General features: G+C 62.9%; 57 protein-coding genes and 1 riboswitch (1 of these 58 cut by a window edge). Of the genes, 25 read left to right on the top strand and 32 right to left on the bottom strand.

The features are described 5' to 3' along the window. Together ACIQH5_RS08190 and ACIQH5_RS08185 are read right to left on the bottom strand one after the other, a co-directional pair. Positions 1-2,025: the 5' portion of an ATP-dependent helicase gene (locus ACIQH5_RS08190; RefSeq protein WP_400401986.1), read on the bottom strand. The gene continues 1,314 nt to the left of window position 1, outside the view; only the first 2,025 of its 3,339 coding nucleotides appear in the window; it begins with the start codon at positions 2,023-2,025; the stop codon falls past the left edge of the window. After that, positions 2,022-2,438, bottom strand: coding sequence for an MGMT family protein (locus ACIQH5_RS08185; RefSeq protein ID WP_400401983.1), 417 nt, complete (start codon positions 2,436-2,438; stop codon positions 2,022-2,024). The genes ACIQH5_RS08190 and ACIQH5_RS08185 overlap by 4 nt, the downstream gene beginning before the upstream one ends. 66 nt (positions 2,439-2,504) lie before the next feature. Here ACIQH5_RS08185 and ACIQH5_RS08180 point away from each other — a divergent pair, with 66 nt between their 5' ends. The 4 genes from ACIQH5_RS08180 (at position 2,505) to ACIQH5_RS08165 (ending at position 6,011) form a co-directional block, all read left to right on the top strand. Continuing rightward, entirely contained in the window at positions 2,505-3,215 is a 711-nt protein-coding gene (locus tag ACIQH5_RS08180) for a 3'-5' exonuclease (RefSeq protein WP_166840086.1), read from the top strand. 334 nt (positions 3,216-3,549) lie between these two features. Beyond that, positions 3,550-4,500: an ABC transporter substrate-binding protein gene (locus ACIQH5_RS08175; RefSeq protein ID WP_062072849.1), complete on the top strand. Its 951-nt coding sequence runs from the start codon at positions 3,550-3,552 to the stop codon at positions 4,498-4,500. Between the two features lie 12 nt (positions 4,501-4,512). Further along, positions 4,513-5,277 carry an amino acid ABC transporter permease gene (locus ACIQH5_RS08170; RefSeq protein WP_400401979.1) on the top strand — a complete coding sequence of 255 codons (765 nt, stop codon included), beginning with the start codon at positions 4,513-4,515 and terminating at the stop codon, positions 5,275-5,277. Continuing rightward, on the top strand, positions 5,274-6,011 hold the full coding sequence (locus ACIQH5_RS08165; RefSeq protein ID WP_062072852.1) for an amino acid ABC transporter ATP-binding protein: 738 nt from the start codon (positions 5,274-5,276) through the stop codon (positions 6,009-6,011). The genes ACIQH5_RS08170 and ACIQH5_RS08165 overlap by 4 nt, the downstream gene beginning before the upstream one ends. 90 nt (positions 6,012-6,101) lie before the next feature. Here ACIQH5_RS08165 and ACIQH5_RS08160 read toward each other — a convergent pair whose 3' ends face one another. From ACIQH5_RS08160 to hemE, 10 genes are all read right to left on the bottom strand, one after another. Continuing rightward, complete coding sequence (locus tag ACIQH5_RS08160) at positions 6,102-7,388, bottom strand: glycoside hydrolase family 3 N-terminal domain-containing protein (RefSeq protein WP_400401976.1); 1,287 nt, start codon at positions 7,386-7,388, stop codon at positions 6,102-6,104. Between the two features lie 112 nt (positions 7,389-7,500). After that, a complete protein-coding gene (gene hemL / locus ACIQH5_RS08155) occupies positions 7,501-8,820 on the bottom strand; it encodes a glutamate-1-semialdehyde 2,1-aminomutase (protein ID WP_400401973.1) in 1,320 nt (439 codons plus the stop codon). A gap of 43 nt (positions 8,821-8,863) precedes the next feature. Further along, positions 8,864-9,982 carry an LLM class flavin-dependent oxidoreductase gene (locus ACIQH5_RS08150; protein ID WP_400401972.1) on the bottom strand — a complete coding sequence of 373 codons (1,119 nt, stop codon included), beginning with the start codon at positions 9,980-9,982 and terminating at the stop codon, positions 8,864-8,866. Then, positions 9,982-10,962, bottom strand: a complete 981-nt coding sequence (gene hemB / locus ACIQH5_RS08145; protein WP_062072858.1) for a porphobilinogen synthase — start codon at positions 10,960-10,962, stop codon at positions 9,982-9,984. The genes ACIQH5_RS08150 and hemB overlap by 1 nt, the downstream gene beginning before the upstream one ends. Next, positions 10,959-11,813, bottom strand: a complete 855-nt coding sequence (locus ACIQH5_RS08140) for a uroporphyrinogen-III synthase (protein WP_400401969.1) — start codon at positions 11,811-11,813, stop codon at positions 10,959-10,961. The genes hemB and ACIQH5_RS08140 overlap by 4 nt, the downstream gene beginning before the upstream one ends. A gap of 10 nt (positions 11,814-11,823) precedes the next feature. Then, entirely contained in the window at positions 11,824-12,822 is a 999-nt protein-coding gene (gene hemC / locus ACIQH5_RS08135) for a hydroxymethylbilane synthase (RefSeq protein ID WP_400401967.1), read from the bottom strand. Further along, positions 12,819-14,042: a ferrochelatase gene (locus ACIQH5_RS08130; protein ID WP_400401965.1), complete on the bottom strand. Its 1,224-nt coding sequence runs from the start codon at positions 14,040-14,042 to the stop codon at positions 12,819-12,821. The genes hemC and ACIQH5_RS08130 overlap by 4 nt, the downstream gene beginning before the upstream one ends. Next, positions 14,039-14,740 carry a hydrogen peroxide-dependent heme synthase gene (gene hemQ, locus ACIQH5_RS08125; RefSeq protein WP_400401962.1) on the bottom strand — a complete coding sequence of 234 codons (702 nt, stop codon included), beginning with the start codon at positions 14,738-14,740 and terminating at the stop codon, positions 14,039-14,041. The genes ACIQH5_RS08130 and hemQ overlap by 4 nt, the downstream gene beginning before the upstream one ends. A gap of 72 nt (positions 14,741-14,812) precedes the next feature. Beyond that, a complete protein-coding gene (hemG, locus tag ACIQH5_RS08120; protein WP_400401960.1) occupies positions 14,813-16,315 on the bottom strand; it encodes a protoporphyrinogen oxidase in 1,503 nt (500 codons plus the stop codon). A 5-nt stretch (positions 16,316-16,320) separates the two neighbouring features. Next, entirely contained in the window at positions 16,321-17,436 is a 1,116-nt protein-coding gene (hemE, locus tag ACIQH5_RS08115) for a uroporphyrinogen decarboxylase (protein ID WP_400401958.1), read from the bottom strand. 158 nt (positions 17,437-17,594) lie between these two features. Between hemE and ACIQH5_RS08110 the strand changes: the two genes are divergently transcribed. Then, a complete protein-coding gene (locus ACIQH5_RS08110; protein WP_400401956.1) occupies positions 17,595-18,917 on the top strand; it encodes a glutamyl-tRNA reductase in 1,323 nt (440 codons plus the stop codon). Between the two features lie 2 nt (positions 18,918-18,919). Here ACIQH5_RS08110 and ACIQH5_RS08105 read toward each other — a convergent pair whose 3' ends face one another. Together ACIQH5_RS08105 and moeB are read right to left on the bottom strand one after the other, a co-directional pair. After that, positions 18,920-19,915, bottom strand: a complete 996-nt coding sequence (locus ACIQH5_RS08105; RefSeq protein WP_400401953.1) for an SDR family NAD(P)-dependent oxidoreductase — start codon at positions 19,913-19,915, stop codon at positions 18,920-18,922. 38 nt (positions 19,916-19,953) lie between these two features. Beyond that, on the bottom strand, positions 19,954-21,156 hold the full coding sequence (gene moeB / locus ACIQH5_RS08100; protein ID WP_400401951.1) for a molybdopterin-synthase adenylyltransferase MoeB: 1,203 nt from the start codon (positions 21,154-21,156) through the stop codon (positions 19,954-19,956). 6 nt (positions 21,157-21,162) lie between these two features. Here moeB and ACIQH5_RS08095 point away from each other — a divergent pair, with 6 nt between their 5' ends. From ACIQH5_RS08095 to ACIQH5_RS08085, 3 genes are read left to right on the top strand one after another with little or no spacing between them, the layout of a single operon-like run. Next, the gene (locus tag ACIQH5_RS08095; RefSeq protein WP_400401950.1) at positions 21,163-21,897 is read left to right on the top strand and encodes a TetR/AcrR family transcriptional regulator; all 735 of its coding nucleotides are present in this window, start codon (positions 21,163-21,165) and stop codon (positions 21,895-21,897) included. A gap of 50 nt (positions 21,898-21,947) precedes the next feature. Next, positions 21,948-22,172, top strand: coding sequence for a DUF3107 domain-containing protein (locus ACIQH5_RS08090; protein WP_024817432.1), 225 nt, complete (start codon positions 21,948-21,950; stop codon positions 22,170-22,172). A 38-nt stretch (positions 22,173-22,210) separates the two neighbouring features. Next, a complete protein-coding gene (locus tag ACIQH5_RS08085; protein WP_400401947.1) occupies positions 22,211-22,513 on the top strand; it encodes a hypothetical protein in 303 nt (100 codons plus the stop codon). Positions 22,514-22,585: 72 nt separating this feature from the next. On the opposite strand, the gene ACIQH5_RS08080 is transcribed toward ACIQH5_RS08085, so the two are convergent. The 4 genes from ACIQH5_RS08080 to thiO form a co-directional block, all read right to left on the bottom strand. Further along, entirely contained in the window at positions 22,586-22,921 is a 336-nt protein-coding gene (locus ACIQH5_RS08080) for a 4a-hydroxytetrahydrobiopterin dehydratase (protein ID WP_400401945.1), read from the bottom strand. A 38-nt stretch (positions 22,922-22,959) separates the two neighbouring features. Next, a complete protein-coding gene (locus ACIQH5_RS08075; protein WP_400401943.1) occupies positions 22,960-23,772 on the bottom strand; it encodes a thiazole synthase in 813 nt (270 codons plus the stop codon). A 3-nt stretch (positions 23,773-23,775) separates the two neighbouring features. Continuing rightward, on the bottom strand, positions 23,776-24,012 hold the full coding sequence (gene thiS / locus ACIQH5_RS08070) for a sulfur carrier protein ThiS (RefSeq protein ID WP_400401940.1): 237 nt from the start codon (positions 24,010-24,012) through the stop codon (positions 23,776-23,778). Then, a complete protein-coding gene (gene thiO / locus ACIQH5_RS08065) occupies positions 24,009-25,307 on the bottom strand; it encodes a glycine oxidase ThiO (protein ID WP_400401939.1) in 1,299 nt (432 codons plus the stop codon). Before thiO ends, thiS begins: the two co-directional genes overlap by 4 nt. Further along, positions 25,300-25,418: riboswitch (TPP riboswitch) on the bottom strand. It overlaps the preceding gene by 8 nt. A gap of 27 nt (positions 25,419-25,445) precedes the next feature. Between thiO and thiE the strand changes: the two genes are divergently transcribed. Beyond that, a complete protein-coding gene (gene thiE, locus ACIQH5_RS08060; protein ID WP_400401937.1) occupies positions 25,446-26,123 on the top strand; it encodes a thiamine phosphate synthase in 678 nt (225 codons plus the stop codon). 21 nt (positions 26,124-26,144) lie between these two features. Here the strand turns inward: thiE and ACIQH5_RS08055 are convergent, their stop codons facing one another. Next, entirely contained in the window at positions 26,145-26,828 is a 684-nt protein-coding gene (locus ACIQH5_RS08055) for a ferritin-like fold-containing protein (RefSeq protein WP_400401935.1), read from the bottom strand. Between the two features lie 158 nt (positions 26,829-26,986). Between ACIQH5_RS08055 and ACIQH5_RS08050 the strand changes: the two genes are divergently transcribed. The 4 genes from ACIQH5_RS08050 (at position 26,987) to ACIQH5_RS08035 (ending at position 32,464) form a co-directional block, all read left to right on the top strand. Continuing rightward, positions 26,987-27,934, top strand: a complete 948-nt coding sequence (locus tag ACIQH5_RS08050; RefSeq protein ID WP_400401932.1) for a TM2 domain-containing protein — start codon at positions 26,987-26,989, stop codon at positions 27,932-27,934. 114 nt (positions 27,935-28,048) lie between these two features. Next, positions 28,049-29,551: an RNB domain-containing ribonuclease gene (locus ACIQH5_RS08045; protein WP_400401929.1), complete on the top strand. Its 1,503-nt coding sequence runs from the start codon at positions 28,049-28,051 to the stop codon at positions 29,549-29,551. Between the two features lie 277 nt (positions 29,552-29,828). Further along, a complete protein-coding gene (locus tag ACIQH5_RS08040; protein ID WP_400401926.1) occupies positions 29,829-31,541 on the top strand; it encodes a DEAD/DEAH box helicase in 1,713 nt (570 codons plus the stop codon). 8 nt (positions 31,542-31,549) lie between these two features. Beyond that, positions 31,550-32,464 carry a DNA-methyltransferase gene (locus ACIQH5_RS08035; RefSeq protein ID WP_400401924.1) on the top strand — a complete coding sequence of 305 codons (915 nt, stop codon included), beginning with the start codon at positions 31,550-31,552 and terminating at the stop codon, positions 32,462-32,464. On the opposite strand, the gene ACIQH5_RS08030 is transcribed toward ACIQH5_RS08035, so the two are convergent. Further along, the gene (locus tag ACIQH5_RS08030) at positions 32,437-33,045 is read right to left on the bottom strand and encodes a MarC family protein (protein WP_011775424.1); all 609 of its coding nucleotides are present in this window, start codon (positions 33,043-33,045) and stop codon (positions 32,437-32,439) included. The two genes, ACIQH5_RS08035 and ACIQH5_RS08030, sit on opposite strands and share 28 nt — an antisense overlap. 31 nt (positions 33,046-33,076) lie before the next feature. Beyond that, entirely contained in the window at positions 33,077-33,922 is an 846-nt protein-coding gene (locus tag ACIQH5_RS08025) for a PHP domain-containing protein (RefSeq protein ID WP_400401921.1), read from the bottom strand. An 80-nt stretch (positions 33,923-34,002) separates the two neighbouring features. Here ACIQH5_RS08025 and ACIQH5_RS08020 point away from each other — a divergent pair, with 80 nt between their 5' ends. Continuing rightward, the gene (locus ACIQH5_RS08020) at positions 34,003-35,577 is read left to right on the top strand and encodes an aminopeptidase P family protein (RefSeq protein ID WP_400401919.1); all 1,575 of its coding nucleotides are present in this window, start codon (positions 34,003-34,005) and stop codon (positions 35,575-35,577) included. A gap of 89 nt (positions 35,578-35,666) precedes the next feature. Here the strand turns inward: ACIQH5_RS08020 and ACIQH5_RS08015 are convergent, their stop codons facing one another. Next, positions 35,667-36,491, bottom strand: coding sequence for a general stress protein (locus ACIQH5_RS08015; RefSeq protein WP_400401917.1), 825 nt, complete (start codon positions 36,489-36,491; stop codon positions 35,667-35,669). Positions 36,492-36,567: 76 nt separating this feature from the next. Between ACIQH5_RS08015 and ACIQH5_RS08010 the strand changes: the two genes are divergently transcribed. From ACIQH5_RS08010 to ACIQH5_RS08000, 3 genes are read left to right on the top strand one after another with little or no spacing between them, the layout of a single operon-like run. Next, on the top strand, positions 36,568-37,851 hold the full coding sequence (locus ACIQH5_RS08010) for a magnesium transporter MgtE N-terminal domain-containing protein (RefSeq protein WP_011775428.1): 1,284 nt from the start codon (positions 36,568-36,570) through the stop codon (positions 37,849-37,851). Then, the gene (locus ACIQH5_RS08005; protein ID WP_400401914.1) at positions 37,832-38,557 is read left to right on the top strand and encodes a DUF1003 domain-containing protein; all 726 of its coding nucleotides are present in this window, start codon (positions 37,832-37,834) and stop codon (positions 38,555-38,557) included. The genes ACIQH5_RS08010 and ACIQH5_RS08005 overlap by 20 nt, the downstream gene beginning before the upstream one ends. Before the next feature lie 10 nt (positions 38,558-38,567). After that, positions 38,568-39,695 carry an Mrp/NBP35 family ATP-binding protein gene (locus ACIQH5_RS08000; protein WP_400401912.1) on the top strand — a complete coding sequence of 376 codons (1,128 nt, stop codon included), beginning with the start codon at positions 38,568-38,570 and terminating at the stop codon, positions 39,693-39,695. 51 nt (positions 39,696-39,746) lie between these two features. Here the strand turns inward: ACIQH5_RS08000 and ACIQH5_RS07995 are convergent, their stop codons facing one another. Genes ACIQH5_RS07995 through sigE form a run of 3 tightly spaced genes read right to left on the bottom strand, consistent with a single transcriptional unit; the run spans position 39,747 to position 41,719 of the window. Further along, positions 39,747-40,127: a Sec-independent protein translocase TatB gene (locus ACIQH5_RS07995; RefSeq protein WP_223940579.1), complete on the bottom strand. Its 381-nt coding sequence runs from the start codon at positions 40,125-40,127 to the stop codon at positions 39,747-39,749. A 10-nt stretch (positions 40,128-40,137) separates the two neighbouring features. Further along, the gene (locus ACIQH5_RS07990) at positions 40,138-41,088 is read right to left on the bottom strand and encodes a hypothetical protein (protein ID WP_400401910.1); all 951 of its coding nucleotides are present in this window, start codon (positions 41,086-41,088) and stop codon (positions 40,138-40,140) included. A 7-nt stretch (positions 41,089-41,095) separates the two neighbouring features. Further along, positions 41,096-41,719 (bottom strand): RNA polymerase sigma factor SigE, encoded by a 624-nt coding sequence (gene sigE / locus ACIQH5_RS07985; protein ID WP_062072910.1) that lies wholly within the window; start codon positions 41,717-41,719, stop codon positions 41,096-41,098. A 235-nt stretch (positions 41,720-41,954) separates the two neighbouring features. On the opposite strand from sigE, the gene ACIQH5_RS07980 reads away from it, so the two are divergent. Further along, a complete protein-coding gene (locus tag ACIQH5_RS07980; protein ID WP_024817450.1) occupies positions 41,955-42,587 on the top strand; it encodes an O-methyltransferase in 633 nt (210 codons plus the stop codon). A gap of 85 nt (positions 42,588-42,672) precedes the next feature. On the opposite strand, the gene ACIQH5_RS07975 is transcribed toward ACIQH5_RS07980, so the two are convergent. The 4 genes from ACIQH5_RS07975 to ACIQH5_RS07960 all read right to left on the bottom strand — a co-directional run bounded on the left by ACIQH5_RS07975 (position 42,673) and on the right by ACIQH5_RS07960 (position 45,585). Beyond that, positions 42,673-42,840 (bottom strand): DUF3117 domain-containing protein, encoded by a 168-nt coding sequence (locus tag ACIQH5_RS07975; protein ID WP_009357720.1) that lies wholly within the window; start codon positions 42,838-42,840, stop codon positions 42,673-42,675. A gap of 226 nt (positions 42,841-43,066) precedes the next feature. After that, on the bottom strand, positions 43,067-44,269 hold the full coding sequence (locus tag ACIQH5_RS07970; RefSeq protein ID WP_400402482.1) for a hypothetical protein: 1,203 nt from the start codon (positions 44,267-44,269) through the stop codon (positions 43,067-43,069). A gap of 116 nt (positions 44,270-44,385) precedes the next feature. Continuing rightward, positions 44,386-44,727, bottom strand: a complete 342-nt coding sequence (locus ACIQH5_RS07965; protein ID WP_400401906.1) for a DivIVA domain-containing protein — start codon at positions 44,725-44,727, stop codon at positions 44,386-44,388. 18 nt (positions 44,728-44,745) lie between these two features. Then, positions 44,746-45,585, bottom strand: a complete 840-nt coding sequence (locus ACIQH5_RS07960; RefSeq protein WP_400401904.1) for a TIGR00730 family Rossman fold protein — start codon at positions 45,583-45,585, stop codon at positions 44,746-44,748. 163 nt (positions 45,586-45,748) lie between these two features. Here ACIQH5_RS07960 and ACIQH5_RS07955 point away from each other — a divergent pair, with 163 nt between their 5' ends. The 4 genes from ACIQH5_RS07955 to ACIQH5_RS07940 all read left to right on the top strand — a co-directional run bounded on the left by ACIQH5_RS07955 (position 45,749) and on the right by ACIQH5_RS07940 (position 49,024). Further along, complete coding sequence (locus ACIQH5_RS07955; RefSeq protein WP_062072913.1) at positions 45,749-46,504, top strand: amino acid ABC transporter ATP-binding protein; 756 nt, start codon at positions 45,749-45,751, stop codon at positions 46,502-46,504. 56 nt (positions 46,505-46,560) lie between these two features. Continuing rightward, a complete protein-coding gene (locus tag ACIQH5_RS07950; RefSeq protein ID WP_400401901.1) occupies positions 46,561-47,436 on the top strand; it encodes a glutamate ABC transporter substrate-binding protein in 876 nt (291 codons plus the stop codon). Positions 47,437-47,528: 92 nt separating this feature from the next. After that, positions 47,529-48,179: an amino acid ABC transporter permease gene (locus ACIQH5_RS07945; RefSeq protein WP_400401899.1), complete on the top strand. Its 651-nt coding sequence runs from the start codon at positions 47,529-47,531 to the stop codon at positions 48,177-48,179. Beyond that, entirely contained in the window at positions 48,176-49,024 is an 849-nt protein-coding gene (locus ACIQH5_RS07940) for an amino acid ABC transporter permease (RefSeq protein ID WP_400401897.1), read from the top strand. The genes ACIQH5_RS07945 and ACIQH5_RS07940 overlap by 4 nt, the downstream gene beginning before the upstream one ends. A gap of 80 nt (positions 49,025-49,104) precedes the next feature. On the opposite strand, the gene dapE is transcribed toward ACIQH5_RS07940, so the two are convergent. Further along, complete coding sequence (gene dapE, locus ACIQH5_RS07935; RefSeq protein ID WP_062072921.1) at positions 49,105-50,229, bottom strand: succinyl-diaminopimelate desuccinylase; 1,125 nt, start codon at positions 50,227-50,229, stop codon at positions 49,105-49,107. Positions 50,230-50,324: 95 nt separating this feature from the next. Here dapE and dapD point away from each other — a divergent pair, with 95 nt between their 5' ends. Both dapD and ACIQH5_RS07925 read left to right on the top strand, forming a co-directional pair. Continuing rightward, positions 50,325-51,350 carry a 2,3,4,5-tetrahydropyridine-2,6-dicarboxylate N-succinyltransferase gene (dapD, locus tag ACIQH5_RS07930; RefSeq protein WP_400401893.1) on the top strand — a complete coding sequence of 342 codons (1,026 nt, stop codon included), beginning with the start codon at positions 50,325-50,327 and terminating at the stop codon, positions 51,348-51,350. 13 nt (positions 51,351-51,363) lie between these two features. Then, a complete protein-coding gene (locus tag ACIQH5_RS07925) occupies positions 51,364-52,206 on the top strand; it encodes a hypothetical protein (RefSeq protein WP_400401891.1) in 843 nt (280 codons plus the stop codon). Position 52,207: 1 nt separating this feature from the next. On the opposite strand, the gene ACIQH5_RS07920 is transcribed toward ACIQH5_RS07925, so the two are convergent. Next, entirely contained in the window at positions 52,208-52,819 is a 612-nt protein-coding gene (locus tag ACIQH5_RS07920) for a hypothetical protein (RefSeq protein ID WP_400401889.1), read from the bottom strand. Positions 52,820-52,927: 108 nt separating this feature from the next. After that, positions 52,928-53,554 carry a TetR/AcrR family transcriptional regulator gene (locus ACIQH5_RS07915; RefSeq protein ID WP_400401886.1) on the bottom strand — a complete coding sequence of 209 codons (627 nt, stop codon included), beginning with the start codon at positions 53,552-53,554 and terminating at the stop codon, positions 52,928-52,930. An 80-nt stretch (positions 53,555-53,634) separates the two neighbouring features. On the opposite strand from ACIQH5_RS07915, the gene galE reads away from it, so the two are divergent. Further along, positions 53,635-54,675, top strand: a complete 1,041-nt coding sequence (gene galE / locus ACIQH5_RS07910; RefSeq protein ID WP_024817461.1) for a UDP-glucose 4-epimerase GalE — start codon at positions 53,635-53,637, stop codon at positions 54,673-54,675. Positions 54,676-54,796 lie beyond the last annotated feature (121 nt).

The following is a 54,796-nucleotide window of genomic DNA, read 5'->3' as shown; positions in this document are numbered from 1 at the left end:
AACCGTGCTGCCCAACAGCTCTCCACGGAGGCGGGTGTTGGGCCACACGCCTTCCTGAAGACCCGCGACGATCACCACGGGCCATCCCCGGCCTGCAGCACTGGCGGGAGTCATGATCTCAACGCAGGCCTCCAGCTGCGCCCGTGCGGCAAGGGTATCCATGGGCAGTTCCTGGTTCAACAGGTAGTCCAGGAACTGTTCGGGACCGGAACCGGGCAGCTGGTCAACGAAGCGCTCGGCCGTATGGAAAAGCGCCATCATGGCGTCGAGGTCCCGATCGGCGCGCGCCCCGGCGTTGCCGCCTTCAAGAGCAATCTCTGCCCACCGCGAAGACAGCCCGGTTGCGTGCCACAGAGCCCACAGTACAGATTCCGCATTGGCGCCTGGCTCGGCAGCGGCGGCGGTACCGGCAGCGATCATGCGGGCGAACCTGCGGGCGGAACTGCCCTCAATTCCCAGCGATGCCAGCGCCCCCGGCTGGAGTAAGGCCTCCACCAACAAAGCGTCGCTGGAGCGGCCGCCACCTCCCAAAAGTTCCTCGCGGCGCAAGGATTGCCGCAGCCTTCGCAACTCGATGGCAGTGGCACCTCCGATACGCGATGTCAGGAGGGATACTGCGGTTTCCGGCGTGAGCTTTGACGGGTCCAGAACAATGGCAAAGGCCTCCAGCAGTGGACGGACAGCGACTTCGTCACGGACAGCTGAGTCCGCTACTGGAACACGCACCGGGATCCCCTGTCCGCTCAGATACCGCTGCAACTGGGAAATCTGCCCGCCGTTCCGAACGATCACCGCGATGTCACTGAACTCCCGGGATTCCCGCAGCTGTGCTTCGAGGATCCGCTGCGCGACGTACCGGAGCTCGTGGACGGCGGATGGCAGAACGTGCCCCTCAACGCGACCTTCCCCGGCGGCCGGATGTGGGCCTTGAGGACGGTCAGGTTGCTCCAACTGCCTGGCCAACTGACCACCGGAACGCTGCGAGATGCGGGCCGCGACCCGCGTCCAAGCCTCAGCTACTTCCGGCATGTGCCTATGGGTCACTGCCAACGGACGTTCGAGAACGGCGTGCTGCGGGCCGCCAAGCAGCGTTGGCAGCTCTGAGACCAGGTCCGGGCGTGCGCCGCGGAAACCTTGTACCACCGTGTCCGGCGAGTAGGTCACCACGACATCCTTGCCTTCCCCGATATCGGCAAGAAGGTCGAACACTGCCGGATTCGATTCCTGGGCGTCGTCCACAAGAATGAGTTGGAGGCGCTCCCGTTCCGCGGCGAGGAACTCCGGCGAATCCTGGAAGATCTGACGCGCCGTGGTGATGATTCCGGCAGGGTCAAAAGCCTCCGGCATACGGAGGTCCAAAACATCACGGTACTCGCTGTAGAGCTGGGCTGCCGCCATCCAATCAGGCCGTCCGCACTCGTACGCAAGCCCTACCAAGTCCTCTGCGGTGCGCCCCGATTCGATGATGCGATCGAACAACTGCCGAATCTCGTGACGGAAGCCTCGGGTAGGAAGTGCTGCTGCGAGATCCTCCGGCCAAGGCAACTGGAACTCCGGACGGGAGTGGCCTTCCAACAATTCCTTGATGATGAGGTCCTGTTCGGGGCCCGACAGAAGCTTCGGTGGCCGCGTCAGCGGCAGGATGCCTTCAGCTTTTGCCCGCCGGATAACGTCGAAGGCGTACGACGCCCAGGTGCGTGCCGGCGTCGTACTGAGACTGCGGTCCAGCCGTCCTGTGAAGGTATCGCGCAACGCCGCGGCGGCGTGGCGGCCCGGAGCGAGAATGAGGATCTGTTCTGGATTCAGTCCATCTTCACGAACGCGGTGCACGGCGGATTCGACGAGCACCGTTGACTTGCCCGTGCCCGGCCCCCCGGGCACGAGGACGGGGCCGCTCCCCTGCCGGAGGGAAACGACCTCACGTTGGTCCGGAGACAAAACGGGTGCCGCGTAGTGGGTCTCACGCGGCGGGAGCAGGCGGAGCGCTGCCGGTGCTTGGCGGGTTTTGGCAGGAGTGGCGGTCACACAGTCATTTCATCATCGGGCACCGACAATTTATGGAGTTGACGCTCCAACTGGTCAGAGATCACATCAAGTTGGTCGAAGTCGGTGTCGGTGGGCGCCCATCGGGCGGCTGTCAGATCGACGCGCCAACGCCCTTCACCCGTCCTCAGGAAGGCCTCGTAGGCGCCGTGCAGCGGGGTGGATTCTTCCAGGTAGTGCCGCAAGGCGTCTGCTTCGTGACCGGGAGGCGCCTCCCCGCTGGCCCTGAGCACGCGCCACCAGGCAACGGAGCTTCCGTAATGGCTCATGACTGCGCCGACCTGCCGCGGCCCGCCAGCACCCAGGAGCTCCGCGACGTCACCATAGGAGACCGCCGAGCCTGACGGAACAAGGTCTACAACGGCCAGAACCGCCGTCACATACTCCATCCGCATGTGTTCAGCGTAACGGCAGGAGTGTCGTGCCCAAAGAGTGTCGGACCCAGCCGGTAGCTTGAAGACATGAGTTCCTGGAATACCCTCTCCCGTGCCGCATTCGACCTCGAGACCACCGGGAAGAACTCGCGGTCAGCGCGGATCGTCACCGCTTCCATCACAGTTGTGGATGCTCACGGGGAGCTCATCGCAGAGCACGAGTGGTTGGCAGATCCAGGTGTGGAGATCCCGCTCGAAGCAAGTGAGGTGCACGGAATATCCACGGAGAAGGCACGCGCCGAAGGCCGCCCGGCCGCAGAAGTCACCCGCGAAGTCGCCGGGGTACTCCAAGGACTGTTCGACGACGGCACTCCCGTCATTGCTTTCAACGCCAGTTACGATTTCACCGTGTTGGCGGCAGAGTCTGCCCGCTACGGCGTTCCCCAATTGAGCCGCTTCCCCGTGCTGGATCCGTATGTCATGAACAAGCAGGTGGACCGCTACCGCAAGGGAAAGCGCACCCTCACCGCTTTGTGCGAGGAATACGGCGTGGACCTGACAAACGCACATACCTCAGCGGCGGATGCGCTCGCTACGCTCCGCGTGCTGGATGCCATGGCCGGCAAGTTTCCCAAGCTGCAGATGCCGGCGTCCACACTGCATCAGCTGCAAGTAGACTGGGCGGCGTCCCAGGCTGCCGATTTCCAGCAGTACTTGCGGCGGAGCAAGCCCACCGCCGTCATCGAGGGTGAGTGGCCGGTGCTGCCTCCTGAGGACGCCAGCCGGGGCGGTTTCTAGAACACGAAGCACTCCAGGCGTTACTTTTTGCGACGCAAGTCACAGCGAATCCGGGAACCCAAAACGTGGGACTGGCCGCGCGGAGATTCCAAGCGAAGCCTCGAAGCCGGAATAGTCCAGAGCCCGCCGGGCGCTTGATGGGAACTTTGTTCGGTTAATTCGAGTGTTGGCATTCACTTCTTCGATTCACCCCGGGCTAGTGGGCTGGTGACATAATTAAGTTTGGCGGGTTGAAGTCTGCTAGGGCAGCCAACCTTTGTTCTGCTGCTTTTCTGCTGCCGCATTCCCCGCCCACCGCGAAACGTCTCCGTTACCCGATGAAAGTGATTTCTTCATGAAATTCAAAGCCCCTAAGTGGCTGTCTGTTGCCCCCGTGGCCGCAGCCCTGGTGATTTCCCTGGCAGCATGCGGCGGAGGAACCTCCGAGCCCAGCGGCTCGCCCACCGATGCGCTGGCCGGCAGCGACCAGAAATCGCTCGATACCTTCACCACCGCCGAGGTGACGCCTCTGGACAAGATCGACAAGACCAAGCTGGGCCTGATCACCGACGGCACCCTGCGCGTAGGCACCCTCTCAGACGCCCCGCCGAACATCTTCATTGATCCTTCCGGTAAGTTCACCGGCTACGACAATGAGCTCCTGCGCGCCATTGGTGACAAGCTGGGCCTCAAGGTGGAGTTCGCATCCACCGACTTCTCTGCGCTCCTCTCCCAGGTGGGCAACAAGCAGTTCGACGTCGGATCCTCCTCCATCTCCACTACCGACGCGCGCCGCAAGACAGTCGGTTTCACCAACGGCTATGACTTCGGCTACATGGCGATCGTCACCAAGAACGACTCCAAGATCACTGGCTTCGCCGACGTCAAGGAAGGCCTGCGCATCGGCGTCGTCCAGGGCACCGTCCAGGATGACTACATGACGAACACGCTCAAGATTGAGCCAGTCCGTTTCCCTGACTACAACACGGTCTACGGCAACGTGAAGAACGGCCAGATCGACGCTTGGGTTGCTCCTTCCCAGCAGGCCGAAGGCCAGGTCAAGGAAGGCGACAACACCAAGATCGCCGAGAAGGTCGTCAACACCCAGAACTTCACTGCATACGCCGTGAACAAGGACAACCAGCCGCTGATCGACGCCTTGAACTCCGGCTTGGATGCTGTCATTGCCGACGGCACCTGGGCCAAGCTCACGGCCGAGTGGTACAAGGACCGTCCGACTGCTGCCGAGCAGACCCCCCAGGGCTGGAAGCCGGGCAGCAAGGCCGTCCAGCTCCCCGCCAAGTAACCAGGGCGTTCCATGGATATCCTCAATCAATTAGCCGAGTCCTTCTTTGACTGGGAGGCAATAGGCGAAGTTCTGCCCAAGATGTTCGCCGTCGGGCTGCCCAATACCATCGTTCTGGCTGTCGTCTCGGGCATCATCGGAACTGGACTTGGAATGCTGCTCGCCCTGATGGGGATTTCCCGGAACGCAGCGGCACGGTGGATAGCCCGCATTTACACGGACATTCTCCGCGGGCTACCACCGGTGCTGACCATCCTGGTGATCGGGTTCGGTTTCGGGCCTATTATTCGCGAACTGACGGGCTCCACCAGCCCGTACCCCATGGCCATCGCAGCTCTGTCCTTGATGTCCGGCGCGTACATCGGCGAGATCTTCCGTTCCGGTATCCAGAGTGTGGATAAGGGCCAACTCGAAGCAACCCGCGCCCTCGGGTTCAGCTACGGCTCGTCCATGCGCCTGGTGGTGGTGCCTCAGGGCATCCGCCGCGTTCTACCCGCTCTGGTGAACCAGTTCATTGCACTGATCAAGGAATCCTCGCTGGTGTTCATGCTTGGTTTGCTGGCAACCGAGCGTGAAATCTTCCAGATCGGCAAGGACGCTGCCGCCAACAGCGGCAACCTGTCCCCGTACGTGGCCGCTGCCATCTTCTATCTGGCGCTGACCATCCCGCTCACGCACTTTGTGAACTGGATTGATGCCCGGATGCGATCCGGCCGGCCGGAGAAGAAGGAACCGGACGAGGCAGCAGCCGTCGTAGGAAAGGGAGCCCAGGCATGAGCGAATTTGCATCAGGCACACTGACGGCCAAGAACATCCATTTGTCCTTCGGCAGCAACCACGTGTTGCGGGGCATCGACCTCCACGTCGAGAAGGGCACCACAGCCTCCGTGATCGGCCCGTCCGGCTCGGGCAAGTCCACGCTGCTCCGTGTCATGAACCGGCTCATCGAGCCGGACCAGGGCGACATCCTGCTGGATGGGCGTTCGGTGCTGAAGGACAACCCGGACGAATTACGCCGCCGTATTGGCATGGTCTTCCAGCAGTTCAACCTGTTTCCCCATAAGACCGTGGCCGAGAACATCTCCCTGGCCCTGCGTAAGCTCCGTGGCATGTCCAAGGAGCAGGCACGCGAGGAGGCTCTGGCTCAGTTGGACCTGGTGGGCTTGAAGCACAAGGCTGACTCGCGTCCAGCCAACCTCTCAGGCGGACAGCAGCAGCGTGTGGCAATTGCCCGTGCGCTTGCCATGAAGCCGGAGGTCATGTTCTTTGACGAGGCCACCTCCGCACTGGACCCGGAACTGGTCAAGGGTGTTTTGGCGCTCATGACGGATCTGGCCCAGGGTGGCATGACCATGGTGGTGGTGACCCACGAAATGGGCTTCTCCCGCAATGTCTCCGACATCGTGACCTTCATGGACGCCGGCGTGGTGGTGGAATCCGGTCCTCCGGATCAGCTGTTCACCAACCCGCAAACGGAACGCCTTCAAGGCTTCCTTTCGGACGTTCTCTAAGGACCCACACAGCAGGATATGCACCGTATACAAGAACCCCGTCTTCGCAACGAAGGCGGGGTTCTTGTTGTTCTCATTGATGTGCAGCCGCTACTGACCTGCTTTAACCCGCAACACGGTGAGCGCGGCGGCATCCACCTTGGCCCGGAAGGCAGGATCTGCCGTGGCCTTCTGCACCACAGCTTGGTGCATGGCCGGAATGCTCGTGGGATCGGCGCACACCAGCATGGTTCCGCCTGCACCAAAGAAGTTCAGGGCACGATCGGCATCGGACCAGGCCGCCAGTTGCGCGGCACTGCAGAGGTCGTCAGATAGAACAATTCCCGTGAAACCGGCGTCAGCACGGAGCATGGTGTCCATGATTGTGGGTGAGAACGGCGCGATGTTTGCGGGGTCGATCTTGTCGTAGTAGGCGTTCGAGACCATGACCCACTGGGTTCCCGCCTTGATGGCCGCATGGAACGGCTCCAGCGCAGGATCGTCCCGAGTGGTGGCCGTGTCGCGCACGTTGCTGCTGACGTCCGTATTGGGAACCACCCTGCCCAGGCCCGGGAAGTGTTTGACCACCGGAGCGACCCCGGCGTCTTTCATACCGTTCGCAAAAGCGTTGCCCAGCAGTGAAACGTTGGCTGGGTCATAGCCGTACTCCCGCTGATAATGACCGATGGGGGCATTGGAGGGTGCAAATTCCGGGCTGGTCACTGTATCCAGGACCGGTGCGAGGTTCACATTGACGCCTACGCTGCGAAGTTCCTTTCCCCACGTGGCGGCATCCGTCCGGAGCTTGGCAGCCCCGGAAGATGCTTGGACCAGGGCAGTAGGAATCGTGGAGAAGCCCGGGCCGGAGAGCACCTGGACGTATCCGCCTTCTTGGTCGGTAGCAACAAAAAGAGGCAGCCCGCCCGTTGTGGCAGCAGAGACAGTGCCCGTCAAGGAAGACACCACCGCGGCCGTCGGAGCAGTTCCGGCCTTGCTGCGCCCGCTGAGATAAACGTTTCCGGCGTGGTACTTGGTTAGTGCTTCCATGGTTCCGGGCTCGGCGCCGGTGGCCTTGGCGGCCACCATGAACAGTTGTCCCACGCGCTGCTCAAGGCTGAGCGCGGCGAGTTGCTTCTCTACAGCTGACGGGGTGCTCGGCGCCGGGGCCGGCGCGGCGGAGGGAGGCGGGGAAGTAACAGCAGACGGCGTGGTTGACGCCGGCGGGGATGAGGGTGCCGGTGTGGTTGTCGGCGAAGAAGGAGAAACAGACGGCGTCCCCTCCGCCGGGGCTTGGCCGGAGTTGGATGGGCCACTGGAACATCCCGAGGCCGTCACCAGAAGTACACCGGCGGTGGCGATGCTGACACTTATCGATGCAATGGACGGGGAATTGCGCATGGTAAACCGTGAATTCGTTGGGGGTGGGTTTCCACCTATGAGCCTACCCCGGGAGACGCAACGATGCCCCGGCCACATGCTTCGAGCAGTTGGCCGGGGCATCACCAAAAAATTAGGCCGTGGCGCCCGCTGCAGCCTTCGCTGCTGCCGGAAGGGCCTCGATAATCCGGTTCATGGCTGCGTCGTCGTGGGCGGCCGAGAGGAACCAGGCTTCGAAGACTGAGGGCGGAAGGTAGACGCCGGAGTCCAGCATCGAGTGGAAGAACGGCGCGTAGCGGAAGCTTTCCTGCTGCTGTGCGTCCTCGTAGTTGTGGACCCCGTGGGCAGAAGTACCAAAGGCGACGGAGAACAGATTGCCCGCCCTCTGGATGGAGTGATCCACCCCTGCGTCATCAAGGGCTGAGGAAAGCGCGGCGGAGAGCTCCAGCGAACGGGCATCAACGTAGGCGTAAACCTCAGGGGTTGCGTTCGTCAGCGTTGCCACGCCTGCGGCCATGGCCACGGGGTTTCCGGACAGCGTACCGGCCTGGTACACGGGCCCCAATGGGGCGAGGTAGTCCATGACGTCGGCACGGCCGCCCAGGGCCGCCGTCGGCATTCCGCCGCCGATGACCTTGCCGAAGGTGAGCAGGTCAGGAGCCCAACCTTCCTGGCGGCCGGTCAGGCCCCAGTAGCCAGCGTATCCGGTACGGAAGCCGGTGAGGACTTCGTCGAGGATGAGGAGCGCACCGTGTTCCTTGGTGATGCGGGACAGCCCTGCGTTGAAGCCCTCACCCGGCGTGACGACGCCCATGTTGGCCGGTGCCGCTTCGGTGATGACGGCAGCGATGTTCTTGCCGTGCGCTGCGAATGCGGCCTCGACGGCGGCGAGATCGTTGTAGGGCAGGACCAGGGTTTCAGCGGCGGTGGCCTCAGTAACGCCGGCAGAGCCGGGCAGAGCCAGGGTTGCTACGCCGGATCCTGCCGCAGCCAGCAATCCGTCCAGGTGGCCGTGGTAGCACCCGGCGAATTTGATGATCAAGTTGCGGCCGGTGAAACCACGGGCCAGCCGAACGGCCGTCATGGTGGCTTCGGTTCCAGTGGATACCATCCGCAAGCGTTCGACGGCGGACACCCGGTCTTTGACGATCGCGGCCAGATTGGCTTCGTCCGGTGTGGAAGCTCCGAAGGAAAGACCACGATCCACAGCTGCGTGAACGGCATCAAGCACGGCAGGGTGCGCGTGGCCTAAAAGCGCCGGCCCCCAGGAGCAGACGAGATCCACGTATTCTTTACCGTCCGCATCCGTCAGGTAAGCGCCCTTGGCCGAAACCATGAACTTCGGGGTGCCGCCCACTGAGCCGAAGGCCCGTACCGGCGAGTTCACTCCGCCGGGCATCAGAGACCGGGCACGGTCGAACAGTTGATCGGACACGGGGGTGTTTGACGTCATGGTTCCTATTCTTTCAGTGATTCAGGCGCGGTGTGGCCGCAGTCTAGGCTGCAGCGAGCAGCTCGGTAACCCGCGGGGCCACCTCGGTGCCGTAGAGCTCGATGCAGCGCATCATGGACTGATGCGGCAACGTTCCATTGCTGTATTTGAGGTCGAATCGGTCCACACCGAGGTTCCTCTTGAGGAGAGCGATTTTCTGCGCCACGGTTTCCGGGGAGCCAACATAGAGGGCACCTTCAGGGCCGCACATGGCGTCGAACTCGCCGCGGTTTCCAGGGCCCCATCCACGCTCGGCGCCGATCCTGTTGCGCTGGTCCAGCCAGTGCGGGAAAAGCTCTTCCCGGGCAGCCTCGTCAGTGTCAGCGATGAAACCGGGTGAGTGCGTTGCGATCTGTCGCATGGGATGCCCGTACTTGGCCATCGCCTCACGGTACAGGTTAACCAGCGGCGCAAAGCGGCGGGGTTCTCCCCCAATAATGGCGAAAATAATGGGGTAGCCGTATTCGGCGCAGCGCAGCACGGATTCAGGCGTGCCGCCAACACCAATCCAGGTTGGCAGCAGGTGGTGCTGCAGTTGTGGATACACCTGCAGCCCGTTGACGTTGGGCCGGGTGCGGCCTTCCCAATGAACGGGTTTCTGGGCGCGTACTTTGTCGAACAGCTCCAGTTTTTCTTCGAAGAGGACTTCGTAGTCCGCCAAGTCCAAGCCGAACAGCGGGAATGATTCAACGAACGATCCCCTGCCTAGCATGACCTCAGCCCTGCCATTGGACAGCGCATCCACCGTGGCGAAGCGCTGGAAAACCCTGATGGGATCATCGGAGCTGAGCACGGTAACGGCCGACCCCAAGCGAATCCGCGAGGTCACCGCGGCCGCCGCTGCAAGGAAAACCTCGGGCGCGGACACAGCGAAATCACGGCGGTGGTGCTCCCCCACACCGAAGGCATGGATTCCGACGGCGTCAGCCAGTTTCGCTTCCTGCAGCAGCTCGCGCAGGACGCGCGCATGCTCTTTGGGGTTTCCGTCGGCATCCACGCCGGCGTCGCCGAAGGTGTTCAGGCCAAGCAGGATCTCGTTTGCCGCCACTGGCGCGGCGGGATCGGTCTGCGAGGCAGGATCGGACGGGACCGTGGATTCTGATTCAGAGGGGAGGGAAGACATCAGGACTCCTTCAGCCAGCCAGCCAGTTCGGAGGCCCAGTAGGTCAGGACGGTATCGGCGCCGGCACGCTTGATGCCGAGGACGGATTCAGTGATGGCACCCCGCCTGTCGATCCAGCCGTTGGCGGCTGCCGCTTCGATCATGGCGTACTCTCCTGAAATTTGGTAGGCCGAGACCGGGACAGGGCTCATGGCGGCGACGTCGGCCAGGATGTCGAGGTAGCTCATGGCGGGCTTGACCATCACCATGTCTGCGCCTTCTTCGAGGTCCAGTTCGACTTCCAGGATGGCTTCCCTGCGGTTGGCCGCATCCATTTGGTAGGTGCGGCGATCACCTTTGAGCTGGGAATCTACGGCCTCACGGAAGGGGCCGTAGAACGCTGAAGCGTACTTCGCTGCATAGGCGAGAACCGCGGTGTTCTTGTGTCCGGATTCCTCCAGTGCCTGACGGATGACCGCGATCTGGCCGTCCATCATGCCCGAGGGCCCCAGCACATGGGCTCCGGCGTCGGCCTGGGCAACTGCCATCCGGCCATAGATCTCCAGCGTGGCATCGTTGTCCACGTAGCCCTGTGAATCGAGGACTCCGCAGTGGCCGTGGTCGGTGAATTCATCGAGGCAGACGTCGCCCATGATCACCAGGTCATCGCCTACCTCGGCCTTGACGTCACGGATGGCCTTGTTCAGGACACCGTCCGGGTCCAGCGAAGCGGTGCCTTGCGCGTCACGTACTGCAGGCACGCCGAACAGCATGATGCCGCCCACACCCAGCTCCACGGCTTCGGCTGCGGCGCGTTTCAGGGACTCAGTGGTGTGTTGGACCACCCCCGGCATGGAACTGATGGGACTCGGCTCGGTGAGGCCTTCCCGGATGAACGCCGGGAGGATCAGGTCCGCGGGCGCCAAACGGTTCTCTGCGGTGAGCCTGCGCATGGCCGGAGTTGTGCGCAAGCGGCGGGGACGATGGTTCGGAAAGCTCATTGCGAATTCCCTTCGTTGGCGAAAACAGATTCCAGGGCGGCCACAATGCCGTCCGGGGTAGGTACTTTGGCGGTGCCTGCCACGGTGAGGCCCATCCGGGAAGCCTCCGCCGCCGTCGGCCGCCCAATGGCGATCAGCCGGCAATTGCCCAAGGGCAACAACGTTGCAGCAATCCGGCGCGCAGCGCTGGGAGAAGCAGCCACCACGGCGTCTACTCTCCCGGCGTTCAGTGCTGCCCGCGCTTCCTCGGGACTAAGCGTCACCGGTGCGTCGGTGGAGGAAACCACGACGTCGGACGGAAGTTCCGCTGTCAGGCGGAGTTCCGCAGCGGCAGGGTAATCGACCGTGCGGTAGGCGACAACGGACGTCACGTCCGCACCACTGGCCGCCAGGCCATCGCGCAGGCCGGCCGCCGCGATATCGGCTTGAGGCAGGAAAACCCGTTCATGGGACGCCCCCCACACGGCAAGGAGGCCCTCGGCTGACTGGACGTCGGCAGGTGCCAAAGCAACGGTGAGGCCTACGGACTCAATAACCTTCCGGGAGGAAGGGCCAATAGTGGCCACCTTCGTTCCCGACGCCACAAGATCCGCGAGGGCCATTCCACGCTGGGCAGCTTTTTCCAACAGAACCCGGACGGTGGTGATGCTGCTGATCACCAGCCAGTCGAAGCCGCCAGCCGTCAGCTGATCCAAGGCCGCGTCAAGGGGAGCTTGGTCCCCTGCCCTCTCAAAATCGATGAGCGGAAGCAGCAACGGCTCCGCCCCCAACTCGCTCAAGAGCGACGCCAAGGGGCGCGCACGGTCAGCGTTCCTGGTGATCAGGACGCGCCGACCGGTCAACCCGTTCACTTCATGCGGCTCAGGACGCGGCAAGGTCCGCGATCTCCGCGGCGCCGGCAGCGAGCAGAAGTTCTGCCACTTCGATGCCGAGCAACGTTGCCCCGACCTCCGTGAGTCCGTCTGTGGCTTTCTTCTCGCGGACGGTCTTGGTGCCATCAACAGCACAGACCACTGCTTCGAGGTGCAGCATGCTGCCCTTCCGGAAGGCGTAAGCACCCACGGGGGCCGCGCAACCGGCTTCAAGCCGAGCCAAGACGGCGCGCTCGGCCGTGACGGCGAGGCGGGTATCGTCGTCGTTCAATGCGGCAAGAGCCTGAGCCAGCACCCCGTTGGAGCCCTCGGTGGAACCAGCCAGACGCGGAGCGTCATCATTCCGGCATTCGATGGCCAATGCTCCCTGGCCGGGGGCGGGCAGCATCACGTCTGATTCGAAGAACTCACTGACGGTGTCCAGCCGGTCCATGCGCTCCAACCCAGCGGCGGCCAACACCACGGCGTCAAGATCGCAGGATTTCCCCGGAACGACATCATCGGTCACGTTTCCCGGCAGACCCGGGACACGGCCGAGGCGCGTGTCCACATTCCCGCGGATATCGAGTACCTCAATGTCCGGACGTGCAGCCCGAAGTTGAGCGGCACGCCGTGGTGAGCCTGTACCAACTTTGGCCCCGCCCGGCAGCTCAGCGAGAGTCATACCGTCGCGTGCACAGAGAACGTCGCGGACATCCACACGCTTCGGTGTTGCGGCGATGCTCAAGCCAAGCGCCGCCCCCGTGGGCAGGTCCTTGAGGGAGTGCACTGCAACATCACAGGTCTCAGCCAGGAGGGCATCCCGAAGGGCCGCGACGAACACACCTGTACCGCCCATCTGGGAAAGAGAACCGGTCTTGACGTCGCCCTCGGTCTTGATGTGCACGAGCTCCACCGGGAAGCCGCCAACAGCAGCCAAGCGGTCCGCTGTTTGCTGCGTCTGCGTCAGGGCAAGTTTGCTAGCCCTGGTGCCGATGCGTACCGTCACTTGGCAGCCTCCGAAGCGGGGTAGGCATCGTGACCGATACCGATGCCGACGCCAACTTCGGAAATAACGGGTTTTGCCCCGCGGAAGTTCTCGCAGCAGTTAGGACGGCAGACGTCATACCAAGGGCCCAGGTCCGTCACGTGGGGACGATCGGCGATGTTGTTTTCCACCGTGCGCTCACAGATGAGGTCCACCAGACCGGACACGAAGGCCGCATGCGTCCCCGGGGTGGGAACACGGGTGGCCTCGATGTTGAGGTTTTTGCAGGTTTCCAGTGCCTCGGTGTCCAGGTCCCAGGCAACTTCCATATGGTCGCTGACGAACCCCAGAGGAACGATCACCACACCGCGGACGCCTTCGGGGGCGATCTCTTCGAGATGGTCATTGATGTCCGGTTCAAGCCAGGGAATGTGAGGGGCGCCGGAGCGGGACTGGTACACCAGGTCCCAGGCAACGTTCGGTGCCACGGTGTCCATGATGGCCTGCGCATTGGCAAGGTGCTGCGCGGCGTAGGCGGATCCTTCAGCGAACTCGCGCGGCTCGTCCTCGGAGCTGCCTGCGGCCTCTGCATCGCGGGTAGGAATAGAGTGCGTGGCGAACAGCACCCGGATCTTCGAATCCGGATCAGCAACGCCGGCAGCGGCCAGCTTGCCTCGGATTTCTTCCAGACCGGCGGCAGTGCCTTCAAGGAAGGGCTGGACCACGCCGGGGTGGTCGAAGTACTGGCGGATCTTGTCCACTTCAAGCTTGCCGTCCAAGCCCGTCTCCGTCAGGGCAATGCCAATGTCTTCGCGGTACTGGCGGCAGCTGGAGTAACAGGAGTAGATGCTGGTGGTGAGCATCAGGATCCGGCGGTGTCCGGCGTCGTAAGCGTCCTGCAGGACGGGCGCAATGTAGGGATCCCAGTTGCGGTTGCCCCAAAGTACGGGCAGCTCGATGTCCCGCTTGGCCAGCTCAGCCTCGATGGCGGCCTTCAGCTCACGGTTTTGCTGGTTGATGGGGCTGATCCCGCCGAAAGCACGGTAGTGGTGCGAAACCTCTTCGAGGCGCTCGTCCGGGATGCCCCGGCCACGGGTGACGTTGCGGAGGAAGGGGATGACGTCATCTTGACCTTCAGGGCCACCGAAGGAAGCGAGCAGCACGGCGTCGTAATGCTTGGCTTCCTGGCGGCCACGCTCAGTGACGGCGTTCTGTGCAGTGGATACAGCGGGGCCGGTCATGCGAGAACCTCGGCAATCTCGGCAGCCGTGACGCGGCGGCCGGTGTAGAAGGGGATTTCTTCACGGACATGGTTGCGGGCCTCGCTGTCCCGCAGGTGGCGCATCAGGTCAACAAGGTCCACCAGTTCCGGTGCCTCGAGTCCAAGAATCCATTCCCAGTCCCCCAGCGCGAAGGAGGAGACGGTGTTGGAGATGACCTGCGGGAATTCCCTGCCCAGCAAGCCGTGTTCGCGGAGCATGGCGCCGCGTTCCTCGGCCGGAAGGATGTACCACTCGTAGGAGCGCACAAACGGGTAGACGCAAAGCCAGGTGCTGGGCTCGACGCCCCGAGCGTAAGCAGGCACGTGGCTCTTGGAGAATTCAGCCTCGCGGTGCACGCCCATGGCGGACCAGACGATGTCGGTTCCCGCGAAGAGCTTGCTGCGGCGGATGGACCGGACGGCTGCCTGCAGGTCCTCGGGCTTGGCGCCGTGGAGCCACACCATGATGTCCGCGTCCGAGCGCATGGCAGAGACGTCGTAGCTGCCCCGGAGAATCACGCCGCCCTCCGCGAGCTTTTCTGTGAGGGCTTCGAATTCCTGGGCAGCATCGCCGCTGCGCAGGACGTCGGCCGAGCGCTTGAAGACCGTCCACAGCGTGTAGAACTGTTCTTCGGTTTCAGCAGTTTTAGTGACAGATTCGGCAGAAGTGTGGCTCATGGTTCAAGTTTGCCCCGTGCTAGCCGCGAAGTCGAAACGGATCAGTTCTACAAGGCGTAGAAGTGATGCAAATCACAAATCGGAGGATCTGTCTGCGGCTGCCACGGCCAGTTGTGCACGCGTATCGGCCACCACCGCGGCCAGGCCATTTCCGGCCAACCAGCCACCCACCACGACAAGACGATCGGCAGCGGCGCACACCTGACGGACCTGCGCCACACGCTGTTTATGACCGACGGCGGCGAACGGCAAGGCTCCTGCCCACCGCACAACATCCCAGTCCACGATGTCCGCCCGGGTCACCGGCACCGTCAGCAGAGCGGAAGCATCTTCCACGGCGGCGGCAAGGAGCGATTCATCATCCATGACCACGTCCGCGCCGCCGGCTGCCTCTTCACGCCGACCATAGGACAGGCGCAGGACGTGTGTGCCAGGACCAGCTTCGTCAGCCAACCAATCCCATTTCGCCGTTGCGTGCGTCAGGGCTTTGGCCTTGATCCCCGGGGTTTCAGGCGCCACCAGGATTCCGGTCCCGCGGGGCCTGCCATCGAGCTGCGGCAAGTCCACCACCAGGGTCACCAGGCTCACCAGCGGCCCGGGAGCCGGACGCAGGCCGGCCAGCTCGGGCACGGACTTCTCCAACAGTCCGACGGCGGCCGGGCCGTCAAGCGCAACCACCAGCCGGCCGGCGTCGAACGTGGAATCTCCAGCGGTGACCCGCCAACCCTCCCGCGTCTTCGCGACGTCGTCGGCGTGCTGGCCGGAGAGCAGCTGAACACCACGTGCCCTCAGGTCAGCGACGAGTGTGTCCACCAAGGTGTTCATTCCACCTTTTAGCCCCGCGACGGCGGAACCCGCTTTTGCTGGACCGGAAGATGCTCCGCCCGAGGAGGATGATGAGCCCTTTGCGGCTATGCGTTGAGCCGCAACGGCAGCGGCGAGTGAACCATGGGTACGGATTCCGGCGCGCAGGCCCGGCGCCACCATATCCACGTCCAGCAGGGCAGGGTCAGCCGAGTGAACGCCGCCCACCACCGGCGAAACAAGCCGCTCCAGAACCCTCTTGCCCATACGGGTGCGCACCAGAGCGGAAACGCTGGTGACCTCTGAGGACGTTCCGGCAGAGGCCGGGAGCCAGCGGTCAAAGGAGGCCCTGATGGCGCCGACGAGCCCCAGGGATCGCCGGACCTCGGGATCCCAGGGATTCGCGGGAATACCGAGCACTCCCGTTTTGGGGAGCTCCTGCGGACCGTCCGGAAGCTGTACCCAGGCACCTCCGGGATGAGGAGTGACGATCTTGTCGGCCAGCCCCAGCTCACGCGCGAGATCGGCTACGGCCGTGGACCGCGTGGCAAACGACTCGGCCCCACTGTCCAACTGCAGCCCGGCAACAACGTGCCTTCCCACGCAGCCTCCCCAGGCAGTCCCCGCCTCAAGGACAGTCACCGCCGAACCGGCCGCAGCCAGTTCCCGCGCGGCGATCAGGCCCGAGATGCCGCCTCCCACTACCAAGGCAGTGGGCCGTACATCTGTTGCTTTGGGGTCTGACGTGGGCGTCGCGTGCCCCCCGCGCATTACGTCTACTCCGCTGAGATGGAGTGGATGAGCTGCACCACGCGCGTCAAGACGGTTGGATCCGTTTCGGGCGGAACTCCATGGCCAAGGTTGAGGACGTGGCCAGGTGCGTGGGAACCGGCAGCGATGACCTCGCGGACATGGGCCTCGAGGACCTCCCACGGAGCGGACAGAAGAGCGGGGTCGATGTTGCCCTGGAGCGGCACAGTGCCACCCAGGCGTCGGTTTGCCTCGTCCAAGGGCAACCGGTAATCGACGCCCACAACATCGACGCCGACGTCCCGCATGGCAACCAACAGCTCGGAGGTGCCGGTTCCAAAGTGAATCAACGGCGCCCCGAGCCCGCGGACATGATCCAGTGCCCGGGTGGATGCCGGCGCCACGTACTTGGTGTAGTCGGCCGGGCCCAGGGATCCTGCCCAGGAGTCAAAGAGCTGCGCAGCCGAAGCGCCGGCCTCAAGTTGCGCCTGAAGGAACATCCCGGAGGTATCGGCAGCCCAGTTGGCCAGCGCGGCCCAGGTTTCGGGATCAGCGTGCATCATGGTCCGCGGCCCGAGGTGGTCCCGCGAGGGCTTCCCTTCAACCATGTAGGCGGCAAGGGTGAAAGGGGCACCGGCGAAACCGATCAGCGGCGTCTTTCCGAGTTCGGCAACCGTCAGGCGGACGGCTTCGCGGATCGGCTCGAGGGCTTCCCAGGTCAGGCTGGGCAGGGCAGCAACATCCGCCGCTGTCCGGACCGGCTTGTCCAATACGGGCCCTACGCCCGGGACGATGTCCACGCCAACGCCGGCGAGCTTCAACGGAATAACGATGTCCGAGAAGAAGATTGCGGCGTCCACATCGTGCCGGCGAACAGGTTGGAGGGTGATCTCGGCGGCGAGTTCAGGCCGGAGGCAAGAGTCCAGCATGGCAACGCCTTCGCGCACCTTCAGGTACTCGGGCAGGGAACGGCCGGCCTGGCGCATGAACCAGACTGGCCTGCGGGACGGCGTGCCACCACGGTATGCAGTGATCAACGGCGAGTCCGAGGTACGGCCGTCTTTCAGCGGGTGGTCGGCGCCGAGGGTTCCCGCCGGGGCGTTCGAAGCCGTACTGTTGGATGCTGCCGCGCTAGAAGTCATGCCTTCGATTGTGCCGAAAATCCGGGGCAAAAGATAACGACAAGCTGTCACGTCGCGCCCCGCCCGGGCCGTTGTGGCGGGGATCACTCATCCGCGTGGGGATCACCACGGCGCCATATTGTTCTACCGGGCTACGAAAAAGCTATGATTGGGGTGCTGTGGTTCTTTTCTCATTGGTGGCTACACACGCCGACATCGACCTCGAAACTGTCGCTCAGTTGAGCAACGGTTCCTCTGAGCTTGCCTCGGCAGCCCTTGCAGACTCCTCCGTGGTTTCCGGCGCCGTAGTTCTGGCCACGTGCAACCGCTACGAAATTTACGGAGAAACAGCCAACGGGGCTGACCTTGAGGCAGCACGCTCCGCCCTGGTTTCGCAGATCAGCGAATTCAGCGGCCTCAACGAGCAACTCGTCTCACGCTCTTTTGCCACAAATACCGGCCCGGATGTCACACGGCACCTCTTCGCTGTGAGCGCCGGCCTGGATTCAGCCGTGGTGGGTGAGCGGGAGATCGCAGGCCAGGTCCGCCGGGCACTGATCACCGCCCAGCAGGAAGGCACCGCCAGCTCCGGCCTCGTGCGGCTCTTCCAGGCGGCCTCCAAAACGGCAAAGGACGTGGGCGCACAGACGGCCCTCGGCTCCCGCGGGCTTTCGATCGTTTCCGTCGCCTTGGACCTCGCCACCGACCTCGCCGAGAACGACGATTGGTCCACCAAGAAGGTGGTGGTCTTCGGAACCGGCGCCTATGCCGGCGCCACCATGTCGCTCCTGCGTGAGCGCGGCTGCACAGATGTTTCCGTTTATTCCTCCTCCGGCCGCGCCGAGGGCTTCGTAGCCACCCGCGGCGGAACCGCACTCGACGCCGACACTCTTCCCGCTGCTGTTGCCGCGGCTGACGTCATGATTGGCTGCAGCGGCTCGGATAACCGGGTGGAAGCCGCGGATCTTGCCCGCGTCCGTGCCCACTCGGGCAAACCTTTGATCGCGATCGACCTCGCACTCACCCATGATTTTGACCCCGCAGTGGGCGAACTCGACGGCGTTGAACTCCTCACGCTTGAGTCCGTTCGGCTCGCTGCGCCGCAGGAACAGGCAGAGTCGCTCTCGCAGGCCAGCGCAATCGTCAACGGCGCCGCAACCTCCTTCGAGTCCGAACGTGAAGCCCGCTCCGTGGACACGGCCATCGTGGCACTCCGCCGCCACACCATGAACGTCCTTGACGCGGAAATGGAAAAGGTCCGCGCCCGTCACGGTTGCACAGCCGCTGCCGAAGAGGTGGAATTTGCCCTGCGCCGGATGGTCAAGCAGCTCCTCCATATTCCCACTGTCCGGGCCCGCGAACTGGCAGCCAACGGTCAGCAGGATGACTATGTAGCAGCCCTTGAGGCCCTCTACGGAATCCAGGTGGAACAGCCCTCAGCCGCGTCCCCAGCTGCCGAGTGCCCCGTGGATCACCAGCAACTCCGCTCCGAAAGCGCCTGAGCCTAGCTCGATCCGAACGCGTTCACGCCAGTCAGGCGAGCCGAAAGATCCCATAGTTTTGCTGCTTCCGACCTGTCCACAGCGTGGGCATCCACTCCCTGATAGCGGGCGAGCGGCGAATCTTTATCGGTGGGCCGCGCAATATCGCAATCCTCACAGTAGACGCCGCCCTTGCCAGCCAGCGCAGGTGAAGTGGCAACCCATATTGAGGTCGCCGCACCCTGCTGGGGCGTTTTGAAGCCTTCCCGCACTGTTCCTTCAGCGTCCATCCACCCTGCAGCGACCATCTCTTCCTTGGGCAAATGACGTTGCAACTCGGTCATGATGCCGCCCGGATGAACTGCGAACGCCCGCACTCCGGAGCCCCTGCCCAGTCGATCCAACTCCACGGCAAGGAGGGAATTGGCCGTCTTGGCTTGGCCGTAGGCCCGCCACTTCTCGTAACCGGTGGCAAAGTTGATGTCGTCGAACCGGATCGGAGAAAGCTTATGTCCGGTGGAAGACAGTGAAACAACCCGGGCGTCAGTGGCGGCGGCCAAAGCAGGCCACAACGTATTCACCAGGGTGTAATGCCCCAGATGGTTGGTGGCGAACTGCGCTTCCCAGCCGGGGCCTACCCGCTGTTCCGGGCTTGCCATGATGGCGGCGTTGTTGATGAGGATGTCCAAAGTGGGATGCCTCTCCAGATAGCAAGACGCAAAGTCCTTGACGCTGTCTTGATCGGCCAAGTCCATCTGTTCCACCTGGACCTCGTTTCCAAGGCCGGCTTCTGCCAGGACCGCTGTTGCGTGTTGGAGCCTGCGGGCCGGCACAGTGACGTCCGCGCCGGCCGAAACCAAGGCCCGCACCGTTTCCAAGCCAAGCCCCGAATATCCCCCGGTGACGATCGCACTCTTGCCAGTAAGGTCGATGCCGCCAATAACCTCCGCGGCAGTCGAACCGTGCCCGAATCCGGAGCCGATCGGCCGTTGCGGGGCGTCTGTCCAGTCTTCGCTCATGGTTGAGCTTCCCAGACAGGGCCGGGCCCAGGCAACGACTAGTAGACAGGCTTCTCTGGCTCGACGTCGCGCACCCAGGCGAGAATACCGCCGTCGAGATGGCTGACGCGGGTGTAACCCGCCTTTTGCGCTGCCTCAAGGACAGCCGCCGAGCGGGTGCCGGCCTTGCAGTGGAACACAATGTCCTTGTCCTGCGGCAGCTCCACCCACGCCTCGCCGGAGAGGATGCGGCCCTGCGGAATGAGGACAGAGCCGTCGATATTCACGATGCTGTGCTCGCCGGACTCGCGGACGTCCACAAGTTCGAAGTCCCTCTCCCCCAGCTCCCGCTCGGCGAGCATTGCGGCGAGGTCCTTGGCGGAAACGGTGTGATCCTGGTCCGTGGCCACCAGTGGCGTCACGCCGCAGAAGGCCTCATAGTCGGTCAGTTCCGTGATGGGCTCGGCTTCCGGATCCTTGGAGACCTTGATCTCGCGCCAACTTCCGCCCAAAGCATCAAAGAGCGCCACCCGGCCCAGCAATGAACGTCCGACGCCGGTGATCAGCTTCACGGCCTCGGTGACCATGAGAGATCCCACCGCTGCGCAGAGCATGCCGAACACGCCGCCCTCGCCACAGGACGGCACAGAGCCGGCAGGAGGCGCTTCGGGGTACAGATCCCTGTAGGTTGGCCCGTGCTCGGCCCAGAAGACGCTCACTTGGCCGTCAAAGCGGAAGATGGATCCCCAGACGTAGGGCTTGCCGAGGATGGCAGCGGCGTCGTTCACCAGATAACGGGTGGCGAAGTTGTCAGCGCCGTCCAGGATGAGGTCGTACTGTTCAAACAACTCCAGCGCATTGGAGGAGTCGAGCCGGACGTCATGCAGGACAACATTGACCTGGGGGTTGAGTTCGGCGATGGCGTTACGCGCCGATTCGATCTTGGGCGTACCCACGTCCTTCACACCATGGATGACCTGGCGCTGCAGGTTGCTGAGGTCCACCTGGTCATCGTCCACGATGCCCAGCGTCCCCACTCCGGCGGCGGCCAGATACAGCAGTGCCGGGGACCCCAGGCCGCCGGCGCCTATGACGAGGACTTTGGCATTCTTAAGCCTGCGTTGGCCCAGGGCGCCGATTTCAGGAATGATGAGGTGCCGGGAATACCGTTCCACCTCGGTGGGCGTAAGTTCGGCTGCCGGTTCAACAAGGGGCGGCAGGACAGCGGGCGCAGCGGTGTGGGCAGCAACAATTGAGGCCATACCCCAATGTATGCCCGCAGATACCGCCGGGTCATATTACCCCCCGGTAGAGTAGTCATAACTGCAAAGGAAAGGCGGCAGACTGTGGCTGACGGCACACGGGCAAACGATGGGGCACCGGCCAAGCAGGAACGGGCAGGTACAACGCGTTCACCAAGGTTGCCGCGGGACGAGCGCCGCGCACAGTTGCTGAACGCGGCCTTGGAAGTATTCGTCTCCAACGGCTTCCACGGGGCGGCCATGGATGAAATCGCAGAAGCCGCTCATGTGAGCAAACCAGTGCTTTACCAGCACTTCCCGTCCAAGCGCGAGCTCTACATGGCGCTCCTGGACAGCCACTTGGCTACCCTGACGCAGCTGATGCTCGACGCCTTGAACTCCACCACGGACAACAAGGAACGCGTCAAGGCCGTTATGCGCGCCTATTACAGGTTCATTGCCGATGACGACCAAGCCCATCGCCTGGTGTTCGAGTCGGACCTGATCAACGATCCCGATGTCAGCTCGCGTTTGGAGACGTTCAACAAAACGTTCGCGGATGCCGTGGCCCACGTGATCGCCGAGGACACCAAGCTGCCCCCTCTTGAAGCGCAGCTTCTTGGGCGTGGCCTGGCTGGAATGGCGCAGGTCAGCGCCAGATATTGGCTTGAAACGGATGGAAACCTGGACCTCGATGTGGCCAGTGATCTGATCTATCGTTTAGCTTGGCGCGGAATCAGTCGATTCCCCAAAGAGTCCTAGGCTACAAATAGAGGACTGACTTACAACTTGATTGGCTTGGAGGCCTTGCTGTGGAAGTAAAGATCGGCATTCAGAACGTTGGCCGTGAGATCGTGCTCGAATCCTCCTTGGATGCCGACGCCGTCGCCAAGATTGTGGCCGAGGCTGTGACCAAAGGCTCCGAGCTTCGCCTCACTGATGAAAAGGGCCGCCAGATCATCGTTCCCGGCAACGTGCTGGGCTATGTGGAGATCGGCGCCGAGGAAACCCGGCGCGTAGGCTTCGGCGCCCTCTAGGGCTTTCCTACCTCTCGTCCGTCCGCTAAGGAGTTTTCATGCTTTCTCTCGTCGTGGTGGTTCTGGCCACCGTTGCCACCGGTTTCATTGTGTGGGCCAACGACAAGCGGCACGGCAAATACGGGATCGCGTTGCCGGCCGGTGTCTCAGCAGCTGTGGGCACCCTGAGCTGGATCGCGTTCATCAGTGCCGGTTTGGGTTACCAGCCTGGCGCGACGTGGATTCCATGGGTGTTGCCGATTGTCTTGGGAACCGCTGCTGCCGCGGGCGCAGTGGTCTTCCTGGGCAGGACGCGCACCAAGCACGATACTGCGGCCCTGACCAAGGCACTTCGCCTCTAGGGCCCAAAGCAGCAACAAGGCACAGCAGAGTGACTGTCACCAACCGGTGGCAGTCACTACTGTTTTAAAGCTTCACGACGCCGGATATCGCTCGGGTTGCGCGGCGGCACCTGTCTTCGCAGCTGCTTCGCTCACTGCAGTGGCAGCGGCGACGTCTCGTTGGGTTACCTGTCCGCCAGCATCATGGGAGACGTAGCGCAGGAAGACCCTGTTGTAGCGCCACTCCAGATCCGGATGGTGATTTTGTTCTTCGGCGATCTGTCCCACCGCGGCGATGAGCGCAAGCGCGTTCGCCGCCGTCGAGGTTTTATAGACAGTCACCAGGCCTTCCTGGTACTTCCAGTCCGGAAGGAGCCCGAGGGCAGCGTTGATGGCTTCCTCAGTCAATTGCTCGTCCTGACGTGCCATGACTGCTCCTCCTCTTCAGGACTGTTCCGAAGAGCCGATCAGAGGAACTCCGCCCGGCCTTCCATCGCAGAGGACGCCAGTGCATGCTCCCGTCGGGGAATCCGGCCAGCTTGTTTCGCCAGCCTACCGGCGATGACGGCGTGTTTGAAGGCTTCACCCATCTGGACCGGGTTCTGCGCCCGGGTCACAGCGGTTGCAAGCAGGACGGCGTCGCAGCCCAGCTCCATGGCAAGGGCGGCGTCGGACGCGGTCCCGATTCCGGCATCGAGCACCACAGGCACGGAAGCCCGGGACACGATCAGCTCAATGTTGTGCGGGTTCAGAATGCCAAGGCCGGTCCCGATGGGCGATCCCAGCGGCATGACGGCGGTGGCGCCCAGGTTCTCGAGCCTGAGCGCTAGAACGGGATCATCATTCGTGTAGGCGAACACCTTGAAGCCGCGGTTAACCAGTTGTTCCGTCGCATCCACCAATTCCACGGCGTCAGGAAGGAGCGTGTGTTCGTCGGCGATGACTTCCAGTTTCACCCAATCGGTCTCCAAGGCTTCCCGAGCGAGCTCAGCGGTCATCACGGCATCCTTGGCCGTAAAACAACCGGCGGTGTTGGGCAGGACGCGGATGTTGTGGTCAACCAGGAGCTGGAACAGCGATCCCGTTTCAGCCGGCGAATAGCGGCGCATCGCCACTGTAGTGAGCTCCGTCCCCGAACTCAGAAGCGCAGCCCCCAGGCCATCGAGGCTCGGCGCTCCGCCGGTACCCATGATGAGTCTGGAACCGAGTTCCACGCCATCGATCACCAGGGCGTCGGTGGGGGCGCCAGTGGTGCGAACGTCAACGTTTGATGTTGTCATGCTTCAGCCTCCCTGGACTGCTGTTACGAGTTCGAGTTCGTCTCCGTCGGCGAGCGCCGTCACGGCCCATTGGCTGCGCGGCACCACCTCGGAATTACGTGCGACGGCGACACCCAGCTTTCCGCCGTCGGCCGCCTGTCCGCGGCGGTCCAGGACCCGGCCGGTCATGGCAGTGACGAGGGTGCTGACGGATGCGTCGTCGGCCACTGCGTGATCGTTTCCGTTGAGTTTGATATTCATGCGGTTTCCTCGGTAAGGGTTTTAGCCGCTGGTGCGTGTACGGCAGGTGTGAGTACGGCTGATGAGAGTAAAGGGGAAACAGAGGCGTTGCCCCCGAATCGATCGGGCAGGAAGGGATTCCACCGGGGGTCCTTGGAGCCGTTGATGAGTTCTCCCACGATCTTGGCGGCCACGGGAGTCAGCAGGACTCCGTGGCGGAAGAAACCAGTGGCGATCACCAGGCCCTCAACGTCGCCGTTGGGACCGTTGACCCGTCCAAGCAAGGGTGCATTATCGGGAGTTCCAGGGCGGGGGCGGGCCGTTGCCTCCAGCAGTTCCAGCTCCGCGACTGCGGGCACCAGCACTTGGGCGTCCCGCAGCAACTGGTACACCCCGCCCGCGGAAACAGCGTTGGAAGCCGTTGACAATCCGTCTTCGCGTTGTGTCGCTCCAATGACCACGGTGCCATCATCCCGGGGCACGATATACACCGGCACGCCACGAACCATCCCGCGAACCGTGGACGAGACCAAGGGCCGCAGGTGTTCGGGAACGCGGAGCCGGAGGATGTCGCCGTACACCGGCCTCACTGGAAGGTTCAGGCCCTCAGGAAGCCCGCACAGGTGAGGAGCTCCCAGTCCGTTGGCCACCACCGTCTCCCGGGCGTGGACGAGGCCGCCGGATTCGAGCTGAACACCAGCGACCCGTCCGCCGTCCCACAGCAGGCCGCGGGCCGGCGAAGACACGGCGTATCCCTCATCTGCCCCATACACCCAGGATTGGTGGTCCGGCTCATGGGATGACAATCCTGCCACGAGGCATGCCGCCAGTTTCCTCGGATCCACCTGGTGGTCGGCAGGAATGTCGAAGGCGCAGGAAATCTGTGGGCTGAGAAGTGGCTCGCGTTGCCTTGCGTCCCGCAAGGCCAGCGGTTCAACACCTAAACCGGCGGCAAGCTGCACAGACCTCAAGTCTGCGAGCGCCCTGCGATCGGCGGCATCGGCGCCTACGGCGAGGGTCGGCGTCGTGCGGTATCCGCTGTCCCTTCCCCTTTGGTGAAGGGACTCCACAAAGGAGGGCCATTGTTGGGAAGACACGAGCATCAATTCCAGGAGGTCTTCCTCCTGGTAGTGCAGTTCGCTGACAGGTGCAAGCATTCCGGCTGCCGCGAACGTTGCGCCCGAGGCCGGGTGGGGATCGATCAGCACCACTGAACGGCCCAGTCGCCTGGCTTCGTGGGCGATGCCGAGACCTATGATGCCCGCGCCGATGACGGCCACATCTGCCTGGAGGTGGGTGTGGCGGGGATCTGCCATTCGTTTCCTTCCCTACGCCGGTACTAGCCGGATCAGGTCAAGCGGTCGGCTCTGAAGCCCTCTCAGCCGGACAGTCATATAACGACCCTCGCGGCTCCCGCAGTACGTGCCCAGTTTAGAGGAACTACTCTGGTTTCCATGACCCAGCCTGACACCCTCGCCTCCGCCCGTCTCTACCTGTGCACCGATGCCCGCAAACGGCAGGGCGATTTTGAAGACTTTGTGGACGCCGCTTTCGAGGGCGGCGTGGACATCATCCAACTCCGGGACAAGACCCTGGAGGCCGCGGAGGAACTTGAGATGTTGGCCGTGCTGCGGAGCGTTGCGCAACGGCACGGACGGCTTTGGGCCGTCAACGACCGGGCGGATGTTGCCAGTATTTCCGGGGCTCCCGTGTTCCACATCGGGCAAAAGGACCTGCCACTGACAGCTGCCCGAACCCTCTTGCCGAACGTCACCGGCATCGGCCTGTCCACCCACACACCGGAACAGATTGACGCAGCTGTGGCCACTTCCCAAGGCCCCTTGGGACTGGATTACTTCTGCGTGGGTCCGGTCTGGGCTACACCCACCAAACCCGGCCGTGCTGCTGTTGGTCTGGGCTTGGTCACATATGCCGCAGAAGCGGAGAAACGTGCAGGCGGCGGTGTGACTCTTCCGTGGTTCGCCATCGGCGGCATCGACCACAGCAACGTTGAACAGGTGGTAGCCGCGGGGGCCAGCCGCATCGTCGTCGTCCGTGCCATTACCGAGGCAACGGACCCGACGGCGGCGGCGAAGTCGCTGTTGCAGGCGTTGGACACCGTCCAGCGCTAGTGGGCCCTGAGGCGGTGGCGTCTACGCCGTCAGGCCCAGGCCTGTCATCCGGCGTGCGTGCTTTCCGGCGAGTTCGGTCGTCAAGGTTTTCACCGCGGCCCGCGCGTCCCCGCCACTTTTCAGCGCTGGGCCCAGCAGGGGGTGGTCCATGCCTACGCGCTGCGCCTGCGTCAGAGCCTCTCCCACCAAGCGGCGGCCCCATAGTGCAAGGCGCGAGGCCAGCCGCGGGTCATCGGCCAAGGCCCTCCTGAGCAGGACGCGAAGGACCTCAGTGGCTTGGTCCGGGGAAGCCACGCGCTCAACAAAATGTTGCGTTGTTGGGTCGAGGAACGTCGAGACAGCCTTGTAGAAGTCAGATGACACGGTGTCGATCACATAGGCCTTCATGAGCGATTCGAACCAGTCCCCCGGCTTGGTGCGCTCGTGGAAATGATCGAAGGAACGCTGGAACGGCAGCATCGCATCTTCGGGGTCGACGCCCATCTCCTTCAACCGGTCGCTGAGCAGTGCGAAATTGCCGTAGGCGCCCACCGCGATCTTCGCCAGCACCGCCCGGTCATGGAGTGTGGGTGCATAGCGTGAATCCAATGAGAGCCGCCCAAAAGCGGACAACTCCCCATACGCCATGGCGCCCAGCAACTCGCCGGAGAGTTGCCCGGTGGAGAGTTGCCCGGCAGAAGCTGCGGCGTCCGCGGAAATGCCCATGGACCCAGCCTATCCCTGGCTGGCCATCCGGTTCCCGGGGATTGCGTTCCTGCTTCCAGCTCCATTCCTACTAGGCTGACTCGAAGTGAGTTGACTGCCCTCTTGCCCTGCATAGCGCATGTCCTCCTCCTCGCACCCACTTCACTGAAGGATTTTCAATGAGTCACCCCAGTTACCCACCCGCGCCTCAAAACGACGCCGGGTCAGGAGTTCCGCAGGTCCCCGCCGCACCCTACGCCTACGGCGGCCAGTTCCAGGGTGGGGCACAGCCGGGCTACCAGCCCGGACCGGATTCGGGCCCCTACGGAACCCCGGTGGGAGCTCCGGCGAAGTCCTTCATGACCACATGGATCCTGGCCCTGCTCCTGGGTAGCTTCGGTGTGGACCGCTTCTATCTGGGCAAGATCGGTACCGGAATCGCGAAGCTGCTCACAGCCGGCGGCTTCGGTATCTGGTCCATCGTTGACCTCATCATCACGCTGACGGGAAACGCCCGGGACAAGCAGGGCCGTCCACTTGCGGGTTACCCGGAGAACAAGAAGAAGGCATGGATCATCACCATTGTCGTCTGGTTCGCGGGCCTGATTGTCGGAATCGTGTCCACGGTGTTGTCGTTGACCCTTGTTGCTGCTGCAGTCCAGGGTGCAGGCACCGCTGCCCCGGTCCTGCCGTCGGCCTCCCAGGAGGCACCGGCACCGTCGTCGGGCACTGCCTCTGATGACGGTTCCTTAACCGTCACCATGTCCGAGGGCAACACCGTGAAGGTCAGCCTCCTGAACTCTGGTTACACCACCGAAATTCCCGGGATGTCCTATATGAAACCGACCAAGGAAGGCTTCCTCCTCTTGGAGGTTTCCTGGGAGGCCACAGCTGGAAGCAGTTACGCCTCACCCTCGAACTTCGAGGCCTTCGACGCGGACGGCGCCAAGGGCGAGGAGATCTACGTCGAGGATGGTCTGGGAGGACTGCCTTCCGGGGATGTAGCCGCCGGAGAGATGCAGCGGGGAGTCATTGCCTTCGACATCAAGAACGGCCCCACCACAGTAGTCATCAGCGATGACTTCGGCGACAAGGCAGCTACTTTCACCCTGACACCGGCAAACTAAACAGCCGGCCCGGTCCATACCGCCGCACGGAAAGCCCGTTGCCCCCTTGGGGTAGCGGGCTTTTTGGGTGGGACATCCAAGACTATCCGCCGGTTTCGGGCTACCCTGATTTTCGTGTCACATCATCGGATAGCGCCCAACGTCGACGACTCCTCGGACCAGCTCGCCGCGGCTCTTGCCGCTCTTAGGGCAGAGCTGGAACTCCCTGGCGAATACCCGGCTGAAGCTGTGGAAGAAGCACGGCAAGCCGTCGCGGACCTTGAGTTGCCGGGTCAGGACCTGCGGCACGTACCATTCGTGACCATTGATCCGGCGACCTCCACGGACTTGGACCAGGCCCTGTTCATTGACCGTGCCGGCGACGGCTACAAGGTCCTCTACGCAATCGCCGATGTCCCCTCTTTCGTGGAACCGGGTGGGGCACTGGACCACGAAACCCGTCACCGCGGGCAGACCTTCTATGCTCCTGACGGGCGGATCCCGCTGCATCCGGAGGTCATCAGCGAGAACGCCGGCAGCCTCTTGGCCGATCAGGACTGCAGTGCGTTCGTGTGGGACTTCGATTTGGACGCGGAAGCTGAAGTGTTGGCTGTCACCGTTGCCCGCGCCGCCGTTCGCAGCAGGGCCAAACTCAGCTACAAGGGCGCTCAGCAGCAGATCGACGACGGTTCGGCCCCGCCCGTACTTCAGCTCCTCAAAGAAGTGGGAATCAAGCGTGTTGAACTGGAACGGCGGCGCGGCGGCGCAAGCCTCAACATGCCGGAACAGGAAATCGTCCAAGCAACCGACGGCGGCGGATACAGGATCGCTGCTGCCCCCTCCCTCCCGGTTGAGGACTGGAACGCGCAGATCTCACTCATGACCGGCATGGCAGCCGCGCAGATGATGCTCGACGGAAAAGTGGGCATCCTGCGCACCATGCCCGCTCCTGATGACCGGTCACTGCTACATTTCAAGCGCCAGACCTCCGCTCTGGGCAAGCCCTGGGACGGCCACGTCACCTACGGCGAGTACCTGAGGACCTTGGACGCATCCGATCCCCAACAGCTGGCCATCCTTCACTCAGCCGGTATGTTGTTCCGGGGCGCCGGTTACACCCCCTTTGACGGGGAGCTGCCGGCAATCGTGACCCAAGCAGCCATCGGGGCTCCGTATGCACACGCCACGGCACCCCTGCGCCGGCTCATCGATCGCTTTGTCCTGGTGATCTGCGAGGCGCTCAGCAACAACCACGACATCCCGAAGTGGGCTCGGGAGGCACTCCCTTCATTGCCGGAGATCATGGCGGCCTCCGACCAGTTGGCCGGACGCCTCGAACGTGCGGCGCTGGACACTGTGGAAGCAGCCCTCGTAGCCAACCACGTGGGCCAGGAATTCGACGCTGTAGTCATTTCGGGGTCCAAACCCTCCAATGGGGCCGGCTCCAAAGCTGCCAACGGCAACGGCGGTAACAATGGCGGCAGCAACGGCAACGGGCCCTTTGGCGTCATACAAATATCAGACCCGGCTGTAACAGCCCGGTGCGACGGAGAAATGGAGTCCGGAACCAAAGTCCGGGTACGGCTGCTGAAGGCCGATATCGCCAGCCGGGAGATCCGGTTCGAGCTGCTGCCCTGACGCCGTTCATGCGGCGATCCGGGCTTTCCGGCCCCCAGAGGATAGACTGAGCTTGTAGTAATGGATGCCCGGTCGTTGATTCAGTTAATTTTTGAACTCAACAAGCCCGCCCCTACGCGATCTTGAGATGTACCAACTGGTCACCAGTGCCAGTACTTAGATAGCCCGCGATCGGCTTCCACTGGACTTGCTTGCGCGCCCGTTCGTGCTCCGGTACGGCTCCGCCGCCGCCGTTGAGCATGCAGCGCCAATGCCCAAATGAATAAGGAAACTCCCTGTGAGTGAATTGCATACCCACGAAGTCCTGACGGACTCCACCGGAACAGAATCCATCGAACCCGAGGAAACGATCATCTCGGATGAGACGCCCCACGAGATCGAAGAGAAGTCGTTCGCTGACTTCAATGTCCGTGCCGACATCGTTGAGTCCTTGGCCGACGCCGGAATCACGCACCCCTTCCCCATCCAGGCCATGACCCTGCCGGTTGCCTTGAGCGGCCACGACATCATTGGCCAGGCGAAAACGGGCACGGGCAAGACGCTGGGCTTCGGCATTCCTGCCCTTCAGCGCGTTGCCGGCCGGGATGACGCAGGCTACGCAAAGCTTGCCGACCCGGGTGCACCGCAGGCCCTGGTCATCGTGCCCACACGTGAGCTTGCCGTGCAGGTTGCCAACGATCTCCAGACCGCTTCACGCAAGCGCAACGCCCGCATCGCCACCATCTACGGCGGCCGCGCCTATGAGCCCCAGATCGATGCCCTGCAAAAGGGTGTTGAAATCGTGGTGGGAACACCCGGTCGGCTGATCGATCTCTACAAGCAGAAGCACCTGAGCCTCAAGAACGTCAAGATGGTTATCCTCGACGAGGCCGACGAAATGCTCGATCTCGGCTTCCTCCCCGACGTCGAGACGCTGATCGCGGGCACCCCCGCAGTTCGGCAGACCTTGCTCTTCTCGGCAACGATGCCCGGCCCGGTCATCGCCATGGCGCGTCGCTACATGACGCACCCCACCCACATCCGGGCAGCTGATCCGAATGATGAAGGCCTCACCAAGCGCGACATCCGCCAGCTCATCTACCGTGCGCACAGCATGGATAAGACCGAGGTTGTGGCCCGCATCCTGCAGTCACGCGGACGTGGCCGGACCATCATCTTCACCAAGACCAAGCGCACCGCAGCCAAGGTTGCTGAGGAACTCGTTGACCGCGGCTTCGCAGCCGCAGCGATTCACGGCGACCTCGGCCAGGGTGCCCGCGAGCAGGCGCTCCGCGCGTTCCGCAACAACAAGGTTGATGTCCTGGTGGCTACCGACGTAGCAGCCCGCGGCATCGACGTCGACGACGTCACCCACGTCATCAACTACCAGTGCGTGGAAGATGAAAAAATCTACCTGCACCGTGTTGGCCGTACCGGCCGCGCAGGCAACAAGGGCACTGCGGTCACCTTTGTTGACTGGGATGACATGCCACGCTGGGGCCTGATCAACAAGGCCCTGGGACTCAGCGTTCCCGAGCCCGTGGAAACCTACTCCTCCTCACCGCACCTGTACTCCGATCTCGACATCCCCGAGGGCACCAAGGGCCGCCTGCCGCGCAACAAGCGCGTCCTCGCAGGCGTCGACGCCGAGGTCCTTGAGGATCTGGGCGAGACCGGAAAGAAGAACGTACGCTCCGGCGGTTCCAGCCGCGACGGCGGACGTGACAGCAAGCGCGACGGTGGCCGTGACGGTGGCCGTGGCCGCTCCGGCAGGTCCGGCGACGCCGGGTCCAGCGAATCCAAGGGCGAGGGTGGCCGCAACCGTACGCGCCGCCGTCGTACTTCTGATGGCGAGGCAGCCCCCGCTGCCGGTGCCTCGGAAACCCGCACTGCCACCGCAGACAACGCTGAGAAGCCGGCCCGCACGCGCCGGACCCGCACGCGTCGCCGCAACGGCGAAGTGGTCTCCGGTGAGACCGCAGCTGCCCAGTCCGGCAGCACCGAGGCCTAAAAACCTCAATGACTGAATCTGTTTGGGCGCCGGACGGCGGCAACTTGGTGGTGCACGCGGACAACGCGGAGTTCCTCCCTACGCTGCCGGACGGCGCCTTCACACTCATCTACGTGGACCCGCCCTTCAACACGGGCCGGGTCCAACGCCGCCAGGAAACCCGCATGGTCCGCAATGCGGACGGCGACGGCGACCGCGTCGGCTTCAAGGGCCGCTCTTACGACACCATCAAGGGCGCCCTGCACAGCTACGACGACGCCTTCAGCGATTACTGGTCCTTCCTGGAGCCCAAGCTCGTGGAGGCCTGGCGCCTGCTGGCCGACGACGGCACCCTGTACCTGCACCTGGACTACCGGGAAGTCCATTACGCCAAGGTGATGCTGGACTCGATCTTCGGCCGGGAATGCTTCCTCAACGAGATCATCTGGGCCTACGACTACGGCGCCCGCGCCAAGAACCGTTGGCCCACCAAGCACGACAACATTCTGGTGTACGTCAAAAACCCCACCAAGTACCACTTCGACAACGCGGAAGTGGACCGGGAACCCTACATGGCTCCTGGCTTGGTGACGCCCGCCAAGCGCGAGCTCGGCAAACTGCCCACAGACGTTTGGTGGCACACCATCGTCTCGCCCACGGGCCGCGAAAAGACCGGCTACCCCACCCAAAAACCCGAAGGCCTGGTGCGCCGGATTGTCTCCGCGTCCAGCCGTGAGGGTGACTGGTGCCTTGATTTCTTCGCCGGTTCAGGGACCCTCGGTGCCGTGGCAGCCAAACTGGGCCGCAACTTCGTGTGCGTCGATCAGAACGAACAGGCCATCGAGGTCATGCGGAAACGGCTGGGCAACAAGGCAGAATTCCGCCACATTGGGTCCCTGCCGGACACGGGCCTGGATCAGGCAGCACCCTTCACGAACGCCTGAACGGCGTCCGCGATCATCTGAACGGCGATTGCTGACAGCAGCAGGCCGGCGATCCGGGTGACGAGCTCCACTCCGTTTTCACCGAGGACGCGCTGCACCACTCCGGCGAAACGCATCGCCAGGTACAGCGAGCCCAGCACCACGGCGATGCCGAGGCCCACCGCCAGATATTCTGCGAGCTGGCTGGACTGCTGCACGAACACCATCACTGCCACGATCGCACCTGGCCCGGCCATGAGCGGGGTGCCCAGCGGCACGAACGCCACGTTCTTGTACTTGGCCGCATTCTCTTCGCCGCTGGTGGAGCCCGTTAGCAGCTGCAGTGCGATGAGCACCAGAAGCAGCCCTCCAGCGCCCTGCAAGGCCGCCAAGGAGATGTGCATGTAGTTCAGGATGGACTGCCCGAAGATCGCGAACACCACGATCACACCGGTGGCCACCAAAAGGGCTTGGAATGCTGAGCGGTTCCGGTCCTTGGCCGACATCTGCGCCGTCAACGACATGAAAATCGGCACAGTGCCCGGTGGATCCATGATGACGAACAGCGTGACAATCACCGAAGCCAGCAGCTGCAGATCCATCAGCGGACTCCTTTCACAGAATGCCCGTGCATCACCGGATGACCGTGCTGCCCGTTGCCAGCTCCTCGATCCTGGACAAGACCTCGGGCGAAGTGGTGTTCTCGCCCAAGAGATTGGGTTTGCCTGCCCCGTGGTAATCGGAAGATCCTGTCATGAGCAACCCGTGTTCGGCCGCCAGGCCACGGAGGAAAGCACGGCCCTCCTCCGGGTTGTCCCGGTGTTCAACCTCAAGTCCCAACAGTCCGGCATCAATCATGTCCCGGTAGGTACGCTCCCCCACGATCCGTCCCCTCGAAGAAGCCACCGGATGGGCGAAGACGGGAACGCCGCCGGCCGCGCGGACAAGCTCGACGGCGACCGCCGGGTTGGGCGCATAGTGCTGCACGAAGTACCGCGAATGGGAAGTGAGGATGGAGGTGAACGCCTCCGTTCGATCTGCCACCACGCCAGCGGCCACCAAAGCATCGGCGATGTGCGGGCGGCCCACCGTGGCGCCGGGGGCAACATGGTGGATCACGTCGTCCCAGGTCAACGGATAGTCCTCGGACAGCAGAGTAACCATATGCTCGGCACGGGTCAGCCGTGCATCTTTGGACTTGGTGATTTCCTCCAGCAGGCCCGCATGGGAGGGGTCGTGGAGGTAACTCAGCAAGTGGACGCTGATTCCCTGCTCCGTCCGGCAGGAGATCTCCATTCCGGGGATGAACGCTATGCCATGTTCCCGGGCAGCGGCAGCGGCAGGCTCCCAGCCATCCGTGGAATCGTGATCGGTCAAAGCCACGGCGTCAAGACCGGCCGAGACGGCGGAAATGATCACGCCGGCCGGTGTCTCGGTTCCGTCGGAAACATTCGAGTGCGCATGCAGGTCTATCCTCACTTTCCCAGCCTATGGGATGCGGGCCCGCTTGGAGTGCTGCGGCGTTGGCCTCCTCACGTAACTGGTGGGACGATGTAACGGTGAACGATGCCGAAAACACCCAAAACTCGTCCTCCCAGCCGCTGCAGGAGCGTGTCAACAACCGCTCGCAAAGGCCCACATCAGATGCCTTCAAGGCATTCATGGCCAGCAATTGGGCGCCCGCCCCGCAGGTGACCCCTGCGCGTGACGCCGTTGCAGACCACGCCGCACGCCGGCGTCGTACTATTTCCGAACAGTTCAAAGCCGAACGTCTCGTCATCCCGGCCGGTCCGCTGAAGGTCCGGTCCAACGACTGCGACTACCGGTTCCGCCCCCACTCCGGCTTCGCCCACCTCACGGGGCTGGGCTTGGACCACGAGCCCGACGCCGTGCTGATCCTTGAGCCCGTGGCTGAAGGAAAGGGCGACGACGGCGGTCACCACACTGCCACCCTCTACTTCCGTCCGCTGGCCGGCAGGGACACCGAACAGTTCTACGCTGACTCGCGCGCCGGCGAGTTCTGGATCGGTGCACGGCCCACACTGGCCGAATTCGAAGCCCGCCTCGGCCTCCCCACCGCGCACATCTCCGAGCTTGAAATGGCTATCACCAAGAATGTTGGCGCCCCGGAAATCGGCGGCATCTCCATTCGACTGGTCCGCAAGACGGACGAGAACATTGACGCGCTGGTAGACACCGCCCGCTACAACACGGCCAAGGACCCCGAAAACCTGGACCTCGGCGAACTCGACGCCCTGGATGAGAAGCTCAGCGAGGCTCTGTCCGAAGCGCGCCTTATCAAGGACGAGTGGGAAATCGAGCAGATGAAGATCGCCGTCGCGGCAACTGTGGAAGGCTTCGCTGACGTGGTGCGGGCCCTCCCCCGTGCGCTAACCCACCAGCGTGGTGAGCGTGTGGTTGAAGGCGCTTTCTTTGCCCGCGCCCGCGAGGAAGGCAACGAACTCGGTTACGACACCATTGCCGCGTCGGGTAACAACGCCACGGTCCTGCACTGGAACCGCAACTCCGGAACCGTCAACGCCGGCGAACTCCTGCTCTTGGACGCAGGCGTGGAGGCCGACTCCCTCTACACGGCGGATATCACCCGTACGCTTCCCGCCACGGGTACCTTCACTGAAGTGCAGCGGAAGGTGTATGAGGCCGTGCTCGACGCCGCCGATGCCGGTTTCGCAGCCGCACAGCCGGGCGTGAAGTTCCGGGACATCCACACTGCAGCAACCACCGTCCTGGCTGAACGCCTCGCCGAATGGGGCTTGCTGCCTGTGTCCGTCGAGGAGGCCATCAGCCCGGAGGGCCAGCAGCACCGCCGTTGGATGCCGCACGGCACCAGCCACCACTTGGGCCTGGACGTCCACGACTGTGCCCAAGCGAAGCGTGAACTCTACCTCGACGGAGTTCTGACCGAGGGCATGGTCTTCACGATCGAACCCGGCCTGTACTTCAAGAACGAAGACCTCGCCATTCCGGAGGAGTACCGCGGGATCGGCGTTCGCATCGAAGACGACATCCTCATGACAGCAGATGGCCCCGTCAACCTCAGCGCCGCGTTGCCGCGCAAGGCTGATGACGTCGAATCATGGATGGCCGGCATCTACCAGGAAGTCCAGGGCTAAGCCCCTGCCGTTGGAGTAACGCAGAAGTTTTAGACAGCAGAAAGGGAAGGCCACCCGTGTGGCCTTCCCTTTCTGCTGTCTGTAAGCGTCTACTGCTTGGAGGAATCCTCGGAGCTGGACTGCTGTCCGTCTTCCTGCGGTGCGTTCTGTGCCGGGTTCTGTCCGTCAGTTACCCGGACACCATACTGCGGACGCCCGTCGGGGAGGTCGGGGTACCGGACAGCTGCCGGCGTGGGGGCCTGTGCGGGCTGGTTCGCCGGTGCCGCGCCCTGTCCCTCCGGAGTGCTTGGGCCAGTGGACTCGGGACCGCGTTGGCCATAGGGATCGTTCCACGTGGAAGGCCGCTCGGGTGCCTGGCCCGGCTGCTGGAACGGCGCATTCGGCTGGTTGTAATTGCTGGCCTGCGGTGTGGCTGCCTGCGACGGATTCATGGGCAGCTGGTGGAGCAGGCGGCGGGCCTCCTGGGCTGCCTCCACGGCAACGATCACATCGTAATTGGTGGCCACCACCTGGCTGGTGGAGGTGAAGTCACGCTTTCCGCGTTGAGTGGCATAGGTGACGATGCCGAACAGCATGAAGAACGCCGCACCCATCAGCACCGAGGTGATGATGGAGAACGGACCTCCGGCGGGGGTGAAGAAGGACAGCATGACGCCGACGAAGAGGCCGAACCACATACCGCTCAGGGCACCGGACAGGGCCACCCTGGGGTAGCTCAGGCGGCCGGTCACCCGCTCCACCATTTTGAGGTCGTTGCCCACGATCGACACCAGCTGAACAGGGAACTGCTGATCTGCGAGATAGTCCACCGCCTTCTGGGCATCCAAATACGAGGTGTACGAACCTACGGTGTCCCCCTGGGGAACACTGCGGGACTCCTCAACGGCTTTGGGACCACCAAAAATGTTTGACATAGCCCCATTGTGTCTCATGGACATGTGTAGAGGCTGGAATTCAGCTAAAAGAGAGCAGACTCGGTAGCCTGTAAATATGAGCACACATCCTTCACGCGTCTTCGTCGCGCGCTTGCTCGGCTTGGACGTCTTCGACCCCCTGGGCGATCGTCTTGGCCGATTGCGCGACGTCGTGGTGCTCTCCCGCGGCACCCGCGGCGCTCCCCATGTGGTGGGCATTGTGGTTGAAGTTCCGGGCAAGAAGCGGGTCTTTGTTCCCATGACGCGTATTACGTCCATCGACCAGACCCAAATCATTTGCACCGGCCTGGTGAACTTGCGGCGCTTCGAGCAGCGCGGTGCCGAAACTCTGGTGGTCGCTGAAATGTTCGACCGCCGCGTGACGCTGGCCGATGGCAGTGGGGACGCCACGATCGAGGACATCGCCATGGACCAACACAGGTCCAAGGACTGGTTTGTCAGCAAGCTGTTCGTCCGCCGGGGCCATTCCCTGTCACCCTTTGGCAGGCTTCGCCGCAACGAGACGCTGATCATCGACTGGGCCGATGCCCAGACCGGCGCCCACAACGAGCCCCAGGCCGCCACGCAGTTCGTTGCCACTCACGAAGACCTTAAACCTGCCGACTTTGCTGAAGCACTGCAGGAAATGAGCGACAAACGGCGTTTCGAAGTGGCCAGTGAGCTTCAGGATGAGCGACTCGCCGATGTCCTCCAGGAACTCCCGGAAGATGACCAGGTGGAGATCCTCTCCGCGCTTGATGTGGAACGTGCCGCCGACGTCCTCGAAGAGATGGATCCTGACGACGCCGCCGACCTCCTGGCCGAGCTTCCGTCCGCCCAGGCGGAAGAGCTGCTTCAACTCATGGAACCCCAGGAAGCCGAGGACGTCCGCCGCCTCCTCGAGTACGACGAAGACACCGCCGGTGGCCTCATGACTCCTGTCCCGGTCATCCTGCCGCCGGAAGCCACGGTGGCCGAAGCCCTCGCCCACGTCCGGCGTGAAGAACTCTCGCCCGCGCTGGCGTCATCCATCTTCATCGCCCGTCCACCCTTGGAGACTCCCACAGGACGTTTCTTGGGCGTGGTGCATATACAGCAGCTTCTGCGTTTCCCTCCGCCGGAACCGCTGGGCAACCTTGTCGATAAAAACCTTGAGCCGCTCTCGGACCAAGCCCACATCTCCGAAGTGGCCAGGACCTTGGCGACGTACAACCTGAATTCACTTCCAGTCGTGGACGACGACGGCCGCCTTGTGGGGGCGGTGACTGTTGATGACGTGCTGGATCACCTGTTGCCGGATGACTGGCGCGCCCACGAGGACGACGCCCCTATAAGGAAACTTGGAGGCCGCATTGGCTGATAACAACGCCACCCGATCCGCCAAGTCCACGGGACGCACCGGCAGCAGCCTCGACACACCCCTGAGCGGACGCCAACGCATCCTGCCCAAGTTCTCACCGAACCCGGACGCTTTCGGGAACGCTACGGAGGGCTTCGCCCGGTTCATGGGCACGCCCACGTTCCTGGTTTACATGACGGTGTTCTGTGTGTTCTGGCTTGCCTGGAACTCATTCGCTCCCACGGACTGGCAGTTCGACCGCATGGAGCTGGGCTTCACCCTGCTGACGCTGATGTTGTCGCTACAGGCCTCCTATGCGGCTCCCCTCCTGCTGCTGGCCCAAAACAGGCAGGATGACCGCGACCGTGTCTCGCTCCAGCAGGACCGCCAGCGTGCCGAACGGAACCTCTCCGACACCGAGTACCTCACGCGTGAACTGGCCTCGCTCCGCATTGCCCTGCGTGAAGTAGCCACTCGTGACTATGTACGGACCGAACTCCGAAGCCTGCTCGAAGACATCATTGATGCCCAAGAGGAACTCCGTGAGAACGAAGCCGGCGCTGATGGTACGGAATCACCGGGCGAGAAGGTCAAGGAAAAACTGAAGGAAAAGCGCGATAAATCGCGTGGACCCCGCACCCAGCAGATTCCGAAGGTCCGCCCGCCGCGAGCCGCAGGTCCGCAGCATTCAACGGCCAAAACCCCACCCGAAACCCCCGAAAGCTGAGCCTGACCATATGAGCACCGCATCGGCCGAGGCGCTGCATGCTGCCTTGGCAACCGTCATTGACCCTGAGCTCCGGCGCCCCATTACGGAACTCGGGATGGTGGAGTCGGTCTCTGCCAGTGATGACGGCACGGTGCAGGTGGCTGTTCTGCTGACCATCGCCGGGTGTCCCCTGCGCGAAACAATTACCAAGGACGCAACCGACGCCCTCCTCGGCGTGGAAGGCGTCACCGGCGTGGACGTGGAACTAAAAGTCATGACCCAGGCCCAGCGGGAAGCCCTGAAAGAGCAGCTCCGCGGACCAGGTGGACAACGCGGCATACCTTTCACCAAGCCTGGTTCGCTGACCAAGGTATATGCAGTGGCCAGCGGAAAGGGCGGTGTGGGCAAGTCCTCCGTCACCGTCAATCTGGCCTGCGCACTGGCCGCCCAAGGCCTCCGTGTGGGCATTGTGGACGCCGACGTGCACGGCTTTTCCGTGCCGGCGCTGATGGGGATCACCCAGAAGCCCACGCAGGTGGACGATATGATCCTTCCCCCTGTGGCCTATGGCGTGAAGGTCATCTCCATCGGCATGTTCGTCGACGGCAACCAGCCGGTGGCATGGCGAGGTCCCATGCTGCACCGCGCTCTTGAACAATTCCTGACCGACGTTTACTTCGGCGATCTCGATGCCCTCTTCCTGGACCTCCCTCCCGGCACCGGGGACATCGCCATCTCCGTGGCGCAGCTTCTGCCCACTGCAGAAATCCTGGTGGTCACCACGCCGCAGGCAGCTGCCGCTGATGTGGCCGAACGGGCCGGCACCATCGCCACCCAGACCGGACAGAAGGTGGCCGGCATCATCGAGAACATGTCCTACCTGGAAATGCCCGACGGCGAACGCATGGAATTGTTCGGAAGCGGCGGGGGCGCCATCCTGGCTGAGCGGTTGAGCTCTGCCGTGGGCACCAGCGTTCCCCTCCTCGGCCAGATTCCGCTGGACATCCAATTGCGGGAGGGTGGCGACGCCGGGAAGCCTGTGGTTCTGGCAGCACCTGAGACGGCTGCCGCGAAAGCGCTGGAGGGTATTGCTGCTTCCTTGGCCACGCGGCCCCGCGGGCTGTCCGGCATGCCCTTGGGGATCCAGCCCCGCTGAGCCACGAGGCCTGGGCCGGCGGACCTTGGCAGAGCTTGCTTCTAGTTCGGCTCAGGTCGCTTCGGAATCGAAGGGTGCGGCTTCGCCCTCGGCCAGCCGCTCAATGACCCGCACCGGGGTCTTGGGTTTGACGTCTACGGCAGCGGCAGCAGCGGGTGCTCCGGCACTGACAGGTTTCTCGTCATCAAGAAGTGCATCCTTGATGATGCGCCGGGGATCATACTGACGAGGATCATACTTCTTCCAGTCGACTTCATCGATGTCGATGCCGACTTCCTCTTTGATCTGCTCGCGGGCGCCGGAAGCCATCCGACGCACTTCCTTGACCAGGTTGGCGAGCTTTTGAGTGTATTCGGGCAAACGGCTGGGACCGATGACGAGTACGCCGATAATCAGAAGGAGTATGAACTCCGGGCCGTTGATTCCAAGCACGTTACGAAGATTACCTTGTCTCTGGTGCCGCTCCTAAACCGGCAGGACGGAGTATGGTCTGGAGGCCTCGCAGCACCCTTTTGTACCATGCCTCCTGATCCTCATGGGCCGGAGTCCTGGACATGGACTCCCCCGCACGGACGATTTCAGGGACAGCATCGTCTGCGCTGTCTGCCGGGAGGTCGGATGCGTAGCTGATAACAGCTGCCGGCATGGTGTAGACAGCCTTCCAGGGGCTTCCCTGCGTGACAGAGAGCCGCGCGGAAGTAGATCGCCCCTGCACGGAACCGTCCGCGGGCAGGTGTTCCTCCACGATGGTGGCATAGTGGCCGTTGCTTTCGAGCCTGATCTCCACCGCGGGATTGCCGTTGTGTCGGGTGGCCTGGGCGGATACTACGTGGAAGCCCATTCCGGACAGCTCGGGGCATGCCCACCCTTCTGCCCGAAGCGACTCCAGCTGCCCAGGGGTCAAACTGACCGCGCTCCCGGCTCGGAACGCAGGTCCCACCATGGCCTCGGCGGGGTTGCCCGTCCAGGCACCGGCAAGTGCGCTGGCGTTGCTTGTTCCCGCGAGGACTTGTGGCTCGGCATCGCCGGCGATCACGTAAGCGGACACAGCCAGGGCCCCTGCACTAACCATCAGGGTGCCCGCAGCGATGCCCGCGACGCGGAGACCCCGGAACCGTCGGTAGGGATATTGCGGCGATGGGTATTGAGGCGCTGATCCGGATTGCACCGGCTCGTTGGCCAGGCGTTCCGTGTGCTGGATCAATCGCGCGGCAAGATCCTGGCTGGCTTCAGGCACGGCCGAGCCACGGAGACGCTCAAGGTACTGCCGTTCGCGGCGGAGCGCGATCCGGCATTCGGCGCAGTGATGCAGATGCTCCGGGCTGCGTGTATGGCGCAGGGCAGCCAATCTGCGCCGGGAGAAGACTCCCGTGCGAAGGGGACGTCGAGGCATCGACACCCTAAAGAATGCTGGCGATGCGGGGCATCTTCAACCGCGGCTTGCGCGCCTCTGCAGGGCGGGGATCGCGGTGGGCAAGTTTCTCGCGGAGCATGGTCCGTCCGCGGTGGATACGGGACCTGACGGTCCCCAGTTTCACACCGAGCGCCTCGGCGACTTCGTCGTAGGAAAGACCCTCAAGATCACACAGCACGACGGCGGCACGGAAGTCCGGCGGGAGTTCCTCCAACGCCCGCTGGACGTCGAGGTCAAGGTTGTTGTGCTCAAAGCTCTGCTCAGGCCCGGGCTCACGGCCGGGCAAGCGGGATTCGGCATCTTCTGCGAGCGCATCGAAGCGGATCCGGCTCCTGCGCCGTGCCCCGTCCAGGAACAGGTTGGTGGTGATGCGGTGCAACCAGCCGTCCAAGGTTCCCGGTTTGAAGTTCTCGAGGGAACGGAAAACTCTGACGAAAACCTCCTGGGTGAGGTCCTCGGCGTCGTACTTGTTGCCGGTCAGGCGATAGGCGAGGCGATATACCTTGGCGGAGTGGTTTGAAACCACTTCCTCCCAGCTGGGCATGACCCAATCAGTAACGGCCTCAAGGCTTTCCGATGTTTGGACTGGCGCAGCATGCGATGCCGGCATCGTCCACTCCCCTCAAACTGTGGTTCACCGAATTTTCGGTGCCGCCCACCTCATGGATGACCGGAGCATTATCATCCCAAGTTTGTCTGGGAATTTCCTGACTGGCCGCCGTTTTCTCCGCAAGGCTGAAAACGGTGGTGGACACACCCCCGGAGAGCTGCCCGCAGCGGGTTTGCCGGTGCGGACACAGTAGTCTTGGTACAAACACCCCTCCCCGCGGAAAGCGAACCCCTTCATGAGTGCCGACAAGTCAAGCAGCTGGTCCTACGCAGAAGATCTGCCGGCTGAGGATGACGTGTTGTTGCGCGCCCGGGAGCGCTCCTTTGAACTGGGTGTTACCCCCATCAGCCCTGGCGTAGGCGCCGTCCTGACGGTACTCGCTGCCGCTTCCAAAGCGCAGACAGTGGTGGAAGTGGGCTCCGGTGCAGGCGTGTCCGGGGTTTGCCTCCTGCGTGGCCTCAGCCCGCATGCTGTGCTGACCACCATTGACGTGGACGTGGAACATTTGAAGGCAGCCAGGGAAGCATTCCTGGAGTCCGGCAGCCCGGCCAACCGTACCCGCACCATTTCAGGCCGTGCGGCGGATGTGTTGCCACGACTGACCGACTCCGCCTACGATCTGGTGTTCATCGACGCCGACAAGCCGAACTTCCCCAAGTATGTGGAACAGGCAATCCGTCTCCTGAAATCGGGCGGCACCCTGGTCATCAACGATGCTTTGGACAAGGATCGCGTCGCCAACCCGGCGGCCCGCGAAGCAACCACAGTGGTCCTGCGTCAGATTGTGAAAGCAATCCGCGACGACGAACGGTTGGCGTCGGCGATGCTGCCGACGGGCGACGGTCTCTTGGTGGCCGTCAAAAAGTAGGGCGCCTGCCGGAAGCATGAAAGCAGCTTAAACAAAAGCAGGGCCCCGGCTTGCCGGGCCCTGCTTTGTAAATCTATCCAAACGCCTATTCAGTAACGCCTACGAGGCATTCCTTGAGGTTGGCCGCTTCCGCAGCGTTGAGTTCGACAACGAGTCGTCCTCCGCCTTCGAGCGGCACACGCATGATCAAGCTGCGTCCCTCTTTGGTAACTTCCATAGGGCCGTCGCCGGTACGTGGTTTCATAGCCGCCATTAGGAAAATCCCCTCCATTTGTCCCAAGTCACGCCAACCCGGCCGGGCTGGTTCCGCGTCGCAATTGCAGCCGGCGGCACCGCTTGGGAGGCCGCCTTGGCCGGGCACTTTTCGGTGCTTTGTCCTTGCTCTTGGTCCATTATCCCGTAATTACCTGTCCGTAGCGAATCAAACGCGCATTTGTCCGGACTTTGTACATACTCGGCTTGCGCGGCAAACGTCCACGTCAGGGCGGATAGTCCCCGCCGCCGGGGAGCGGAGCCCACGCCCACAGCCACACCACCCAGACGATCTGGAGGAGGACGAACATCACCACCACGGTGCCCCGGTACGCTTTGGATTTGGAGAGCAGCGCCACCGCCAAGGCCAGCGGGAAAAGTGGCAGCAGCATTCTGAAGGTGCTGGTTTGGGGATGAAGGAAGACCAGCAGGTAGCCCATGTAGCAAGCGCACCACAGCCGCAGCTCAGTTCCCAAAGCCCTGACCGGCCTGGACATCATGACCAGCACAAAAACTGCTGCGAAGACGAACGGAGCAAGCACGCCCAACACAGGACCGAACAGCATCCGGCCAGTGTCGAACCACGGCTTGAAAGGCACAAGATCGTGTCCGCGCCACGCTGTTTCGGTGCGCGTGTAGGCCGTGAGTTCACCCGTGGTTGCCCAGGCAATGGCTGGCCACGCAAGAGCTCCAAGTCCCGCCGCGAGCACCAACGCCCCCAGCGAGAGCAAGCTGCGCACCGACGTCGCGTCGTCGTCACCGCCTGGAGCGGGGGCTGACAGCGTCCCCGAAGGCCTGAACCTCTGCCACAGACGCCAGAGCAACAGCAATCCCACCATGGCCGCAAAGGGAACGCCTGTGGGCCTGGAAAGACACATGAGGAGCACCACCGGAATGGCGGACAGATAACGGCGCCGCACCACCAGCAACAACGCACCGGACAAGAGCAAGAGATTCAAGGACTCGGCGTACGGGACCTGAAGGATCGGGGACACCGGAAAAGTGGAGACGAAGACGACACCCCACAGCGCCGCGCGCTTGCCTGCGAACTCACGGAACAGTTTGTAAATCACCAGGGCCGCACCCACACCTGCCAACATCGCGATGAGGGTGAGGGCAGGAAGGGTTCCCATCCCGGTGGCTGCGGAGAGACCCCGGGCCAGGAAGGGGAAGAGCGCATAGAAAGCCCAGGCATTTTGCTGGACGACGCCATTCGCATCCACGGGCAAGACGGAGGGATAGCCGTTGTCAGCAGCTTCCTGATACCAACGTCCATCCCAGATAGTGATGAAGTTCCAATAATCCGGAGCGGGCGGGAACCATGGGTTGGTTCCTTGGTGAATGGCTGCCGCCATGAAGATGCAGGCGCTGACCAGCCGGGCTGCGACAAAAATCAAGGTTACTTGCAGCCACCAAGGCCAGCCGCCCATTCGTGCTGCCGCGCTGGAAAACCCCAGGGAAAGCCGGTCCGCGGGTCCCCGCTGCCCTTGCGTCTGTGAGGCGGTTCCCTGCGAGGCAGGGGTCTGCGGGGCCGGGGTCTGCGAGCTCACTGCCGGGTCCGGCCGGTTTCGCCGTCCTCAAGACGCGGCTCAACCAGGGCGCCGAGGCGTTCGATCTCGCGGTCCTTGGCTTTCAGCTGATCCCTCAGCTCGTCCAGGACCTGGTCAACCTGGTCCATCCGGTAGCCGCGAAGGCCCAAGGCAAAACGCAGGGAATCCACGTCGGAGGGTTTGGCATCCTCCGGCAGCAGGACAGCCGGCAGGTTGGGCACGGGTTGTTCAAGCCCCGCTCCGATGGAGCGCCCCTTGACGATTCCGGCACCGAGATACAGCGCCGCACCAACGAGGACGATCGCGAGAAACACCAGGAAAAAGCTCACAGTGTCCATGGTGCCAGAAACAGCCGGCTACTCCGGGCGCTGGTTTCCATTAGTGGTAGGCGGAAGAGGAGCACCGTGCAGGACACGGTGCACTGCATCGGCAGGGTCATCCACCAACTGGATCAGGTCGAGGTCCTTCTCCGAGACCATGCCTTCGGCCACCAGGGTCTCCCGGATCCACTCGATCATTGGCCCCCAAAAACGAACACCGAGCAGGACTATGGGGAACGAGGTCACCTTGCGGGTTTGGACCAGGACCATGGCTTCGAACAACTCATCGAGGGTGCCGAGTCCTCCGGGAAGAACCACGAAGCCCTGGGCGTATTTGACGAACATGGTTTTGCGGGCGAAGAAATACCGGAAATTGATGCCCAAATCCACCCATTGGTTGAGTCCCTGCTCAAATGGCAGTTCAATACCCAGTCCTACGGAGACTCCGTTGCCTTCCACGGCGCCCTTGTTGGCGGCTTCCATGGATCCGGGGCCACCGCCGGTGATCACGGCAACTCCGGCTTCAGCAAGCTTGCGGCCCACGTCCACGGCCATCTCGTAGTACTCGGTTCCGGGTTTGGTCCGGGCTGAACCGAAGACACTGACGGCGGGTCCCAGATCAGCAAGGGCTCCGAAGCCCTCCACGAACTCACTCTGGATCCTCAGGACACGCCACGGATCGGTGTGGATGAACTGCCCTGCTCCGCTGGTGTCCAGCAAATGCTGGTCCGACATTCCCGTGTCCGCCTGTTTGCGTCGCAGCTCGAGGGAGCCTTTGTGCTTGGCGGGTGCGATGTCCGAAGGAAGCGGCACGCGGGTGCCCGTGACGCGACCGTTGGCATCCGGGTGGGGAACGGGGTGCTGGCTGATGCTCATTGCCCAAGGCTAGCGCGGATGAAGGCGTGCTCCGTGGCAGCGACCCGCTTCTTGCATTGCAGTCTGGTATATCGCTGTGGGGCAGGTTTCTGTTCAGTCACGATCTTCAGGAAGTTGCCGTGACCGTGGTCATATTTGCTTCTTTGTTCGCTAGATTCGTCGTATGACTACTCAAGCGTCCGGCGATGCCCTCGTCTCCCTGAATGGCGTCAATAAGCACTACGGTCAATTGCATGTCCTCAAAGACATCAACCTTCAGGTTAAGAAGGGTGAAGTGGTGGTGGTTATCGGACCTTCCGGATCCGGTAAATCCACTCTCTGCCGTGCGATCAACCGCTTGGAAACCATCGACGACGGCGACATCGCCATCGACGGGAAGAAGCTTCCCGAAGAAGGCAAGGACCTCGCGCACCTGCGTGCCGACGTCGGCATGGTCTTCCAGTCCTTCAACCTGTTCGCCCACAAGACGATTCTTGAGAACGTCACACTGGGTCCCATCAAGGTGAAGAAAGTGGCCAAGGGCACTGCCGACAAGGAAGCCATGGCCCTCCTGGAACGCGTAGGCGTTGGCCACCAAGCCCCGAAGCTTCCCGCCCAGCTCTCCGGCGGCCAGCAGCAGCGCGTGGCCATTGCCCGCGCTCTTGCCATGAAGCCGAAGGTCATGCTGTTCGACGAGCCCACGTCCGCGTTGGACCCCGAGATGATCAACGAAGTGTTGGACGTCATGATCCAGCTGGCCAAAGAAGGCATGACCATGATCGTGGTCACCCACGAAATGGGCTTCGCCCGCAAGGCTGCCGACCGCGTGGTGTTCATGGCCGATGGTCAGATCGTGGAGGACGCCACCCCCGAGGAATTCTTCACCAACCCGAAGAGCACCCGTGCCAAGGACTTCTTGTCCAAGCTCTTGACCCACTAGCTCCTTACCGCCAGCACCCCCGGCCGTAAGGCGGCCACCCATATGAAAGGAACACCATGAAGTCTCTTATTACCCGGAGGAAGTCACTCCTGGTGGCCGCATCGGCTGCGCTTGCTCTCTCGCTGAGCGCTTGCGGCGGCGGCAGCACCACCACCACGCCTGTTGCTTCGGCCAGCTTCGAAGCCGGCACCACCATGGAGAAGCTGAACAAGGCTCAGAAGATCACCATCGGTACCAAGTTTGATCAGCCCCTGTTCGGCCAGAAGGGCCTGGACGGCAAGCCGGTCGGTTTCGACGTCGAAATGGGCAAGGCAATCGCCGCCAAGCTGGGCATCGCCCCGGACAAGATCGAGTGGGTAGAGACCGTCTCCCAAAACCGTGAATCCTTCATTGAGCAGGGCCGCGTTGATCTGGTCATCGCTACCTACACCATCAACGATGCCCGTAAGGAAAAGGTTGCCTTCGCCGGACCGTACTACGAAGCCGGTCAGGCTCTCTTGGTGAACAAGGACGACAACTCCATCACCAAGCCTGAGGATGTCGCGGGCAAGAAGGTCTGCTCCGTCACCGGTTCCACCCCGGCCAAGACCATTGCCGAGAAGTACAACGCAGAAGTTGTCCCGGCCGCTACGTACACCGCTTGCCTGGAGCCGCTGCGCAACAAGCAGGTAGTTGCAGTAACTACGGACAACGTGATCCTTGCCGGCTATGTTGACAAGGAACCGGACGCCTTCAAGCTCGCTTCGGACGAGACCTTCACCAAGGAGCCCTACGGCATCGGCCTGAAGAAGGACGACACCGTTTTCCGTAACTGGATCAACGACCAGCTCGAGGCATTCCAGAAGGATGGCGAATACAAGAAGGCTTGGGAAGCCACTGCAGGCAAGGTCATTAAGACCACTCCTGAACTTCCTGCGATCAACCGCTACTAGTCGGGATCCGTCAGCTGCCGCTACCCACCTGGGTGGCGGCAGCTGACCACTCCAGGACCCTGTTCCCTGATTAGCTGCAGCCAAAGGAAGCCATGGACGCCGTCATAGCAAGCCTCCCCGAATATTGGGACGGATTTCTCCGCACCCTTTATCTCTCCGTAATTTCAGGAATCATTGCCCTTATTGTCGGCACACTCCTGGCGGCCATGAGGGTTTCCCCCGTGGCTGCACTGCGCGGTTTCAGCATGTTCTATGTTGAAGTTGCACGAAACACCCCGCTGACCATCATTTTCTTCTTCGCAGCCATAGTTCTCCCCCGACTGGGCGTTAAGTTCGAACAATTCGAAGTCGCGGCCATCATCGCGCTCAGCAGCTACACAGCAGCCTTCATTGCCGAAGCAGTCCGTTCCGGTGTCAACAGCGTACCGGTGGGCCAAGCTGAAGCTGCGCGCAGTATTGGCATGACCTTCACCCAGGTCCTGGGCTTCATTGTTCTTCCCCAGGCCGTCCGCACTGTCATACCCCCCTTGATCAACATCCTGATTGCCTTGGTCAAGAACTCGTCAGTGGCCGGTGCATTCTTCGTCCTCGAGCTATTCGGTTACGGCCGTAAGCTCTCCAACGACTATGGCGACCAAGTCCTCTGGATACTGCTCGGGGTGGCGTTCTTCTACCTCCTGATCACGGTGCCATTGGGCCTGCTGGCGCACTATGTTGAACGTAAGGTGGCGATTGCCCGATGACCTCGGTCCTTTACGACGTCCCCGGGCCCAAGGCCCGCCTCTATTCGCTCATCGGTTCTGCCGCGGGCGTTCTGATCATTCTTGGCATTCTGGCCATCGCTGTTGTCACCCTGGCGCAGCAGGGAATTTTCGACGCCGACCGCTGGGAGATCTTCTACGGCCCCATGGCGCCGGATGTCTGGAGCCTGATAGGCCAGGGCATACTGTCCACGCTGGCGGCAGCCGCGGTGGCTGCAATCATCGCCTTCCCCCTGGGTATTGCACTCTGCCTGCTGAGAATTTCCCTGATCTCCTGGGTCCGCATTCCCACCCAGATTGTGCTGGAGTTCCTGCGTGGCATGCCCGTAGTACTGATGATGTTGTTCATCCTGCTGGTCTTCGCCACCGGTCAGTTCCAGGCTGTTGTAGTGGGACTGACCCTTTACAACGCCGCCATCTTCGCTGAAATCCTCCGTGCCGGCATCCAGTCGCTGCCCAAGGGACAACGCGAGGCTGGTTTGGCGATAGGCCTCCGAAGCTTCCAGTCGCGGATGTCCATCGAGTTCCCGCAAGCCGTGAGGCGCATGCTTCCTTCCTTGGTTGCCCAGTTGGTGGTTCTGCTCAAGGACACCTCGCTTGGCTACATCGTGGGCTACGAGGAACTGCTGCGGAAAATCCAGATCATGGCCGACTTCCTCGGCCCTGACTTCCTGTTCCCGGCGTTCTTTGTGGGCGCTGCAATCTACATCCTGATCAACCTGACGGTGTCACGGATTGCCATCATGATTGAACGCCGCGGTTCCAAGAAAGCCGCCGGCGGAACAGCCCGCGCTACCGCTGCGGGAGCTGTACCGACGGCTAAGTAGCATGGACTGCATATAACAAAAGAAGGCCTCCGGTTCTTGAAACCAGGGGCCTTCTTTGTTGTCCAACAACAATCGGGAAACTACGGCGCCAGCCACGTCCTCAGTGCACGGAGGCACTCACGGATGGCATCGGCGTCGACGTGCTCGTTGTCCTTGTGCGCCAGCAGAGGATCGCCGGGGCCGAAGTTCACCGCCGGGATGCCCAGTTCACTGAAACGCGCGACGTCGGTCCAGCCGTATTTGGGTTTGGGCTCGGCACCCACTGCGGCGACGAAGGACGCGGCGGCGGGGTGATTAAGTCCGGGCCTCGCGCCGGCAGCAGCGTCTGTACGGACGACGTCGAATCCTTCCAGAAGGTCCCTGACGATGGCCTCTGCCTGGTCCGGATTCTTATCCGGAGCGAAACGGTAGTTGATCTCCACCACGCAGCGGTCCGGGATGACGTTCCCTGCCGTGCCCCCGTTGATTTTCACGGCGTTGAGGCTTTCGCGGTAATCCAGGCCGTCCACGTTGATGGTCTGCGGCTCGTAAGCGGCGAGCCGCGCCAGAATAGGTGCTGCGGCGTGGATCGCGTTGACGCCCATCCAGGCACGCGCAGAGTGGGCTGTTTCGCCGATGGTGGTGGCTTCGAAACGGCTGGTTCCGTTGCAACCGCCTTCCACTGTGCCGTGCGTGGGCTCCAAAAGGATCGCGAAATCGCCCTTTAGCAGATCTCCGTGGTTCCGAACCAACCTGCCCAGGCCGCTCTTGACCGCTTCCACCTCTTCATGGTCGTAAAAAACGAAGGTGACGTCTTTGTCCGGCTGCCCACCGTCGTCGAAGAGTGTTGCCGCCAGCGCAAGCTGCACCGCCACGCCGCCCTTCATATCCGTGGTGCCGCGGCCGTACAGCACGCCTTCACCCGGAACACCGGATTCCCAGGTGGCTGGAACGGTGCCCAGTGAACCCTCAACAGTAGGCAGGGGAACGGTATCTAGGTGGCCGGCCAGGATGACGCGCTCAGGGCGGCCAAGTTCGGTTCGCGCAATGATGGCGTCGCCGTCCCGGATCACGGTGTAGGCGGGCATGGTGCGCAGCGCGGACTCGACGGCGTCGGCGAGTTCGGTCTCGTTGCCGGAGACACTGTTGAAGTCAATGATCGCGGCGGTCAGGAGTGCTACGTCCTGGCGAAGGTCAAGGATGGCGGGTGCAGGGTTCAGGGTCACCCGTCCAGCCTAATCCCCGGAAACAACCACAAATGCGACTTCTACGGCATGAGACGGGTTTTAACCGACCTCTGCCTGCTGGATAGACTTGGCCCATGACTGAAACTGCTTCCTCTGCTGTGCCCGCAACCGCGCCCGCCAACCCCCGATCGGCTTATGGCTTCGGCCTCGCCACCATCGCCACCTCGGCTTCCGGGGAAGCAACCGTGCTGGACGTCTGGTACCCGGCACCCGCACTTGGTGTTGCGGCCGATACCCTCCGTGACGTTGAGAACGCCGACCCCGCGCTCACTGCACTGGCCAACGACGGCAAAGATGCCGATCGTGGGACGGAGCAGAAAGTGGTCTTCGCGCAGATCGACCTCGACGCCGCCCCCGCAGACACTGCCGATGCTTACCTGCGTTTGCACCTCCTCTCCCACCGCCTGGTCAAGCCGAACAGCATTAACCTGGACGGCGTCTTCGGCAAGCTGCCCAACGTCGTGTGGACCAACTTCGGCCCCGCCGCCGTTGACGGCTTCGAACTGACCCGCGCACGCCTGCGCAAGCGCGGCAACGTGGTGGTCTACGGCGTGGACAAGTTCCCGCGCATGGTTGACTACGTGGTGCCCGCCGGTGTGCGCATTGCCGACGCCGACCGCGTCCGCTTGGGCGCCCACCTCGCCGAGGGCACCACTGTGATGCACGAAGGCTTCGTGAACTTCAACGCCGGCACCCTGGGCACCTCCATGGTGGAAGGCCGCATCTCTGCTGGCGTTGTTGCCGGCGACGGTACGGACGTCGGCGGCGGAGCGTCCATCATGGGCACGCTCTCCGGTGGCGGCAAGGAAAAGATCTCACTGGGCGAGCGCGTCCTGCTCGGCGCCAACTCCGGCGTGGGCATCAGCATCGGCGATGACTCCGTTGTGGAGGCCGGCCTCTACGTCACCGCCGGTACCCGTGTACGGGTACCGGGCCCCAAGGACGAGAACGGCGAGGACACCAGCCAAATCATCAAGGCAGTGGAACTCTCCGGCGTCCCCAATCTCCTGTTCCGCCGCAACTCCACCACAGGCGGCGTGGAAGTCCTTCCGCGCAAGGGCCAGACCGTGGAGCTCAACGAGGCTCTCCACGCCAACTAGCAGGAGACACTCAATGCGCCGGTTCCGCCGCGCCATGGTTGCGGTGCTGGCTTTGGCCCTCGTAGCAGGTGCCATCTTCGCAATAGTTGCAGTGCTGCAGCGCTCCGAGACACTGGTCACGGAGCGCTGCTTCGCCGTAGTCGGCCCCGAAAGCCATGAGCTCGCCACAGACCAGGCAGCGAACGCTTCGCTCATCTCCGCAATCTCCGTGCAGCGAGGACTTCCACCACGCGCGGCAACTATTGCCCTGGCCACGGCCATGCAGGAGTCCAGGCTGCGCAACATCAATTATGGCGACGACGCCGGCCCCGATTCCCGTGGCCTGTTCCAACAGAGGCCCTCGCAAGGCTGGGGAACCGAGGAACAGGTCATGGACCCCGTCTACGCCGCGAATGCGTTCTTTGATGGCTTGGTCAAAGTTCCAGGCTACGAATCCATGGAGATCACCCAGGCCGCCCAAGCGGTCCAACGTTCAGCTTTCCCCCGCGCTTATGCCCAGCATGAAGGCATGGGCAGGGCCTTCGCTTCTGCTCTCACCGGGCATTCCGAGGCCGCGCTGAACTGCGAACTGCGCATGCCCGAAGCGGCTGGCGACCCTGCCGCCGTCGTCGATGAACTCACGACGGCGTTCGGCACCCAAGCGGCCACCGTACAGGGCCGCTCGGTTCAGCTGGAGGTAGGTGGAACACGGGCCTGGGCAGTGGCTCATTGGGCAGTGACTAATGCCAAGACCTTGTCCATTACGCAGGTGGACGTTGCTGGCCAGACGTGGAACCGGGAGAAGCGTGACGGCTGGAAGCCCTCCGCTGCGCCCGCTGAGACGGTAACCATCACCGTTTCGGCCCCGGCCACCTGAGTCAGGCGAGAATCTCCACCACGGGTTGGACGTAACTGCGGAACACATCGGGCTCGGAGAGCAGCTGGTGGCTCATGATCATGGTGCTCGGTTCCAGATACCAGGCCCGGGGCTCATTGAGTGGCAGTTCAATGATGGTGAGTTCGAAGTCCCGGGAACTGCGTCCGACCTCCAGGAGCCTGTCCTCCACCATTTCGTTCAGAACCTGCGTCACCCCATTGGCTTCACGGGCGGCCTCGAGGTTGGCATACTCGTCGATCCTGTCGGTGGCCCATCCCAACGCTGAGCCAAAATGTGCCTGCAGGACGCGCTGAAGTGCCGGTGAGTTGCCAAATGCCTTGAAGCTCGGGGGCGCAAGCTCCGAAGAGGGGTTCGGGTAGGACTTGAGGAGGCTTTCCCACCAGGCTTCCCACTCTGTTTTCAGCGCCGGCAAACCCCCTACGTCAGAGGTGAGGTGCTTATGGTCAGCGTGTCGGACCTTGGGATCTGCATGCGAGAGTGCCGGCTTTCCTGCACCATCCAGGCCTGCAACATCACGTAGGTAGAGGGCTATGAGCATCGGCCCGGACGTATCCATGGTGATGCGCCATCCCGGGCCGCCTGACTCGTGCATGCGATTTCCTCCCTTTGGCAGGTCCCCGACACGTTCCAGTCTATTCCCGATGACTCCAGACGGTAATGGAGTTGTCAGGCTCTTGTGGGCTCGGCGGCCCCATCACCCTTAGCGGCTGGCAGTGACGGCCCTGAGAGACCGCAGATGAGCCGTGAGGACGTCGCTGCACATCTCTGCGGTCATCCACTCGGGCTGCAGCAATGCGTGCATGCACAAGCCGTCCATGGTGGCCAACAGCCTTTCCGCTTCGGTCACGAGGTTTTGCTGTGCGTCGGCTTCACCCGGATTCAGGATCATGATGAGGCGGCCCACGACGGCGGCCACGGTGCGGTGGCTGCGTTCGGCTTCGGCGGCCAGGACGGGCTTGATCCGGGCAGCGTGCCGGAACGCCATCCATACGCAGGCGTCCACCGCGAGCTCTTCGTCCAGGGGCAGGAACTGGCCGAGGAGGTTCAGTACAGCATTGTGTTGCTCGGGGCTCTCGGGCGCCGCACCCTCCACTGAAGCAAGGGCCGTCTCAAGGCGCCCTGCTATGCGATCGATGACTGCTCCAAAGGAAAAGACCAGAAGCTCATCGCTGCTGGCGAAGTAGTGGCGCACCGAACCAACAGCCAATTCTGCTTCGTCAGCCACTTCCCTCAGTGATGCCCGTTCCAAGCCGTCGCTTGCAATGATCCGGAAGACGGCTTGGACAACTTCATGGCGCCGGGCTTCGGCATCAACAATTTTGGGCACTAATTGTTTTTAGCACGAACGTGCTTCAACACCGCTCAACACAGAGCGGCGTGGCTCCAATTTCCGATAGCGTAGGAACCATGAAAATTCTTGTCACGGGTGGCACCGGCTACATCGGTTCCCACACCGTTTTGTCCCTCCAGGAAGCCGGCCACGACGTCGTTGTGCTCGACAACCTCGTGAACTCCAGCGAGGAATCCCTCCGCCGCGTTTCCGAGCTCACCGGCAAGACCGCCGCCTTCCACAAGGTTGACCTGGTAGATGAGCCCGCAGTTGAGGCAGTCTTTGACCAGCATCAGATTGACGCCGTGATCCACTTCGCGGGCCTGAAGGCCGTGGGCGAGTCCGTTCAGGAACCCTTGGCCTACTACTACAACAACATCGTGGGCACCCTGAACCTGCTCCGCGCCATGGACAAGCACAACGTGCGTTCCATCGTCTTCAGCTCCTCCGCTACGGTCTATGGTGAGCACAACCCCATCCCGTACATCGAGAAGATGGAAATCGGCGCCAACAACCCGTACGGCCGCACCAAAGAGCAGATCGAGGACATCCTCTCTGACCTTGGCAACGCGGACGACCGCTGGCATATCGCACTGCTGCGCTACTTCAACCCCGTGGGCGCACACCCGTCCGGCCGCATTGGCGAGGACCCTCAGGGCATCCCGAACAACCTCGTCCCCTTCATCGCACAGGTAGCCGTGGGACGCCGCGAGAAGCTCATGGTCTTCGGCGGAGACTACGACACCCCCGATGGCACAGCCCAGCGCGACTACATTCACGTGGTTGACCTGGCCGACGGGCACGTAGCAGCCCTGAACTACATCGCTGAGCGCGCCGGCGTCCGACGCTGGAACCTTGGCTCCGGCCGCGGCTCCTCCGTCCTGGAGGTCCTGCGGTCCTTTGAGAAGGCCGTGGGCCAGCCCATCCCCTACGAGATCACCGGCCGCCGGGCCGGCGACCTCCCCGCTTTCTGGGCGGACGCTTCCTCCGCCCTCGCGGACCTTGGATGGTCCACCACCAAGACCGTGGACCAGATGTGCGAGGACCACTGGCGCTGGCAGAAGAACAACCCTTACGGGTACAACGCCGCTCAGCCTGCCGCGGCGAACAACGCCTAGTCTGCAAGCACCGCAACCAACGACGGCGGGCGGGGGCCCCGCGGGGGGGGGGGGGGCGGCCGGGGGCATGTAGGGGGGTACCGGGGGGGTGGGGGGGGGGGTGGGGTGCCGCCCCCCCGGG

The organism is Paenarthrobacter sp. NPDC091711, from assembly GCF_044756605.1.
Lineage (GTDB): Bacteria > Actinomycetota > Actinomycetes > Actinomycetales > Micrococcaceae > Arthrobacter.
This window is presented reverse-complemented; position numbering and strand designations above follow the sequence as displayed.

Excerpts from the sequence above, each read along its gene's own strand:
- ACIQH5_RS08105 (WP_400401953.1), bottom strand. The coding sequence starts at position 19,915 with ATGAGCGAAGACTGGACAGACGCCCCGCAACGGCCGATCGGCTCCGGA.
- sigE (WP_062072910.1), bottom strand. The coding sequence starts at position 41,719 with ATGCCGGCATCGCATGCTGCGCCAGTCCAAACATCGGAAAGCCTTGAG.
- ACIQH5_RS08010 (WP_011775428.1), top strand. The coding sequence starts at position 36,568 with ATGAGCACACATCCTTCACGCGTCTTCGTCGCGCGCTTGCTCGGCTTG.
- ACIQH5_RS07925 (WP_400401891.1), top strand. The coding sequence starts at position 51,364 with ATGCGCCGGTTCCGCCGCGCCATGGTTGCGGTGCTGGCTTTGGCCCTC.
- hemL (WP_400401973.1), bottom strand. The coding sequence starts at position 8,820 with ATGACGTCAAACACCCCCGTGTCCGATCAACTGTTCGACCGTGCCCGG.
- ACIQH5_RS08170 (WP_400401979.1), top strand. The coding sequence starts at position 4,513 with ATGGATATCCTCAATCAATTAGCCGAGTCCTTCTTTGACTGGGAGGCA.
- ACIQH5_RS08015 (WP_400401917.1), bottom strand. The coding sequence starts at position 36,491 with ATGTCAAACATTTTTGGTGGTCCCAAAGCCGTTGAGGAGTCCCGCAGT.
- ACIQH5_RS08075 (WP_400401943.1), bottom strand. The coding sequence starts at position 23,772 with ATGACAACATCAAACGTTGACGTTCGCACCACTGGCGCCCCCACCGAC.
- dapD (WP_400401893.1), top strand. The coding sequence starts at position 50,325 with ATGACTGAAACTGCTTCCTCTGCTGTGCCCGCAACCGCGCCCGCCAAC.
- ACIQH5_RS08165 (WP_062072852.1), top strand. The coding sequence starts at position 5,274 with ATGAGCGAATTTGCATCAGGCACACTGACGGCCAAGAACATCCATTTG.
- ACIQH5_RS08000 (WP_400401912.1), top strand. The coding sequence starts at position 38,568 with ATGAGCACCGCATCGGCCGAGGCGCTGCATGCTGCCTTGGCAACCGTC.
- ACIQH5_RS08035 (WP_400401924.1), top strand. The coding sequence starts at position 31,550 with ATGACTGAATCTGTTTGGGCGCCGGACGGCGGCAACTTGGTGGTGCAC.
- ACIQH5_RS08180 (WP_166840086.1), top strand. The coding sequence starts at position 2,505 with ATGAGTTCCTGGAATACCCTCTCCCGTGCCGCATTCGACCTCGAGACC.
- ACIQH5_RS08085 (WP_400401947.1), top strand. The coding sequence starts at position 22,211 with ATGCTTTCTCTCGTCGTGGTGGTTCTGGCCACCGTTGCCACCGGTTTC.
- ACIQH5_RS08095 (WP_400401950.1), top strand. The coding sequence starts at position 21,163 with ATGTATGCCCGCAGATACCGCCGGGTCATATTACCCCCCGGTAGAGTA.
- ACIQH5_RS08175 (WP_062072849.1), top strand. The coding sequence starts at position 3,550 with ATGAAATTCAAAGCCCCTAAGTGGCTGTCTGTTGCCCCCGTGGCCGCA.
- ACIQH5_RS08130 (WP_400401965.1), bottom strand. The coding sequence starts at position 14,042 with ATGACCGGCCCCGCTGTATCCACTGCACAGAACGCCGTCACTGAGCGT.
- ACIQH5_RS07960 (WP_400401904.1), bottom strand. The coding sequence starts at position 45,585 with ATGAGCATCAGCCAGCACCCCGTTCCCCACCCGGATGCCAACGGTCGC.
- ACIQH5_RS08185 (WP_400401983.1), bottom strand. The coding sequence starts at position 2,438 with ATGCGGATGGAGTATGTGACGGCGGTTCTGGCCGTTGTAGACCTTGTT.
- ACIQH5_RS08055 (WP_400401935.1), bottom strand. The coding sequence starts at position 26,828 with ATGGGCATTTCCGCGGACGCCGCAGCTTCTGCCGGGCAACTCTCCACC.
- thiE (WP_400401937.1), top strand. The coding sequence starts at position 25,446 with ATGACCCAGCCTGACACCCTCGCCTCCGCCCGTCTCTACCTGTGCACC.
- ACIQH5_RS07945 (WP_400401899.1), top strand. The coding sequence starts at position 47,529 with ATGGACGCCGTCATAGCAAGCCTCCCCGAATATTGGGACGGATTTCTC.
- ACIQH5_RS08050 (WP_400401932.1), top strand. The coding sequence starts at position 26,987 with ATGAGTCACCCCAGTTACCCACCCGCGCCTCAAAACGACGCCGGGTCA.
- hemG (WP_400401960.1), bottom strand. The coding sequence starts at position 16,315 with ATGCGCGGGGGGCACGCGACGCCCACGTCAGACCCCAAAGCAACAGAT.
- thiO (WP_400401939.1), bottom strand. The coding sequence starts at position 25,307 with ATGGCAGATCCCCGCCACACCCACCTCCAGGCAGATGTGGCCGTCATC.
- ACIQH5_RS07950 (WP_400401901.1), top strand. The coding sequence starts at position 46,561 with ATGAAGTCTCTTATTACCCGGAGGAAGTCACTCCTGGTGGCCGCATCG.
- galE (WP_024817461.1), top strand. The coding sequence starts at position 53,635 with ATGAAAATTCTTGTCACGGGTGGCACCGGCTACATCGGTTCCCACACC.
- ACIQH5_RS08030 (WP_011775424.1), bottom strand. The coding sequence starts at position 33,045 with ATGGATCTGCAGCTGCTGGCTTCGGTGATTGTCACGCTGTTCGTCATC.
- ACIQH5_RS07990 (WP_400401910.1), bottom strand. The coding sequence starts at position 41,088 with ATGCCTCGACGTCCCCTTCGCACGGGAGTCTTCTCCCGGCGCAGATTG.
- thiS (WP_400401940.1), bottom strand. The coding sequence starts at position 24,012 with ATGAATATCAAACTCAACGGAAACGATCACGCAGTGGCCGACGACGCA.
- ACIQH5_RS07980 (WP_024817450.1), top strand. The coding sequence starts at position 41,955 with ATGAGTGCCGACAAGTCAAGCAGCTGGTCCTACGCAGAAGATCTGCCG.
- ACIQH5_RS07920 (WP_400401889.1), bottom strand. The coding sequence starts at position 52,819 with ATGCACGAGTCAGGCGGCCCGGGATGGCGCATCACCATGGATACGTCC.
- ACIQH5_RS08160 (WP_400401976.1), bottom strand. The coding sequence starts at position 7,388 with ATGCGCAATTCCCCGTCCATTGCATCGATAAGTGTCAGCATCGCCACC.
- ACIQH5_RS08150 (WP_400401972.1), bottom strand. The coding sequence starts at position 9,982 with ATGTCTTCCCTCCCCTCTGAATCAGAATCCACGGTCCCGTCCGATCCT.
- ACIQH5_RS07975 (WP_009357720.1), bottom strand. The coding sequence starts at position 42,840 with ATGGCGGCTATGAAACCACGTACCGGCGACGGCCCTATGGAAGTTACC.
- moeB (WP_400401951.1), bottom strand. The coding sequence starts at position 21,156 with ATGGCCTCAATTGTTGCTGCCCACACCGCTGCGCCCGCTGTCCTGCCG.
- hemE (WP_400401958.1), bottom strand. The coding sequence starts at position 17,436 with ATGACTTCTAGCGCGGCAGCATCCAACAGTACGGCTTCGAACGCCCCG.
- hemQ (WP_400401962.1), bottom strand. The coding sequence starts at position 14,740 with ATGAGCCACACTTCTGCCGAATCTGTCACTAAAACTGCTGAAACCGAA.
- ACIQH5_RS08080 (WP_400401945.1), bottom strand. The coding sequence starts at position 22,921 with ATGGCACGTCAGGACGAGCAATTGACTGAGGAAGCCATCAACGCTGCC.
- ACIQH5_RS07970 (WP_400402482.1), bottom strand. The coding sequence starts at position 44,269 with ATGGGCGGCTGGCCTTGGTGGCTGCAAGTAACCTTGATTTTTGTCGCA.
- ACIQH5_RS07940 (WP_400401897.1), top strand. The coding sequence starts at position 48,176 with ATGACCTCGGTCCTTTACGACGTCCCCGGGCCCAAGGCCCGCCTCTAT.
- ACIQH5_RS07965 (WP_400401906.1), bottom strand. The coding sequence starts at position 44,727 with ATGGACACTGTGAGCTTTTTCCTGGTGTTTCTCGCGATCGTCCTCGTT.
- ACIQH5_RS07955 (WP_062072913.1), top strand. The coding sequence starts at position 45,749 with ATGACTACTCAAGCGTCCGGCGATGCCCTCGTCTCCCTGAATGGCGTC.
- hemB (WP_062072858.1), bottom strand. The coding sequence starts at position 10,962 with ATGAGCTTTCCGAACCATCGTCCCCGCCGCTTGCGCACAACTCCGGCC.